Genomic DNA, 57,671 nt, shown 5'->3' on the forward strand with positions numbered 1-57,671 from the left:
GGCTTTGTTGCACAAACCTAGCATGGAAGGCTTATTCAGCAATATAATTTCAAAATGAATAAACCTGCCCCTAAAATCTATCGTACAACCAATTGGTCATCCTATAATCGAGCCTTAATCAACCGGGGTAATATTTCCATTTGGTTTGATCCAAAGACCCAGTGGTATGCACAATCACAAGGCAAGCAAGGTCGAAATCAGACCTACTCCGATACAGCGATTCAATGCTGCTTAATGATCAAATCTCTATTTCGACTCTCTTTACGTATGGTCACAGGTTTTGTTCAAAGTCTGATTAAACTCTCTGGATTAGATTGGACAGCGCCGGATTACACTACGCTTTGCAGAAGACAAAAACATATTGATATTGCGATTAGCTATGAAAAAAGTAGTGATGGTCTGCATCTACTCGTAGACTCTACTGGTTTGAAGTTTCTAGGTGAAGGTGAATGGAAATGCAAGAAACATGGGGCTGAATATCGTCGTCAATGGCGTAAGCTGCATATTGCTATAGATGCTAAAACTCTTCAAATACGTGCTGTACAGCTCACTACAAATGATGTTGGTGATTCTCAAGTACTTGAAGATTTACTTTCTCAAATTCCCTTGGATGAGAAAATTGATTCTGTTTATACAGATGGTGCTTATGACACAAAGCATTGCCGACAAGTCATTTTAGATCGAGATGCACATGCGATCATTCCACCGAGGAAAAATGCAAAGCCTTGGAAAGATCAGCAAGCGAGGTCTATCGAGCGGAACGAGTTATTAAAGACAGTCAAACGTCTAGGTAGATCGCTTTGGAAAAAGTGGTCTGGTTATCACCGTCGGAGTTTGGTTGAAACGAAGATGCATTGCATCAAATTATTAGGCGATAAATTAACAGCAAGGAGTTTTCCTAGTCAGGTGAATGAGATCCACGCACGCATGGCAGTCTTGAATAAATTCACAGAATTAGGTCGTCCTCATACCCAAGTTGTCTCTTAAATTTGGCTCACCTAGGGGAGCTCAGCCTTTCAAGCCTTTATGCAACAAAGCCGTTGAGATCTAAAGCTATATGTAGATCATGCGCTACATAACTAAGGACTAAATAGTAGATTGAAATGGTAACATATTGATTCTATTACTTATCATAGAGAAAGATGCAAGTTACTCAGTATTTTTATATTTTTTAATGGTATTTGTTCCTCGTTTTCTATTATATGTTAGGCGGCTCATCGAAATAAGCCAATAATTTTAATTATAAAATTATTGGCTTAAGTTTGATTGGGACTATTTAATAATTAAAAGACGTTGGCTTTTTATTTTTAGTTTGTGGTGCTCTATATATACATTGAAAAGCCTTTCAGCCATGAAGCCAAAAATGCGTTTTTGGTAAGGATCATATTCTTGAATATTTATACGGTCTTGAACCTTGAATAGAATATCGAATAGCCAACAACAATAGTCATTTACTAATTTTTTTTTGGCTATAAAAATATTGCAAGAATGCATTGTTATTTTTTTTTCAATACGGTTAAAGGCTGTCATATACTCAGGGTAATAGTAATTTATTGTATTTTTTAAAGTAAGCCAATCTTTTTTATAGTGATTTTTAAAGTATTGCTGTTTAAGTGTTTGTGGAATAAAGTATAAATGTCTAAAAAAATAGGGCTTTGCAGTAATAATGTCATGATTTAAGAGGAGATTGGTTACTTCATTTTCATTTAAAATGTATGAATCATTGAATTTGTAACCAGTTTTATTACTTGTTAGGTATCTTCTATAATGAACTAATCCTAATATATCAGCATGACTATTTTTCCACATCCAATATAAAGCAGTTAATTCACAAAAGCTTTGATTTAGTATAGAAATATTATCATTTGTATTGTCTGATAGATATTCTAATTCTTGATTAGAAATAGCTTTACCGACATGTATAGGTATATAAGTTGGATTTTTGGGGTAGTCTATTGCTTTATGTGTTGCGATATAAATTTCAACTTTCATAATAATTAATAAGGCATTTATTATTAATATATTTTAACATAATAAATGCCTCTTAAACTTTAAATATTATAGGTCTTCATGATAAAAGCTTTGAAGTACTAAGCCATCTTGAATATTATTTAGAATTTTATTCGCTAATGTTAGTGCTTCTTTAATCGTAACATCCATATCCATATAGCGATATGTACCTAATCTACCAGCGAAAGTAACATTTTTTTCTTGAATGGCAAGAGAGATATATTTATTTAATAAATTTTTATCATTCACAAGGCGGATTGGGTAATAAGGTATATCATTTTCACCACAAGAACGGCTAAACTCCTTAAAATAAATAGTCTTTTGGTGTGCTTCCCAAGGGGTAAAATGTTTATGCTCGGATATGCGAGTATATGGAATACTTTCATCACCATAATTCATGACTGCTGTACCTTGGAAATCGCCATCTGTTGTAAATTTTTTAAAGTCTAATGTGCGATATCCCAATCTTCCTTCAGAATAGTTAAACCATTGATCTAATTGACCCGTCCAAATGATATGTTCAAATTGAGAAGCTAATTCAGATTCAAAAGATGTATTAAGTTTGACCTTTATATTTTCATGATTTAATAATTCTTGAACAATAGGAGTATAACCATTAACAGGAATACCTTGATATTTATGTGAAAAATAATTGTCATCATAATTAAAGCGGACAGGTAATCGCTTTAGAATACTAGCAGGGAGTTCCGTTGGGTCACACCCCCATTGTTTTTTTGTATAACCTTTAAAGAATGCGTTATATAAGTCTTGTCCGACAAATTTTAAAGCTTGCTCTTCAAAATTTTGAGGTTCTATAATATTTTCATCTGCAATAGCTTCAATCCAAGCTTTTGCTTGCTGGGGGTTAAAGCATTTTTTATAGAATTGATTGATCGTATGAAGGTTAATTGGTAAGGAATATACTTCATTTTTATACGTTGTTTTGACACGATTAATATAAGGTTTAAATTCACCATATTCATTAATAAACGACCATACTTCTTCATCACTAGTATGGAAGATATGAGGTCCATATATATGTTCCATAACCCCTGTTTCTGAGTCGCGTGCTGTATAGCAGTTTCCTGCAATATGGTGTCGTTGATCAATGATAGTGATGTCGTGATTGTTTTCTGCAAGTTTGCGACCAATAACAGCCCCACTAAAACCTGCGCCTACAATTAGAAATTTCATAAAGTATCCAAAATTTTTAGCTTGAAAATGACAAATAGTCTAAATTTGCTTAGGAGGCTATTTAAAAAATTATATTCTTAAAATAGTCTCCATTGTATTAAATGTTTTTTAAAGAAATTGCATGAAGTTAGTCTTTCTTATATATTTTTCTCCAAAAATCTTCACTTGTCATTAATGGAAGCTTACTTGTATATTCAGCTTTCACATGCTTATATTTAAGAAGAATCAGAGTGCAGACATATATTAATTTTATTAATGCAATCAAACTTTTTTTCGTACTATGCTCTACTATATAGCCTGTATTACTTTCATCATGGCTATATAGAACTTTTTTATAACGGAAAATTTGACGAAAAGAGGCTCTAAAATCTTTTTTCTGATATCTTATTGCATTTTTATGCATTAAAAAACTGGGAAGAAGGATGCCATTAAGAGTTATATATCTTAAAAAAGTTCTGATAGGATTTTCACATAACTCTGTTGTATATTCTAAATTTAGATTTTGCTTATTAAGAGGATGTAAAGCTTCAGAAGGAGATAATGTAGATATTTTTTTCCTAATTTCACTAGCATCTATATTTTCTATTAAAAAATTTGGTCCCTTTAAGATATCTTGCATACTTAGGGCAAGAGCTTCAGCTGAAGCATAGTTATAAGAGAAAATGCAAGGTATAGACCACTTTATATATACTTTTAAAGTGGTTAACATTGAACCATTTCCGGCTAAAGTATTTACAATCGTTGTTCCTCTAAAGCCTAAATATCTAGTTAGAGGGCTTTCTTTATAACTAAAATCTTCCCCCCAGCAACATATACCATTTAATGTAATAATTTCAATATCGTTTTGTAGTGAGAAAAAAGCATCATCTCCTCTGACAAAGAAAGGATAAGGAAAATTTTTGATTTGTTGGATAGGAAATGCAAAGAACCACCATGCACCATAGTTTGCTTTTTGTTGTTGTGACTCTGCTAATAGTAAGTCAGATGTTTTAGACATATCTAATCCACAACTAATAGGCTGCCAACTTGAATTTTTTTTAGAAAAAATTCCTCCTTTTTCATGTAAAATTGAAGGAAATAATTCTCTTAATAATGCTCCAGAAATGGCAATGTTTTTATCTGGTTGTGTAAAGCTGAGAAAATTGTAAGCTCTTTTTATAGATTCAATTTCACACGATGCATCGTCATCCATAAACAAGCAATGTGTAAAAGTTGTATCATCTATTAAATGTAATAATCCTCTAGTAAAGCCACCCGATCCCCCTAAATTTTTATTAGGAATAACATGAACACCATTTGTTTCATCTGGGGTTAAATTGCTGGAATTATCAACAATAAACATGTTTATTTTATTTTTATACTCATTGTCATTTAAAAGTTGCTCTTTAACTCTTTTTATTGCAGGTATTACCCATTGCTTTCTATTAAAGTGTGTTACAACAATACCTAGTTTAATGTTATTAGGTTTTTTAGACGTACAAAATTGCATTTCAGAAATAGTAGTATCTTCAAATGATTCTATTTCGACAAATAACATACCATGATTTAAAATAGCCCACTCATTGATAGGAATATTAACTTCATTAAAAGTATTAAAATTGTATGTGGTTTCTTGTAACCATTTTGTAGAAGCACCAAGTTTATGTAAACCAATTTTTACTTTAAAGGAACCTTTTGCATGAACTTTTAGGAAAAGATCCTTTAAATTGCAATATTTTTTCCAAGTTTGAATTGTTAAGCCATTAAAAAAAGTATCATAAGTTACTTTTCCACCTTTATATATAAAGGTTTTTGATTTTTCTAAAGAATAGTTTGCTGCCGTGGTATGTGTTTTGATGTACAAATCTTCATTACAGCCAAATTGTATATTAGGCAAAATAAAATTTTGAACAGGGAATAATTGTAAGGTCATAAAATATGTCGCAGTATCGGTAATTAATTAAATTGATTCAGACATGGATTTTTATTTAGGGCTTTAAATGTTCTAAATAAAAATTATAATTTAACTATATTTAAGTCCAATTCATTATAGTGATAAGTATGTATTATACCTAAGGTTTTAATAATTTCAGGTGGTTTTTTTATGAACTTAAGTAGGAAGGTTATACTACCTTCCCATGTTCAAGATGAATCTTTAAATTACATACTCGATCAGCTAGTCCATGATCATGTGTAGCCATAACTAATATTCCAGCTTTATCAATAAAACTCTTTAATCGATTTTCAGCTTTTTGTTTAAAAGACTCATCTCCAACGCTCATCCATTCATCCATTAAAATTATTTCTGGTTGTATAGCCGTTGATATAGAAAAAGCTAATCTAAGTACCATGCCACTAGAATAGGTTCTTACTGGCATATCAATAAAACCACCTAGTTCACTAAAATCTACAACTTCCTCAATAATCTGATTAATTTGATTCTTTTTTAAACCAAGAAAAATGCCACGTAATTTTAAATTTTCTAATCCTGATAGTTCTGGATCCATGCCAAGCATAGAATCTAGCAAACTTGTTATTTTACCTTCTACTAATATTTTCCCTTGAGTGGGTTGGTATACTCCAGCTAAAACTCTTAATAATGTGGTTTTTCCAGAACCATTATGACCAATAAGGGCTAAGCGATCGCCTTGCTTTAAGGAAAATGAGATATTTGATAAAGACTCAATTTCAGGAATACTATTTGGCGTAGTTTGCCGAATAATACCACCAGCAGCATTAATTAAAGTTTTTTTAAATGACTTATGTTTAGCATCATAAATCGGAAATTTAACGCCTACATTTTCTAGAAGAATTTTCATATTAAATCCAAAAAGTAATTCTATGCTGATATTTTTTTAAGAGGAGTAAGGATATTACGAATAGAGATAATGCTAGGCATAATGAGATTATCCATTCGGAAAAACTAGGTATATGACCTAAAATAGGCTTTCTAAGAATTTCTAAAAAACTGGAAAAAATGTTGAAAGAAATAATATTCTGTTTTTCTATAGGTAACTGGTCTATGCTCCATAAAATAGGAGTAACGAAAAAAAGCAATCCCATAACACTTTGCACAACAGGAACCATATCGCGGTATCGAGTGCAGAATAAGGCTAGAATAGAACCTGTACTATAAAGAAATAATAAAGTAATTATTAAACTAGGTATTAATAGCAAAATATGAATGTTTATTGGTATTTTGAAAAATAAAAAAACTACTGGAATTAATAGACAGTTATGTAGAAGAATGCAACATTGTCTATACAAAACTCTTAGGATGAAAAGAGAAGCTGGTAATTTAATTTGTTTTAAGTAGGCAGTTGAATCATTGTAGATGCTACTACATTCTATGAGTGTTGATGATAAAAATGACCAAAAAATTAAGCCTAGGGCTAGATGTGGTAAAAAAGAGGATAATTCTTTATTAAATAATGCACCATATAAAGGCCCCATTGCACACAAAGTAACTAGCATGCTTAGCGTGATCCAAAAAGGTCCTAACACAGAACGTTTGTATCTGCCAAGAACATCATTCCAACCTAAAGTCATCCAAAGTTCGTGTTGTTTAAAAGCCTCTGCTAAATCTTTTAAATATGCAGACACATAGCACCCAAATAGTAGTGTAATTTGAAGATATTATATATTTTTTATATTTTAAAAGTAATTCTTTTTATAAGATGAGGGTTTATATTTAATTGAGATATGTTTTTTGAAAACAATGTGATATTAAGTGCTTGATTTTTTTTTGCTAGATTATTTACGAAGAAAAGTATTGTAAAATTTTTCTAGCATAATACTCGGAAATATTCTGACTAGTGATCTAGTTAAGAATAGTATATTAGCATGTATTGGGTGTTGTAATTTTAATTTTTTCTTTAAATCTAATAACTGCTTTTCGCTTTGAATATATTTAAGTCCCTTTCTACGCTTATGCATTCCGTTATCTACTCTGGCATAGACTAAAATATCTTCAAAATTATAGAGTTCATGACCTTTAGCAATAATCCGTAAAAATAAATTATAATCCTCCATCCATAAATGATGTTGGTATCCACCAACTTCTTCAATTACGGATTTACGATAAGCGATAGTCATATTATTAAATGGGCTACGAATTTTTGAAAAAATATACAGCTGATCATTAGATAGTGGAACTTTTCTACTCTTGAATGGAAGGTTTGGATTAGCTGTGAACTCAGCTATCTGTCCACCGCATATAGCAACTTCTGGATGAGAAATTAAAAAATCAATTTGCTTTTGAAAGCGGTTTGGAGTGGAGATATCATCTGTATCGACAATACATATAAGTTCATATAAACAGGCTTTTAACCCAATGTTTTTTGCAGTGCCCACTCCAACATTCTGATTTAATGTAATGATTTTCAGAATATTACCTAATTTTAATTTCCAATACTGAATCTTGTCATAAAGTTCTTTAGTTAAAGGCCCATCTTCTACTAAAACAATCTCTGTAGGTTTGAGTGATTGAAAGGTATAAATGCTTTCCATGCAAATATGAAAATGCTCAGGGTTTTCTTTTTTATAAATTGAGATAAGAACACTAAACATTTAATTATTTCTCTAATACTCTATTTTTCCATAATTGAATAATATTTTCATATTGATAAAATTCAGCAACTTCTAAGGAGTGATTTGAAAAAGTCTCTAATAACTGGGGTGAGGTTGCTAATGCTAGTATTTTTTCTGCTAACATTTCAATATCTTGATTTTTAACTAAGAAACCATTATACCCATTTTTTACAATGTCTTGTGGTCCATAAGGGCAATTATACGAAATAACTGGTAACCCAAAAGATTGTGCTTCAATAAGCACCATTGGTAAGCCCTCATATTTAGATGATAAAACAAAAAAATCAGATGTTTTATAAGAATAAGAAATATCAGAAACAACACCTTTTAAATAAATATTTTGTAATTTATTTTTAGCTATAAAGTTAGATAAGTAGGCTTTTTGCTCCCCTTCACCATAAATATATAAAGACCAATCGGGTATTTTATGTGAAATTTTTTTCCAGGCTTTTAGTAAATGTATAAAATTTTTTTGTTCAGTTAATCGACCGATTGCTAAAATGTGTTTGTGTTTGTGTTTGTGTTTGTGGGGGCTGGAGTTTATAGGAAAAGGTGAAAAGTTTGGTATAACAGTAACATTGTGATGGAATTTATTAAATTGCTGTTTGTCTTGTTGAGTTAGTGTTATAACTTGATTAATTCTAATGTATAAAAATTTACTGAGTAATTGTAGCCATTTCGAGCGACTAACAAATGATACGTGTTCGAGTGATATTAGTTTTTTTATTCCCACTAAAAAAGAACATAAAATAGAAAGTTTCCCCATATTATGTATAATGACGATATCATAATTATTAGAAATAGCATGCTTATTTAGTTTTAAAAAAAAGTAAATTATGTTTCCATATAATGGAATGACTTTTATATTCTTATTTAATTCGTATGCAGTATTAATGTGTGATGTGTCTCTATTAATTAAAGTTATATCGTAAGAAAACAATTCACAAAGTTTATTTGCTAATTCTATAGCAACACGTTCTGAACCAGATCTATCTTTCAAAGAGTGAATGATGAAAAGTATTTTCATAAAGCTGCTCAAAAAAATGGCTTGATATTGATTTTACATATAGCAATTATGTTTTTAAGTATAGCATATTTTAATTGTAAGGTTTAAAATTACCTTATCATATAATTTCATTATTAGATTAAATAGATTAAAATACTTGCTTAAATGTAGTATAAGCTAATTAATGATCAATTATTATGAGACATATAATAATAAATTACCTAGTCACTTAGATAAAGTAATAAAAGGAAGGTGTAATTATATTAATATATATAATTAATTTTTATTTCTTTGGTTTTTATGGTGGGATTATGTGTAAATACCAATAATATGTCATTGTGAATTTATTTTTCTACACAAAGTTTTCTTAAAATTTTATTGGTGATTTAATATTACTTCATGATTAAATATTTATTGGTCTTTCTTTATGTATGGTTATTTAATTTATGATTTAGTTAGGATAATCTTGAGCATTAGTGGTTTTTATATTGAAATTATAGAACTGAATAAAATTGCTAGGCTGAGTTTACAAAACAAAGCCTTAATTTTTAATAATTTATCTTTATATCCTCTATGTGGGAAAGCCCTCTAAGTTTAGTATTATATAATTTTTAGAAGGGCGGGATGTTCATTACTTTATAGGCGGTTCTAGATTATAGGAACTACTTGATTGATTTTGTAAACTAAGCAAAATAACTATAATAAAACCATATAAATATAGTGAGAACTTAAATGAAAAGGTATAGTCAGTTAATCCACAGCTGATTGTAAAAAAAGTAATAAAAAGAATTAAATTATGTATTAATGCTATTTGATGTGAAGAGGGATTTAAGCTCTTTTTGTGATAACTAAAATAAAGGGGATAGAATAGTAAACTGAACATTCCTAGAAAACCTAAAAAACCATGACTTCCTAAATCGTGAAGGAAAAGATTGTGAGTATGAGGGGGAGTTATTTGATTTTTTAAGTACACTTGGTATGTAAGTTCTTGGTTACCTACGCCATATAAGGGAGAGCGCATGAATTGTTCTATCGATGTTTCATACATTACATGCCTTTGACCTATGCTAGTTGTCTCAAAATTTATGGTATTTAATGTGGAATAATCCTTTTTAGCATCAAGAATACGTTGATTTAGTGGGTTGTTTGGAGCAAATTGTATAAATGAGAGAAATGCTATAAGACAACAGCTTGAAATTAATATTATCTTTCTTTTATATGTTTTGAAATTTAGAAATAAAGTAATTAAAATTAATATAATTAAAGCAAGCCAGACCCCTCGACTGCCTTGTAGGCAAACTGTTAAAATATTTAATATGCAAATAATTATTACATAAGGTGAATATTTATTTATATTGTATATTGTATATATCAGTGGAATAAGTGTAATTAAAATAATGGCATAATTGTAAATAATAATAGGGGATAGTTCGAATGCTAAAGATGATCTATCAAAATCAAATTTAATATTCATATATGTATTAAAAAAAAATGAAATAACTGTGAAAATTAATGTAGGTAAATATAAATTTTTAAGCGTTATTTTTAGTTGATTAATTATATAGGGTAGTAAACAAAGAAATAATAAATAAAAATAAAACTGAGATGGATAAATATGAGGGGATGATGATTTATGAACTACGAGTTCATTCAAAGAAATAAAAAGTATAGGTGGTAAAATTAAAAAAAAGATGAATTTAGGAACATAAATTCTATTTTTTGTTTTAATTAAAATTAAAATTGAAATAACTGGAAGTAGGTAAAGTAAAAATGAAATTGATCCAGAATTTATAGCAATACTAAATAAGGCATAAAAAAAGGATACCAGAAAAATATATTTTAAATTATTTAAATATTTTCTAGGTGTTTCTTGATCTTGATAATGTAAGTTAAGCATAGAAATAACATTAAATTTTTCAGCTATTCTACATTAGGGAAACTTTATTGGACAGGGGCTTTGTTGCATAAAGGCTTTCAAAGATAAATGACTCAAATTCGAATAGCAGCCAAAGTTTTGGGGCAAGCTAGTGGTATAGACTTGGTTAAGACAGCTATATGAATCTGATAGACTTAACTTTTAAAGTTTTTACATTAAGTTTTTTTATTTAATAACTTGATGGAGTGTATTTGGTTTTCGATCAGACAGCATTTATGATATTTAGATCACTTTCTTAAAGTGTTCTTCCTAGATGTTTGGCTATTTTTGATAACTCTCTTCCTAAAGATCTTCGGTCTTTATTTTTCTGCTTTTACTTTTGAACACAATCGATGTTAAAGGAACTTGTATCTGATTTTCCAAATATTTTGATGGATTAGATATTTGAGATATTTACGCTCGTGCTTTGTTATATATTTTTTGGTTTAAACTGTATCTATGTTTTATCAATCTAAAGTTTAGAATAATTTTTTGATACGAATGATGAGTAAGTATTAATGAATTTTTTATTTCGCAAGAATAAAGCATGGTTTGTACTTTTTATAATTACTTTATATTGGTTTATAGGCTGTGTATTGGGCATTATAGTGTGGAAATACTTTTTGTAATTGACTCAATCTGTTCTCAAATAACAGAAGGTTTTTATTGAGAAGATGCTAGGTGCTCAATTTGTAAAAGTCTTCTGTCATTTGATTGGGTATCTTAAAATTCAATCAATTTTAAGTTTTATGTGGAGTAAAAAATACTTCCACACATTTCTAATATTCACCTTAGCTGCCTTTTCTATCTGATCATTATGATAATGGGCTCATTCATTTTGAGCTTCCCGTGAAGTGTAAAATTTGTGTCTGAACATATTCGGCATATACGGAAAGTTTTTCGTAAATATGTTCAGAATAGAACATATCCTCAATAAAGTTTTTCGCTTGAAGATGAGTTAGGCTTTCTATTTGCATTAATATTTCAGCATTTTTTTGTGAAAATAGTGAACATAATTGTGTGTATTCCTCATCTTTATTTTTAAACAAAAGTTTTCGCATATTCATCATTTCACTATCCATGATTTTCTGCTGATCTATATTTGAAACGACAATAATATCAACCTTTAAGAAATGAGAGAGAGATTCTAATTTTTCTATATCAATTTCATATTCAGTAATGATAAAAAGTGTAGATATATCAGTTCTACATAGGGCTTTAATGAGGTTGATATAAAAAAAATCATGACCATTTATTGTGGGATCAGTTAAGTCTAGATATATATTTAAATCCTGAAGTACATTTTCAACATTAATTTTTTGATTCGTATCTGTTTGATAATATTGATTTAATATAGTAAATACTGTTTCGGTTGCGGGTGTTGTATAGATTGTTTTTTTATTCAAATTGGCAAGAATAAAAGGAACAAATAGATATGCTAGATCACTAGTTTGAGTATGAATATGTGACTGTACTAAATAAACTAATTTAGATGGGGAAAGACTTCTGACAACTTTAGCTCTTAACAAAGTTGCTTCGAGATTTAAATATCTTTTATTTAGCTCTTTTTGAACATTTTCGGACCATTCCTGTTCCTGCAACAAATTAGGAATAACATTTAATTGTTCTGTAAAAAACATATCATACTCATCTAAGCTTAGATTATGGCTGATGATTATTCGCTGAAAACAGGTAGATGAAAAGTTACAGAGATTGAGTTAAAAAATATAACAGTACGTTTAATTTATAGATTAAAAATATTAGTCATTGAATATTTTTAATGATTTCTTTTCCATTCATAGCGTGCTTTTTGATTTTATTGTTATACATTCCAATATAGTCACACAAAACAGATTTTACTTTTTTTTAATGACAATACATTGCCATGAATTATTTGGTTAAGATCTATCTGTTATATTTTTTCTTTCGACTGCTATATATTTAAATGAAAAGTTTGTTTGAATAAAATTGTTATAAGATCAATTTGTTTATGTACTTCACTGGCTGATAGGAGATAACTGATTAATCTTGCTTTAACGGCATTAGCACTTTCACGTATTGCAGATTTATTTAGATGATTTCTCATTTTTTCTAGTTAAATTTGATTCTTGTATTATTGTTAGGTGGGTATGTATAAATCTGAACAGTTGGCACATAGCATCAAGCAACTTATTGAAAATGGTGGTTTAAAAGCACATGAAAAACTACCATCTTTACGAGATCAAGTACAACGTACTGGATTAAGCCTGATTACGATTCTCAATGCTTATCAAGAGTTAGAAGCTCAGGGATTGATATATTCTATTGAAAAATCAGGTTATTTTGTTTCAGAGCTTATGTCGCATTCAATTCCAACGAGTGCTAGTGCGACTGTTACGCTTAATTCAAAAGTTAAAATTAACTCTTTGGTTTTTAAATATCTAAAATCAATTCAGCCTAGTCAAATTATACCTTTAGGGTCAGCATTTCCAAATCAGGAGTTACTTAACCCTCCTAAGTTGATCCAAATTATGGGGCGGCTAACGCGTAATAAAAATAACTATGATCAAAATAATAGTTTACCACCTGGAAATTTTGAACTGCGTAAACTCATCGCTCAGCGTTATTGTATGCAAGGTATACCCACGCAAGCTGACGATATTGTGATTACTTCAGGTTGTTTGGATGCACTCAACCTGTCATTACAGACCTTAACTCAAGCAGGTGACTATATTTTATTGCAGGAGACCATCTTTTATGGTGCTTGGCAAATTGCGGAACGCTTGGGACTTAAAGTGGTTACTATTCCAGAGCATCCACAAGATGGTTTTGATATAGAAGCATTTAAGCAAGCCATTCAGACTTATCCCATTAAAGTGTGTTGGTTTATGTTGAATTGTCATAATCCAATCGGGTTTACAGTCAGTGATGAAATTAAATACCAAATTGCTAAGCTTTTACATGAGCATCAGATTTATTTGATTGAAGATGATGTATATGAAGAGCTTTTCTATCATGGTAGTAAACCACTTCCAATGAAGTACTTCGATCAACAAAATTTGGTATTACATTGTTCATCTTTTTCTAAAACGCTTGGGTCGGGTTTTCGAATTGGGTGGGTATATGCAGGTCAATTTTCTGAAAATATACAACATTTACAACTGATGAGTACCATTTCAGCCAATACATTGATGCAAAATGCATTGGTTGAGTTTATTTCTAATCACCATTACGAAAAGCATTTACGTGTACTTAGGCGTGATCTTGAAAAAAATAAGAAAAGCTTTTTTGATTACTTAAACACGCATCTTCCCACGGGCTGTAAAATTCATAATTATGCAAGCGGCTACTTTTTATGGATCACGTTACCCTCAAATATGAATAGCATGTCTCTTTATGAGAACTTAATTCAGTTGAATATTGGTGTTGCGCCTAGCAAGCTGTTTAATGTTCAACAGTCTCAACAAAACCATTTACGTATTAATTGTTCATTTGATTGGACAATAGAGATTGAAAATGCGATGAATCAGTTGATTGCAAATATTAATATTTATTGCAAATCAAGTTTGAAAGATGTTTGATGCAGTACTGTGTGTTCTGAAAGTTAGCCATAAAAAAATCCACACATCATGCGGTTTAGAGCATAGATTGTGTGGATTTTTTTTGAGTAAATCAGTATTACACTTTATTACTTAGTATGAAACTTTATTACTCTCATACACTGGAAATTCCAGTCCTGTATTCAATTATTCAACAGTCACAGATTTTGCAAGGTTACGTGGTTGGTCTACATCTGTACCACGCAGTACAGCAACATGGTAAGACAATAATTGCACAGGAATACTGTAAACAATAGGTGCAAGAATTGGATCGACAGTAGGTACATTGACTACGTGTTGACGATCTTTACCTTTAATACCACTATTTTCATCAGCAAAGACAAAAAGTTCACCGCCACGTGCCTGAACTTCTTCCATGTTCGACTTTAATTTATCTAGCATGTCATCTTTAGGTGCCAAAATAACAACAGGCATGTCGTTATCGACAAGTGCAAGTGGACCATGTTTAAGTTCACCTGCAGCATAACCCTCAGCATGAATATATGAAATTTCTTTGAGTTTTAAAGCGCCTTCTAAAGCAATAGGGAAGTGCGTACCACGACCTAAGAATAGGCAGTGTTGCTTTTCAACAAAGAGTTCAGATAAACGCAAAATTTCTTTATCATTTTGCAAAGTATCTAAAATAACTTTTGGTGTATGCCAAAGCTCAGTCACAATTTTTGCAATTTCGCTTTCAGAAATTGTTTGCTTAATTTGACCAATTTTTAATACAAGAAGCATTAAAGCAGCAAGCTGAGTGGTAAATGCTTTAGTTGAAGCAACACCAATTTCAGGACCAGCTAGTGTCAATAAGTTGTGGTTTGTTTCACGTACCATTGAAGATGTTGCAACGTTGCAAATCGTCATTGTTGTGATGTTCAAGCCTTTTGCTGTAGCGCGTTTTTGTGTGTCACGAAGTGCAGCTAAAGTATCTGCTGTTTCACCCGATTGAGAGATACACACATAAAGCGTATTGTTCACAATTACAGGTGCGCGATAACGGAATTCACTCGCAATTTCCACTTGGCAAGGGAGATCAATTAATTGCTCGAACCAGTATTTTGCAATCATGCCTGCATGGTAACTCGTACCACAAGCAATAATTTGAACTTGTTGGATGCTTGAGAAATCTTGAGTTGCTGCAGTTAGAAAATCTTCACGAAGTGCATTGCCATTTAACGCTTGAGAAATGGTTTGTTTAATCGCTTCAGGTTGCTCATAAATTTCTTTGAGCATGTAATGCTTATATTCACCTTTAGATGTATTGCTAACGGTCGCATCTAATTCTTTAATAGGACGTTCAACGAGCTTACCATCCACAAACACCTCAATGCTTGTACGCGTTAAACGAGCAATATCACCCTCTTCAAGGTAAATAAAGCGGTTGGTAATTGGAAGGAGTGCGAGTTGGTCAGAGCTAATAAAATTCTCACCAATACCCACACCAATAACAAGCGGTGAACCTTCACGAACTGTAATTAATTCATCAGGATGATCTGTATGTACAATACCAAGTGCATAAGCACCTTTAAGTTGAGGTACAACTTTACGGACAGCCTCAAGTAAACTTGGAGTTGTTTTTAGGGCATTATTGATTAAATGAGCAACAACTTCAGTATCTGTTTGAGATGTAAATACATAACCAAGAGCTTCTAAATCATCTTTTAATTCTTGGTAATTTTCAATAATACCGTTATGTACAACAGCTACATTACCTGAAATGTGAGGATGTGCATTTTCTTCTGTTGGCTTACCATGTGTTGCCCAACGTGTGTGTGCAATACCCAATGAACCTGAAATTTGAGATTCTGAAACAGCCTCTGCTAAATTCGCAACTTTACCAACACGACGTTCGCGAAGAACTTGTCCTTGGTTGATTAAAGCTAAACCTGCTGAATCGTAACCACGATACTCTAAGCGTTTTAAACCTTCAATGAGGATGTTGCTAATATTACGTTCTGCAACGCCACCGACAATACCACACATAGTGAATTCCTCTTATTTCTTAATTTTTTGTGGACGTTGATAATTTTCTTTGGCAAATTGCTTAGAGCGTTCTACAGCCAAACTATTTTCCTCAACATCACGTGTGATAGTAGAGCCTGCTCCAACCGTTGCACCATTGCCAATTTGAACAGGAGCAACAAGTGAGCTATTTGAACCAATAAAGGCGTTATCACCAATAATGGTTTTAAATTTGTTCGCACCATCATAGTTACAGGTAATTGTACCTGCACCAATATTTGAACCTGCACCAATTTCAGCATCGCCAAGGTAAGTAAAGTGATTGGCTTTTGAACCTAAGCCAATGCTTGAATTTTTTACTTCAACAAAGTTGCCAATATGGACTTCATTTGCAAGCTTGGCACCTGGGCGTAAACGTGCGAAAGGACCAATTTGAGTATCTTCACCCACTACAGCATTATCAAAAATGCTATAAGGTTGAACTTTAGTACCTGCTGCAATTTTTGTGTTTTTAATGATGCAACCCGCGCCAATTTCAACATTGTTGCCAAGTTCACAATTGCCTTCAATAATTACGTTGATGTCGATACGAACATCTTGACCCACTTGAAGTGAACCCCGTAAATCAAAACGTGCAGGGTCAATTAAATGAACGCCTTGCTGCATAAGCTGTTTTGCTTGGAAAGATTGGAATTCACGTTCTAAAGCAGCAAGTTGAACACGGTCATTGACACCATCAACCTCAAATGCGAGTTCAGGTTCAACAGATGCAACTTCTAAACCATCTGTAATTGCCATCGCAACGATATCAGTTAAATAGTATTCACCTTGTGCATTGTTGTTGCTTAAACGTGGCAACCATTCATGCAATTTGGCATTGCTTACACAATAAATACCTGTATTAAATTCTTTAATTTGACGTTGTTCTTCAGAAGCATCTTTATGCTCAACAATAGCCTGAATTTTATTGTTTTTACGAACAATACGACCATAACCTGTTGCATCAGCTACCGTTAATGTCACTAGACCAATACCTGTTTCACGTGAAACAGTAAGAAGATTGTCGAGCGTTGTTTGGCTAATACAAGGCACATCGCCAGAAAGAATAAGAGATACACCGTCTTTAGGTAAAACAGGTAAAGTTACTTTAACAGCATGGCCTGTACCAAGTTGCTCTTTTTGCTCTACCCATTGCACATTTTCATGGCTGAATGCTTGCTGAACAAGATCGCCACCATGACCATAAATTGTGATGATATTTTTCGCATCTAATTTTTTAGCCGTATCAATGACATGACCAAGTAAAGGGCGCCCTGCGAGTGGCTGCAACACCTTGGGTAAGCTCGAACGCATTCGAGTTCCTTTACCAGCAGCAAGAATAATCACAGAAGTTGACATAATACACCTTAAAAACTCGGCTTAAGCCATTGAAATATAGAGGTACACAACAATACAAATTGCAGCCCATAGACCCGCAATAATATCGTCAAACATGATACCGAAACCGCCACCAACTTGACGATCGATTACACGGATTGGCCATGGTTTCCAAACATCAAACAAACGAAATAATGCGAAACCAACCAATATCCAAACGGCACTCATTTGACCTACATATAGTAGAGGAATGAAGGTAATCGATTGCCCTGCAAATTCATCCCAAACGATACGACCATCATCATGAACACCCATAATATCTGCTGTTTTACCACAGATATAAATGCCTATAAGTGACATTAAAATTATGGCTAATATGGAGTTGAAAAATCCAATTGCAAGCCAAATAGGGATAAATAATAAAGCAAAAGCAGAACCAGCCGTACCAGGTGCTTTAGGAGATAGTCCAGAACCAAATCCAACGCCACAGAACACAATAAAACGCTCTGCCCATGACATGTTTTTAAAGTTAATAGCAGGTTTATGCAAAATGTTGGTATCCCTGAAATTCTAATATTTGTACTTGTCCATTTTGAACAAAACGAAGTTGAGGTGTTGTTGTAATTTGCCCAATTTTCGTAATGCGGACATCTAATTTTTGTTGCAAGAGTTTTTCATAATTCTCGGGACTTATTGTAAAACACAATTCGTAGTCATCGCCACCTGCAAGTGCAAATTTCCATTGTTCTTGTTGTGGAAGATGCTTTAGAGCAGTATCGATAGGAAGTTGATTTAACTCTATTTCCGCACCAACTTGAGAGGCTTTAAGAATATGTCCTAAATCTTGTGCTAGACCATCTGAAACATCAATCATGCTATGTGCTAAGCCTTTTAAGATTAGACCTAAAGCACAGCGTGGTGTTGGGTAATCTAAGCGCTTTTTAAGAGGGTGTTCTAGATGTTGTAAGCCAAAAGCAGCATCGCCAACTTGACCACTTACACAAATATAGTCATCAACCTGAGCACCTGAGCGCAGTACACCTTGTCCAATATCCACCCATCCAAGGGCAGTTACTGAAATAGTAAGGTGGGGGCTTTGGGTGGTATCACCACCAATTAAACTCACACCAAATTGATCGCAACAATCGAATAGACCTTGGCTAAAACCTTTCAGCCAATCATGATCAATTTGGGGTAAGCTCAATGCAAGAAGAATGCTGTGCGGTTTTGCTCCCATAGCGGCAATGTCAGATAAATTAACAGCCACAGATTTCCAGCCAATCGCATGTGGATTGGTGTCGAGAGGGAAGTGTCGACCCGCAACGAGAGTATCGGCACAAATGACCAATTGTTGCTGTGGAGGAGGGGTGAGCAAGGCTGAGTCATCACCCACACCTAAATCGATGGACGATAAAGTCTTTCGATTAAAATAAGTGTCAATGATAGAAAACTCAGCCATACAACTAAACTACTTAAAATTAATTAGCTTGTTGTTTTTCTGCTTCACGTAAAGTAGATGCTAAACGGTCTAATACACCATTGATGTATTTATGACTGTCTGCACCACCAAAGTGTTTAGCAAGCTCAATTGCTTCATCTAATACAACGCGGTATGGAATTTCAAGATGTTCTTTCAATTCATACGCGCCAAGACGAAGGGTCGCTAGCTCAACGCCATCTAATGCGCTAAGTTCACGGTCCAATACAGGAATTAATAGCGCATCTAACGCTTCATGATTTGCAACCACTTGAGTTAACAATTCATGATAATAGCTAAGATCCACTTTGTGCATGGCATTTTCAACACGTGTACGTGCCTCAATTTCATGTACTGGGTTGTGGCTCATTTGCCATTCATAAATTCCTTGTACAGCAAAGCGACGTGCTTTACGTTTCGCTGCATAAGTAGCTTGAAGTGTTTGCGACATGCTTTAAATAGCCTTTAACAAGTTAACCATTTCAATCGCAGTAAGGGCAGCTTCACCGCCTTTATTACCTGCTTTTGTACCAGAGCGTTCAATCGCTTGTTCAATACTATCCGTAGTTAATACACCATTAATTACTGGTAAGCCAGTGTCTAGACCAACAACGCCTAAACCTTTGGCACATTCACCAGCAACAAAATCGAAGTGAGGCGTGCTACCTCGAATCACAGCACCGAGTGCAATAATGGCATCGAAACTATTTGATGCTGCAAGTTTTTTTGCAACAACAGGAAGTTCCCAGGCACCTGGTGCATGAACAACAGTGATATTATCCTCTGATACGCCGTGACGTTTCAATGTATCAATTGCACCTTCTAACAGATGTTCAACAACAAAGCTGTTAAAACGTCCAACTAAAATCGCATAACGGTCTTCGTTCGCGAGATGTAACATACCTTCAATACGGCGAATAGCCATAGCAACCTCGATTCTTTCTTAAGATGTTTGTTGTGCGGTGATGTATTCCACCACTTCTAAATTAAAACCTGATAATGCATTAAAACGTAAAGGTGAGCTTAATAGCTTCATTTTTTCTACGCCTAAATCACGAAGAATTTGAGCACCTACACCAATGGTTTGGTATTGCTGTGATAGAGCTGCATTCGATTTTACATTTTTAGGTGTTGTTAATGTATCAAGTGCAGGACCTAAATCTTGCAAATGACGTTGACCAATCCAAACTAAAACACCACGATCACTATTCGAAATTTCTTTTAAAGCACGATCTAAATTCCAAGCAGGTTCGCCATCTTGTTTATTGATTTTGAGCAAGTCGCGTGTAGGATTAAACCCATGAACACGAACAGTTGTTACACCTGCTTTAGGTTCACCTTTCACCAATGCTAAATGAATATCTGGATTACCTAGTTCACGATAGCGGAACAGTTCAAATGTACCGTATTCAGTCTCTAGTGTTTGTTGATCAACACGCTCAACCGTTTGTTCATTGGTCATGCGATAGTGAATCAGATCGGCAATTGTACCAATTTTTAAACCATGCTTTTCTGCAAAAACTTCAAGGTCAGGACGGCGCGCCATTGTGCCATCTTCATTGATAATTTCACAAATCACAGATGCGGGTTCTAAACCAGCTAAGCGTGATAAGTCACAGCCTGCTTCAGTATGACCTGCACGGTGTAATACACCACCTGGCTGTGCCATGAGTGGAAAAATATGCCCAGGCTGAACAATGTCAGTCGGTTTGGCATGTGCTGCTACAGCAGTTTGAATTGTATGCGCACGCTCAGCAGGTGAAATACCTGTTGAAATACCTTGAGCTGCTTCAATAGATAAAGTGAAGTTTGTACCGTGCTGAGCACCATTGGCATCGACCATGAGTGGTAGATTAAGTTGCTGGCAACGCTCTTTACTTAGGGTTAGACATACAAGACCACGTGCATGTGTAATCATGAAGTTGATATCTTCTGGACGCACGTGAGTAGCAGCAATAACTAAGTCGCCTTCATTTTCACGATCTTCGTCATCCATCAGGATAACCATTTTTCCTGCACGAATGTCTGCTACAAGCTCTTCAACAGTATTGAGCGGCATCAACTTTACCTTTTTCTAAGTCACTAATGACATTTAAATTCATTAAATGGTTGCATAGTTTAACGCTTTTTACAGTATTTTGCCTATGCTTCTGGTTTTTACTTACTGGTTCATTGTTATACACAGTCTTTAAAATATTGAAAAGCGAACATTCTTTTGAAAGATGTAATTCTGTTGAATGTTTAAGCAGTTGAATTGCAGAATATTTGAAATAGATATTACATATGGCTTTGTTGCATAAATACTTGAAAGAGAGAGCTAAGCTAAGTGAGCCAATTTTAAGTGACAACTTGGGTATGAGGACGACCTAATTCTGTAAATTTATTGAGTACTGCTACGCGTGCATGAATCTCATTTACCTGACTAGAGAAACTCCTTGCTGTTAATTTATCGCTTAATAATTTAATGCAATGCATCTTGGTTTCCACCAAACTTCGACGATGATAACTAGACCACTTTTTCCAAAGGGCTCTACCTAACCTTTTGACTGTTTTCAGTAACTCATTCCGCTCTATAGACCTTAGTTGCTGATCTTTCCATGGTTTTGCATTCTTTCTTGGTGGAATCACGGCATGTGCATGACGATCTGAAATGATTTTTCTGCACAATTTCGTGTCATAAGCACCATCGGTATAGACAGAATCAATTTGCTCATTTGGTGGGATTTGATCAAGTAAATCTCCGAGTACTTGTGAGTCGCTGACATTATTTGTTATAAGTTGTACTGCACGTATTTGAAGGGTTTTAGCATCTATACCAATATGCAGTTTACGCCATTGGCGACGATATTCAGCCCCATGTTTCTTACACTTCCATTCACCTTCACCTAGAAACTTCAAACCAGTAGAGTCCACGAGTAGATGGCGACCATTGCTACTTTTTTGATAGCTAATTGCAATATCAATATACTTTTGCCTTCTGCATATAGTCGAATAATCCGGAGCTGTCCAATCTAATCCATAAAGTTTAATCAGACTTTGCACAAAGCCAGTGACCATACGTAAAGACAGACGGAATAAGGATTTGATCATTAAGCAGCACTGAATAGCTGTATCAGAATAGGTTTGATTTCTTCCGTGTTTACCCTGTTGTTGAGCATACCATTGCGTAGCAGGATCAAACCAAATGGAAATATTTCCACGATTTATTAGAGCACGGTTATATGAGGACCAATTTGTTGTACGATAGATTTTTGGAGCAGACTTATTCATTTGAAAATTATATTGTGGAATAAGCCGTTAGAGATAGGTTTATGCAACAAAGCCGTCACAAAATAAAAAGTACCTTTAGAAATTCTAAGATTGCAGTTTAAGAAAGTAAAAGAAAGATTTTTAAAAAATATAATAAAATCAACATAAAAAAGCCCCCATCTTTCGATGAGGGCTTTTTAGAATCTGGAGCGGGAAAGGAGACTCGAACTCCCGACCCCAACCTTGGCAAGGTTATGCTCTACCAACTGAGCTATTCCCGCGGAGTCTATTAGGTTTTTTAAATGAAAAAACTAAATGAAAAAATTTTGAGCGGGAAAGGAGACTCGAACTCCCGACCCCAACCTTGGCAAGGTTATGCTCTACCAACTGAGCTATTCCCGCATGCCGTGTATAATACAGTATGCAAAAATAGGGTCAACATTTTTATTCAAAAACTTGAATCATTTGCATAAATAAAAACCATTTTTATGGTTAGTTGGGCTTTTAAGTAGAAAAAATATGCAAAATTATAGTCATTGTTTTGTATTTGTAGGCTGTACTATTAAATTTTTATTGAAAAGCAATAACAGGCTATACTCAAAGAAGACGATATTTGAATTATTGGAAAAGTGAAGATGAGCTTGGAACAACAACTTAATGAGCGTTTACAAATGTTAGCACCTAGCTATTTAGAAATTGTAAATGAATCTTCAGGTCATGGTGGGTATTTCCCAGGCAAAGAATCTCACTTTAAAGTTGTTATTGTGAGTGAAGGTTTTAGAGGCTTACGTTTAGTTCAGCGCCACCAAAAAGTTTATGCAACTGTAGGTGAACTTTTGGGTGCAGGAAATATTCACGCACTTGCGATTCATGCATTTATTGCCGATGAGTGGAAAGGTCAAGACACGTCAAGCCCTGAATGTGCTCATGCACCCAAAACATCATAATTGAGGCAATAAAGATGAATCCTACACTTATTGCATCAATACATCTTGTTGGTGTTGCGTTGCTTTTTATAATTATTGTTTTACGTGCAACAACCTTATTTAAAGGTGTTCAAGACAATCAACCTAGTCAATCTTTAAGAAAATTATTTGTTGCTGTTCAGCATTCATCTTTAACCATCGTAGTGGTAACAGGTTTTGCTTTATTGATGCTAAAAAACTTTCAAGTTGAGACATGGTTTTATGCCAAAGTCATTCTTTTCTTAGTGATGTTATCTTCATTAATTAAAGCATATAAAAAAGATGACTCAATTTTACTGATTCAGCGTAAAGCAGGATGGGTCATTGCATTGGTTTCTTTTATTGCAATTTATGGTCTTGTTTTGGTAAAACCTGTATTTGGATAATTGTTAGACACTTTCTTCTTGGTCAAAATGCATGTAGGTTAAACTACATGCATTACATAAAAATAAGTTGGGGGAGTAAATATGCTAACAAGAGTTATTTTTAACCAAAAAGGTGGTGTTGGGAAATCAAGTATTGCTGTGAATTTAGCGGCAATAAGCGCACATCAAGGCTTTAAAACACTAGTTATAGATTTAGACCCTCAAGCCAATTCTAGCCAATATTTGCTTGGTGATGATGCAACTTATTCTACAGAGAAGCCTGCATTAGAACCCAATATAGAAAATTATTTTGAAGAAGTCTTGGGTGCAAATCAAAGCAAAGGACTCATTGGCAATACTTTAGGTAGCATCCTCAAAAATAGGTCAAAAGGTTTAGATGCATTTGTTCATCAATCACCGTTTAAAAATTTAGATGTTATTCCTGCAAGCCCTAATTTAGGTGCTTTGGCACATGCCTTAGAATCAAAACACAAAATTTATAAACTAAGAGATGCATTACAACAATTGGAAGGTCATTACGACCGAATTTTTATAGATACGCCACCTGCATTTAACTTTTTTACATTGTCTGCACTTATTGCAGCAGATCGAGTGCTTATTCCTTTTGATTGCGATGTTTTTTCAAAACGTGCTTTATATACCTTAATTGAAAATATTTTAGAAACTCAAGACGATCATAATGATCGGCTTGCAATTGAAGGCATTGTGGTAAACCAATATCAACATCAAGCAAAATTGCCACGTGAGGTTGTCCAGCAACTAATAGATGAAGGGTTGCCTGTTTTATCGAGTATGTTACCGCCATCAGTTATTATGAAAGAATCTCATCATAAAAATTTACCGCTGATTCATTTAGCAACTGAACATAAATTGACGCAAGCCTATGAATTATTGTTCAATGAGCTAGAACAACATTTGAGATAATAAAATGAAAGTGCTCCCGCTTTTTTTACTTGCTAGTACGACTTTCTTTTTAGGTGCATGTGCTACAACGGCTAAACCGACGTATGTTTCGCCTACACAATATCAAGCTTTAAACTGTCAACAACTTCAGGCCGAATATAATCGAATTCAACAACATTTAGACAATGGTGTACAACCTGAAAAACGTACAGGAATGGGCGTTGGAGTTGGCCTAGGTGGTGGATGGGGACGTGGCGGCTGGGGCTTTGGTCCAAGTATTTCAGTGAACATGGGGCAATCTTCAAACACGAAAAAAACTGAAATTTCTAAATTGCTTGGACAGAAAGAAGCAATTGTTCAGTCTGCTCGATTTAAAGCTTGTCCAATTATTGTGAGAAATAAAGCGACTTCTTAATTGAAATTTCACTCTGTTATTAAGTTTTCGACAAATAACAGAGTGAAAATATTAGCAAATGTTTCATAAATAAAATAATAAAAACATATACTTGTGTAATTTTTTATTTAAAATGACCTATTCAGTTTTTATTTTTAAAAAGTCAATATCTTGTTATTTTTCATAACTTTCGTTTAATGTGTGCATCTTAATAGTAGTTGAAAATGTGCATAGATGATTGAGAGTTGGCTTTTTGTTTTAGCCGTAATTGCAGTATTGATGATTCCAGGACCGACCAATGCATTGTTGGCAAGTTCGGCACATCAGCAAGGTATAGCAAAAACGAGTCTTTTTATTCCAACACAATTATTGGGCTATTTGTATGCTATTAGTTTGTGGGCATTGTTTATTCATTTATGCTCACCAATGTGGCCACATCTTATTCCTATTCTACATTTCTTTAGTGCGATATATGTTTTATGGCTTGCCTTTCGTTTATGGAAGCTTTCATATTTAGAGCAACATAATCAGCGCCATACTTCTATTCATCCTCGTCAATTGTTTTTCGCAACATTAAAAAATCCAAAAGCATTACTTTTTGCAGCGGGTATTTTCCCGACAGAAACATGGAGTAGTGTGACCAATTGTATTTCAGTTTATGCTGTATTCTGTTTAGTGCTTGTACCTACGGCAATGTTTTGGATGTCGTTTGGTCGTGCAATTTTATCTGGGCAGTTAAATAGAATAAAAGCCGATCAATTTTACAAAGGATCGGCTTTATTGCTTGTTGTGTGTATGCTACCTGTTATAGCAAGATTTTTTTAGTTGGTTTTTACTTTAAAAAATTTTTGTTTAATTAAGCCAATAATGCCAGGTAATACACTAATAATAATAATACCGAAAATAAGGTGGGTGAAATTATCTTTAACAATTGGCATATTGCCAAATAAGTAGCCTAAAACTACAAAAGATGAAATCCAGAAGAATCCGCCAATGACGTTATAGCTTAAAAAGTATTTGTAATTCATATGACTTGCACCAGCTACAAAGGGTGCAAAAGTACGTGCAAAAGGCACAAAACGTGCAAAAATAATGGTTTTCCCGCCATGTTTTTCAAAGAATTTTTGCGTTGCGACTAAATGCTTTTTATTAATAAAGCGGGACTCAATTTCAAAGACACGTGGTCCAATATATTTACCAATATGGTAATTGAGTGTGTCACCCAATACTGCAGCAACAAAAAGTAGCGGAATGAGAATCCATGGATCCATTGCTCCTGTAGACGCTGCAAGTGCGCCTGCTGCAAACAATAAACTATCGCCTGGTAAAAAAGGCATTACCACAAAACCTGTTTCTACAAAAATAATAAGAAACAAAATAGCGTAAATCCATACCCCATAATTGGTAATGAATTCTAGTAGATGGTCGTCTACGTGTAAGATAAAACTAATGAGATCCATTGGGGGTAAAACACTGAAAAATGTATCCAAATCCTAACAGCCACAGTATGGAAAGTCAGCATTAAAAAAATAAATATTTCCTTTAATACCGTTCTTTATTTGATACGATAGGTGTTATTTTTCATGTTTATACTAAATTTATTAATGAATAAAATGGATACATCTTCATAAATGATCTAAAAATAGGTTTTAAAATGATTAATCCAAATATTGTTGTTAAAAATATTGTCAATAAAATACAAATAAATACAGGTATTTCTTTGATTGCTCGTATTTTGGTTGCATATATATTTATTGTTGCAGGGTATGGGAAAATTTCAGGTTATGAAGCAACAGCAGGATATATGGAGGCAATGGGTGTTCCCTCAGCTTTATTGCCATTAACTATTCTGATTGAGCTTGGAGGTGGCCTTGCAATTTTATTCGGTTTTCAAGCACGCTTAGTTGCTTTAGGTTTAGCTTTATTTAGTTTAATGACTGCATTTATATTTCATGGTGGTGCAGAAGATGCTATTAACTTTATGAAGAACCTATCTATTGCGGGTGGCTTATTCTTTGTAGTGTTACAAGGTGCGGGAAAACTAAGTATTGATCATTTAATTGAAAAATAATGATAAGAGTCGTGAAAAAAGGTTGTACTTGTTAAGACCTTTTTATTGCAAAGTTACAATAAGTCAGCGTACTTCAAAGGTGTAATTTGATTAAATAATATACTTAATACTTTAAGAAGAGCAAAATTATATGAAAAAATTAGGTTTAGTTGTTATTGCAACGACTTTGGTTATGACTGTAAATGCTTGGGCAGGAAAAGATGATCATGTGATTATCCAAGAGGCTGCAAATAACCATGTTCAAGTGATTCAAGCTAAAAAATTAGCAGATGAGACTGCTGTAACTTTAACAGGAACATTGGTTAAAAAAATTGATGCTGAAACGTTTGAACTTAAAGATGCTACAGGTACAATTTTATTAGAAATTGATGATGATATTTCAAGAGTAACACCCATTAAAGTTGGCGATAAAGTGAAAGTAGTCGGTGAGGTAGATACACATCGCTATAAACCAACAGATATCGAAGTGGTACATTTAGAGAAAATTACCCCTTAAAGTATGAAATAGTTGAGGTATTTTTCATTATATATGTTTGAAAAATACCTTTTTATTTAGCTTGTCCGAATAGTGTGCGTAGTTGCTTTAAAAATGTTAGAATATCGCGCTTATATTCGTTGCCTGCATAGTTGTTTGCCATGACTACCAATACCCAAATTACTGAAGATCGTATCCTTATCTTGGATTTCGGTTCTCAATATAGCCAGCTTATTGCACGTCGTGTACGTGAAGCTGGTGTTTATTCAGAAATGTACGCATTTGATATGTCTGAAGAAGACATTCGTGCATTTAACCCAAACGGGATCATTCTTTCAGGTGGTCCAGAAAGTGTTTATGAAGCTGGTAGTCCACGTGCCCCTGAAGTTGTATTCAACTTAGGCGTGCCTGTACTTGGTATCTGCTATGGTTTACAAACCATGTCACAACAGCTTGGCGGTAAAGTAGAGCCAGGTGATGTACATGAATTTGGTTATGCAGAAGTCGACATCCAAGTACGTGATAAATTGATTGGTGATCTTGAAGATACTAAAGATCAATTAAAAGTGTGGATGAGCCACGGCGATAAAGTAACGGCAATTCCTGAAGGATTCCAAGTTACTGCAAGTACGCCTAGCTGCCCATTTGCAATGGTATCTGATGAAGCTCGCCGTTTCTACGGTATCCAGTTCCATCCAGAAGTAACGCACACTGCTAAAGGTGCTGAATTACTTTCTAACTTTGTTCACGGTATTTGTGGTTGCCGTAACTTGTGGAACTCTGAAAACATCATCGATTTACGTGTTGAGCAACTTCGCGCGCAAATTGGCGATCAAAAAGTGTTATTAGGTCTTTCAGGTGGTGTAGATTCATCTGTAGTAGCAGCGCTTTTACACCGTGCCATTGGCGATCAATTGACTTGCGTATTCGTAGATAACGGTTTACTTCGTTTGAACGAAGGCGAGCAAGTGATGGACATGTTTGCGAAAAACATGGGTATTCGCGTGATTCGTGCCGATGCTGAAGAGCGTTTCTTAACTGCGCTTAAAGGCGAAGTTGATCCTGAGAAAAAACGTAAAATCATTGGTCGTGAGTTCATTGAAGTATTTGCTGAAGAAGCACGTAAGCTTGATGGCGTAAACTTCCTTGCTCAAGGTACGATTTACCCTGACGTAATCGAATCTGCTGCAACTAAGAATGGTAAAGCACATGTAATTAAATCACACCACAACGTGGGTGGTTTACCAGAAGATTTAGCGTTTGAATTGGTTGAACCAATCCGCGATTTGTTCAAAGACGAAGTACGCCGTTTAGGTACAACTTTAGGTCTTCCATTTGAAATGCTTTACCGTCATCCATTCCCAGGTCCAGGTCTTGGTGTTCGTATTTTGGGTGAAGTGAAAAAAGAATATGCTGACATTTTACGTTTAGCTGATGACATCTTTATGCAAGAACTTCGTGCAAGCGGTTGGTATGACAAAACTGCGCAAGCATTCGCTGTATTCCAACCAGTTAAATCTGTTGGTGTGGTAGGTGATGGGCGTCGTTATGCATGGGTAATTGCACTTCGTGCTGTTGAAACTGTAGACTTTATGACAGCTCGTTTTGCGCATCTTCCATACGATTTAGTAGATAAGATTTCTACTCGTATCATGAATGAAATTGCTGATGTTTCTCGTGTTGTTTATGACGTATCGTCTAAGCCACCAGCAACAATTGAATGGGAGTAAAATTGGGAATTCTAAAAGCGATAGCTTTTAGCCGATTTTACGCCAGGAGCTATGCTCGCGGCAGACTGGGATTTCACGAAGCACTGCTTCGTGCCAGTTTTACGGCAAAGGCCATGCCTGAGCCAGTTAGGGATTTCAAAATGAATATCTTTAACTTCCAATAAAAAAAGGACGCTTAGGCGTCCTTTTTTTTATGTATATTTAAATTGTCTAATAATAATAGAAAGTTATGGGATTTTATCGATGGCTTGTTGATGAAAAAAGGTTGTCTAGTTCAACAGCCTCTAAATATGATTTAGTCATTAAGAATAGAATTTTAGAATGGTTACCAAGTTATGAGTTACCAAAGAATAGCATTGAGTTTGAAGCGCTTAAACAAACTATATATGGGTTGGATATTTACCAAGAAAGAAATCGAATTGGTAATAATATGTATTCATCTGCATTAAATCATTATGGGAACTATCTCAAAGAATATGATTTAAAAGATGAAACTATTTTTAGAAATGATCAAAAGTTTACATCGGAAGCTGAAAAATTAATTAAGGTTAGATTGACCCAAAATAAATTTAGAAAAAGTCTTTTTGATATTTATCCGAATTGTGCTATTTCAGGAATGAATAATGCTTCCTTTCTTATAGCATCTCATATTAAACCTTGGGCTGTAAGTACGGAGTTAGAGAGATTAGATTCCTATAATGGTTTATTGCTAACCCCTAATTATGATCGCCTGTTTGATCGAGGATTTATTTCCTTTCGCCCCAGTGGTGAGATTATTGTTTCTAACAAATTAGTAAAAGAAGAAAGAGCATTTTTTAATATACCTAAATCTTTATGTATTCAGTTATCTTTGAAGCATAAAGTTTATTTAGAATATCATGCGGATATGGTATTAAAAAAATAGGGTCTATTCGTTATTTTTAACTTAGATCTTCATGAAGAAATGTATTGAAAATGAATTAAATAACAAAGAAATTTTTTCTGAGAGTGTAGTAATTAATACAGTGAAATTTTAATGAATTTAGTATTTGCTTAACTGGCTTTCATGACCAAGTTACGACCTGCTGATTTTGCAGAATATAGCGCAGTATCTGCGTGTTTAATTGCATCATCTAAAGTATCTTTATGATAATCAATCATTGTTATACCGATGGAAATTGTGTAGTAAATAGGTCCCATATTTGCAACGATAACAGGTGTTTGTTCAATTTTTTGACGCAATCTTTCAGCAATTAAATATGCATTTTCTTCTTTTGTGTTGGGAAGTAGGGCAATAAATTCCTCACCACCATAGCGTGCAAACAAATCACTATTACGTAAAACGGTTTTGCAAACATCGGAAATTTTCTTTAATACAGCATCTCCCACATCATGTCCATAATTGTCATTAATCAATTTAAAATGATCGACATCGAAAATGAGTAGAGCCATAGGTTTTTGATCGATTGAATTATCTATAATTGTCGCTTTAGCTCTACGCTCAAAATATCGACGATTATCAATACCAGTTAGCATATCTGTATGTGCCATTAATTCTAAAATTTGGCGGTTAAAACTTTCTAATTTGTGATGTAAAAAAATATTCCGAGATTTATAAGTAGAGCCCCAACTCATGACTAAACTGAAAACTAAAACAGGAGTGTAGCTGAGTAAATATAGAATAAACTGTCCTAATACCTTCTCTGTTGCATAATAAGCACCTACTAGATTAACGATGGTAATCAAGAGCGAAATAATAAGAGCAGGCGTGAAGCGAACCTGAATACATAAGTTTGCTAAAACAATGAAGACAATGGATGAATAAATATAAATGGGAACATTGGGACTATCTGATAAATTGACTAGATAAAACCAAAGCGCTGATGCACCAATAATTGAACAAGGCAAAATGAGGTCAAAAATCTCAACCTTTCGATAATACTTATATAAATATAAGGTTATGGAAGATGCAAATAATGTATAAACTAGTTTATATAAAACAGTAGTAAGCCCTACATCCGCAATTACGAACCAGTCTGCAATACTATATAAAGCATAAGCGACTTGAGCAATTAAGTTGATGTGTAATAAATATTTGAGTTTAAGATCTTTTTGATATTCAAGGTATTCTTGGTCATATTGTTTAGGAATTCGAGCAAGCATAGTCCGTAATGCTTGTCGCACTAATAAGCGAGATTCTTGTTCATATTCTTGATAAATCACTTATTTGCCCCAAAAAATATAAATATGCAAAAAACGATCAATATATGTTCATTATATAATTGTATATTAATTGTAAATAGTAAATTTTTGAAATAAATAAACTCGATATAAAACAATCAAATGTAAGTGTTTGTAAAATATTAAGCTTCAATGGTGAACTAGTTTTTGTTTTTTTATTGGAAATGCGTGACTCACTCCAAGTATTTAAATTTCATAAACTTAAGATTTTAAAAATCAATTTTTAATGAAAGCATTGTCCTATAAATAATATTCTGCATACTAATTTAATGGTGGGAGTCTATTCAAATTAAGGCTAATATTTCATTCTTATGTAGTCTCTTTATTGATTAAAAGAGAGCCAATCAGCTTTGGAATAAACTTATGACAAATACAAACTATACAGAACTTTCAAAGTCGGATGATTGTGAAAAATTCATTAATCAGTTTATTCAAGATATTCCACTGCGTGATGCAGAAATTGGTCGTGGCACAATCATTAAACGTGCATTACCAAGTCGTCATAAAAGAATGATTGGTGCATGGTGCTTTTTAGACCATGCAGGTCCTGTTAGCTTTCCAGCCGGTGATGGTCTAGATGTGGGCCCACATCCACATATTGGTTTACAGACTTTTACTTGGATGATTGAAGGGACAATGTTGCATAACGATAGCGTTGGTTCAGAACAGTTAATTCGTCCAAAACAAGTTAATTTAATGACAGCAGGTTATGGTATTTCACATACTGAAGTTGCACCAGATACCGAAACGAAAATGCATGCGGCTCAGCTTTGGATTGCATTACCTGATGATAAAATGAATATGGCACCGCGTTTTGATCATTATCCTGAGTTGCCTGTCGTTGAAAAAGATGGTGTTGAATTTACGATATTGGTGGGTGAATTTTTAAATACTACATCTCCAGTTGCGGTACATACAGAGCTTTTGGGTGTGGACTTAGCGGCAAAGGCACCGACAACAACTCGCTTAAAGTTGAATCCTAAATTTGAATATGGATTTATGGCATTAGAAGGGACGGCAACTGTTAATGGGCATGAATTAACTAAAGATAATATGCTGATATTAAATGTTGGTGTAAGTGAAATAGATATTCAAATACATGCGGATTCACGTATTTTATTATTGGGTGGTGAGCCATTTGAATCGCCAATTTTATTGTGGTGGAACTTTGTTGGTCGAACTCAGGAAGAGTTGAAACATGCACGTGAACAATGGATGAATCATGATGTACGTTTTGGTACGATTCCAGATTATCAAGGTTTAAGATTAGAAGCCCCTGTATTCCCAGAAAAGATGCGAGCATCTAAATAGTATAAGGAAGTTAAATATGGCGATCATTGCAAATGCAATAGTTCAGACCTTAACGCAACCATGGTCGGGACAGATCACGAGTGGTAAACACCAACTTATTACAGATAAGCCAGAATCTTTTGGTGGGCAAGATCAAGGTTTAGCGCCGTATGATTTGTTATGTGCCAGTTTAATTTCATGTACGATGATTACCTTGAGAATGTATGCGCAGCATAAAGGTATAGATTTTGGAAATTTTGTTGTAGAAGCCGACTTTAAAGCGAACAAAGACGGTGAAGAATGGATTGCGCGTCGATTAAGTTTTAAAAATGAGCTTAATGATGAGCTAAAACAAAAGATTTTGGCTATTTGTTCAAAAACACCAGTCACTAAAACTTTGTTGCGATCGGTGGAAATAAAAACAACACTGCTGTAAATTGAGAAGCACTTTCGAGAGAAAGTGCTTTTTTTAAAGGAAATAAAAACAAAAAAGGAGAGAAAAGATGTTGATCGTACATCACTTAGAACATTCACGTTCATTTCGTATTTTATGGGCTATGGAAGAGCTTGGACTAGAATATAAAATTAAATTTTATAAGCGTTTAGCATCACGTGCAGCACCACCTGAATTAAGGAAAATACATCCTTTAGGAAAAGCCCCAATTCTGACGACCAATGAGGAAACACTTGCAGAATCTGCAATGATTTTAGAATTTTTGCAAGATGAATTTGATGTTGAGCAAAAGTTTAAGCCACAAGAAAAAACAGCATATAGGCAATATCAATATTGGATGCATTATGCGGAAGGTTCGCTTATGCCGTACTTAGTGATGACTTTAGTTATTAATAGTGTGCCAAATCGCGTACCGTTTTTAATCCGTCCTGTTGCTACAAAAATAGTGGATGGAATTAAAAAGAGTTTTGTGAATCCAAGAATTCAGGAGCATATCCAATATTTAGAGGACTATTTATCTCAGCATGAATATTTTGCAGGTGATGCATTTAGTTTTGCAGATATTCAGATGGGCTTTCCTTTAATTGCTATGCAGGAACGGATAGGAGGGGATCACCCCAATATTGATGCCTTTATTGAGCGGGTTAAAGTTAGGCCTGCTTATTTAAGAGCAATTATGCGTGAACAAAATTTAGAGAAATAAATACCCAAGAAAAAAGGATGCTTATAGCATCCTTTTTTAGACTTAACGCTTTACTACAATAGAGTCGATACCACTGTGTTGTAAGGTTTGTTGAGCAATTAGCGCTGCATCTTGTGAGTCGTATGGACCAGAAATAACGCGATACCAAATTTCACCACGTTCAGTGGTTTTTATGACATCGGCAGATAAGCCATTTAAAATAATTTCAGCTCGGCGGGCATCTGCTGCATCGGGGTCATTATAACTACGTACTTGTAAGATATAGTTTGCTTTTTCTACGGCTTGTTGAGTCGTTAATCCTGTCGCTTCGGAAGTGGGTTGATTATTTGATGGTGCTTCAATAATGACAACAGGATTCTTATCTTTTGTTTCAGGAACAGCTTGTTCAGGAATAGGAGTAACTTGCTGTTGAGGCAATAGATCGTAAAAGCGGTAATCTTTATTGGTTTCTTCGTTGTTTTGTTGAGGTGCAACTTGGTCTTTGGGTTTCACGGGTTCCCAAGGCTTCCACAACAGAAGTGCTACAGCAAAAGAAAGTACAATTAAAATAACCACAAGTGTACCTAGCCAAGAAGGAATTAGTGGCTTTTTAGGTTTGTTGGGTCTTTCTGATACACCACGCTGAGTTTTTCCAAACACGAGGGGAACCTCATTCTTATTTATTACGATAGAACCTATGCCACAGGACTAAGCAAGGCGATGATTTATTCATTTTCTTAATTTGCTTAGTTGTTGATATTACAGAAAAATGTATTTCCTGTAATCTCTTTTTTTTAAAAGAAAGATCATGTTAAAAACATGATCTTTCATGGAAAGCAATGCTTTGCTTACATGCTCTCAGGAGCAGAAACACCTAATAGCTCTAAACCATTTTTAAGTACTTGCTGAACGTTTACAGATAGCAATAAACGCGCTTGTGTTAATTCAGCATCATCGCCGAGTACTTTATGTTCGTTGTACCAACCATGGAATAATGCAGCAAGCTCTTTTAAGTAATTGCCTACTTGATGTGGTTCATGGCTATTTGCAGCACGAGTCACGATTTCAGGATAAGCTGCAAGCTTAGCTAAAATTTCTGCTTCAGTTTCAAGCTCTAATTTAGCAGCAAATTGACGTGCATTTTCAGTAGAGAATTGAACGCCTGTGGATGCAGCTTTTTCTAACATACGGCAAATACGTGCGTGTGCATATTGAATGTAATACACAGCATTATCTTTACTTTGAGAAACGGCAAGATCTAAGTCAAAGTCAATGTGCTGTTCAGATTTACGCATTACATAGTAGAAGCGCGCAGCATCATTACCAACTTCTTTACGAAGATCGCGTAATGTTACATATTGACCCGAACGAGATGACATTTGAACCATCTCACCGCCACGCCATAAGCTAACGAACTGAACTAAAAGTACAGTGAGTTTTTTAGAGTCATAACCCATTGCATCAATTGCAGCTTTTACACGAGCAATGTAGCCATGGTGATCGGAACCCCAAATATCGATAATATCTGTATAACCACGTTGAAGCTTGTTTAAGTGGTATGCAATGTCAGATGCGAAGTAAGTTGTTTGACCATTACGACGTTTTACAACACGATCTTTTTCATCGCCAAATTCAGTCGATTTGAACCAGATGTTGCCATCTTTTTCATATAAGAAACCACGTTGATCAAGCGTTTGAAGTGCTTCTTCAATTTTTTCAGTTAATGTTGCTTCACTGAACCATTGGTTAAATGTTACGCCAAACTCACCAAGGTCATCTTTAATATCTTCAAGAATTGCTTTTAAAGCTGCTTGATGGAAAACACGGTAGCCTTCGCCAATGAGTGCTTGTGAGTTAAAAATTAGACCATCAATGTGTTTTTCTTTGTCGCCAGACAGAACAACTTTGTTGCCTTCAGCATCTAACTCTGCAGCGTATTGAACATCTTCAGGAACGTCTTTATATACGTCAGCAATAGGACGTACGTAAGCATCGCCATCTTGATCAATAATGCTTTGTGCGATTTCTTTTACATAGTCGCCTTGGTACGCATTTTTAGGGAATACAAGTTCTTGACCTGTAAGTTCTAAATAGCGAAGGTATGTCGATGTTGCAAGGATGTCCATTTGACGCCCTGCATCATTGACATAATATTCACGGTCAACTTTTGCACCTGTTGCTTCAAGTAAATTAGCAACAGTCATACCGTATGCAGCACCACGACCATGACCTACGTGTAGGCTTGATGTTGGGTTTGCAGAAACAAATTCAACCTGAATGCGTTTTTCAGCATTGGCTTGTGTACGACCGAATTGATTTTTTTGTGCCTGAATTTGGTCTAAAACAGCGAAGCGTTGATCTGCATTTAAAAAGAAGTTGATAAAGCCAGGACCTGCAATTTCTGCTTTGCTGATATCGGCAACTTCAGGAAGGTTTGCAAGAATTTTTTCAGCTAAATCTCGTGGTTTCATACCAGCAGCTTTAGAACCAATCATCGCAATATTAGATGCGAAATCGCCATGACTTCGATCTTTAGTACGAGTCAAAATGCTTGTATTGTTCCATTCAGATGGGAGTACACCTTCAGCTTGAAGGGATTGCACTGCATGATCGAGCGCTGCTTGTATTGCCGTATTCATAATCAGTCGAAAAAGATGTCGCAGAAAAACAGTAAATATAGCAAATTTCGAGCTCTTTAGGTAAACGCAATTGTATTGAATGAATATTGTCCGATAATTTTTTTACTTTTTGATGCATTTTTAATGAATTGAGTAGATTGTTAAGCATACGGATGTCAGATGAACAGGTGTTTTGATGAGATATTGGATAGAAAATATATAAAAAGTGAACGACTTTTATTGTATTTGATGAGAGGTATTATTTTTTACTCATGTGCTATGTAATTTAGATTGATAGAAGATGCTACCTAAATAAGATATCAAAACTCCTATTCAGATAGTCGTAATTGGTATTTTTTGGGGAAATGCCAAATTTAATAAAAATAGAAAAAATTATGAAATGACTAAAATATAAAAAATGGTAAAAATTCATTTTTTTTATGAAAAAATAAATATTTTTAGCTGTTTTTTGAGTAAAACAGAGGTTTTTATATAAGATAACGCTATCACTCAAGTGGCTAAATCATTTGTAAATTATTATCAATTAATTAAATGACATTTTTTTGTGAAATGACGCTAAGCTATAGCAAGTAAATATAGATGGAATAAATTTTCTCAGATTATTTCATTTGATGACCCTCACAATGAGATCGGAAATGACATTAGACCAAACCAAAGCAAAAAAGCCTTTATACATTCCCTATGCAGGTAATACCCTTTTAGAATTGCCCCTTTTGAATAAGGGCTCAGCATTTAGCGACGAAGAGCGTACAACATTTAATTTGAACGGGCTAATCCCGCGTGTTGTTGAAACAATTGAAGAGCAAAGTCAGCGCTCATATCAGCAATATAGTGCATTTGATGAAGCTATTAATAAGCACATCTATTTACGTAATATTCAAGATACCAACGAAACATTGTTCTATCACTTAGTTGAAAATCGTTTAAGTGAAATGTTACCTATTATTTATACACCAACAGTGGGTGAGGCATGTCAGCGTTTTTCTGACATTTATCGCCGTCATCGTGGTGTATTTATTTCATATTCAGATCGTCAGCAAATTGATGAAATTTTACATAATGTAAGTAAGAAGAATGTGAAAGTTATCGTTATCACTGATGGTGAGCGTATTCTTGGTTTAGGTGACCAAGGCATTGGTGGTATGGGTATTCCAATTGGTAAGTTGTCGCTCTATACCGCATGTGGTGGTATTAGCCCTGCATATACTTTACCGATTACGATTGATGTCGGAACAAATAACGAAGAGCTTTTAAATGATCCTATTTATATGGGATTAAAGCATCCTCGTATTCGTGGTGAAGAATACTACAATTTTGTTGATGAAATTATTGCAGCCATTCAACGCCGTTGGCCTAATGTTTTAATTCAATTTGAAGACTTTGCTCAAGTTAATGCAATGCCTTTACTAAATAAATATCGTGATAAAGTTTGTTGCTTTAATGATGATATTCAAGGCACAGCAGCAGTTTCGGTGGGTAGTTTAATCGCTGCTTCACGTGCTGCGGGTAAAAAATTAAAAGATCAAATTGTTACTTTTGTGGGTGCAGGTTCTGCTGGTTGTGGTATTGCGGAGCAAATTATTTCGCAGATGGTGGCAGAAGGCTTAACCGATGCGGAAGCACGTAAACGTGTATTTATGGTTGATCGTTTTGGCTTGGTAACACATAAACAACCCGATTTGCTCGACTTCCAAAGTAAGTTGGCACAAAACTATGAAGAGGTTGGGGCGTGGGCATCTTCAGGTGAAATTATTAGCCTATTGGATGTCGTTAAAAATGCCAAGCCAACGGTTTTGATTGGTGTTTCAGGTCAGCCAGGATTATTCACAGAAAAAGTAATTAGAACGCTTGCACAACAGTGTCAACGTCCGATTATTCTTCCATTGTCTAACCCAACATCACGTGTTGAAGCACTTCCATCAGATATTATTCAGTGGACAGAAGGCCGTGCATTAATTGCAACAGGTAGCCCATTTGAACCTGTGCAATATGAAGGTAAAACATTTAATATCTCTCAATGTAATAACTCTTACATTTTCCCTGGTATTGGTTTAGGGGTGTTGGCAGTAAATGCGACTCGAGTAACGGAAAGCATGTTAATGGCATCGAGTAATGCCTTGGCAGATTGTTCTCCAAAATTGCAAGATATTGATGCAGATTTACTACCAGATTTGAATGAGATTCAAAAAGTATCGAAGTTTATTGCATTTAGAGTTGCAAAAGCTGCCATGGCTGCTGGTGTTGCGCCACTAATTAGTGATGAATTATTGAGTAAGTCGATAGAAGATAATTTCTGGAAACCAGAATATCGAGAATATAAACGAGTTACATATTAAGTAATTAAAAAAAGGAGATTGAAAAGTCTCCTTTTTTTTTGTTAAACTGTATGATATATAAACAATAAAAAGATTGTAAAAGGGTTCTTCTTTGTATTTGTAAGCGATTGGAAAATGCCGTTTATCATATACAATGAGAAATTAATAATAATATTTACTATTATCGAGTTAGATAATGAGTATGGAATCAAAATTTAATATTTATATCTATTTATCGATTTTAATCATTGTATTAATGGTTGTGTCGATTCTAATTCAAGTCTTACTCATGAAGAGAATTTTCTATTTTCAAAGAGATTTTCTAGAAGTAGGAGAAAGTAATAATAGGGCTTCTAAAGACCCTATTGGCATTTCACAACCAATAGCTTCTGATACGTCGAATAACAAAGAGCAAGCTTATATATTTTTAAAAGAGCATACTGCTGCGTCTTTGGAAGAAAGTTCTGTGGTTAAAGCAGAAAAACCTGTCGAATCAAAAACTGAAGAACAGCAAGAGAAAGATATAAGAAAGCCAAGCAATCATTCAGTTGTAGATACTGAATTTGATAAGCATGCTACGCAAACTTTAGTTTCTACGAGTGAAAATTTTGAGGCAGAAAAAAAGACATCAGTTAAGCCTGGTCTTTATTCACAAAATATAGTGTCTAAAAAGAAACAAAATCAAATTCAGTATAGATCTATTGTTTTAAATCAAAATTCAGTAGAAATTTCTAAAAAAGATAGAGCGAATAAAAGAGCTCTAGAGAAAGATGAATTGTTCATAGAGTCTACAGGTCAAGAGGCAGATAACCATAATGTAGCTCAACAAATAGCTGTGACTTCAGGTGGTGAAAAGACAGTTGTAGATGATCAGATCCTTGTTAATCAGCCATTAGATAGTACTGTTATTTCAAATAGTATTGAAAATGTGAATAGTCTTTCGATCAGTGAATTTGTTAAAACAGATTTAGAGCAACAGGAAATAAAGGCTCATTTTTCATCAGAGATAAATTCAGAAAAAATAAATTTGGATCAAAAAGAAGAGCATTCAGAAGATACGATAGTTAGTAATATAGGAAGTGTCGTATTAAATGAGACTACAGAAATTTCAAAAGATACTGTTTTACAGAACTTAGAAGTTTCATCTCAACATGAGGATGTTCTTGCCAATAGCCTTCATATCAAAGCGACATCTGCATTTCCGAATAAAGATGAAGTTCAAGAGTTAATTGGTCTTGAAAAAGTTCTTCAAACGAGCAATGTTTCTGATGACATTGATTCTGAAGTAAAGCCACTAAAACAAGAGCAGCAGCGAGCAGAAAAATCAGGATTAGAAGAAAAACTTCATGAACAATCTTTCGTGATTGAAGATAGAGTTTCTAAATCTGAAGAGTTAATTTCCACTATTTCTCAGGCGGATACTCAAATTTTAGTTGAAGCTGAAAAAATGAGTGATAAAGGTGAAATCGTCTTTTTCTCGGGGGTAAATAGCGATTTTTCTCATACAATAAAAAGTGATTCTTTGAATGATATTCTTGTATTGGAAAAAGGTATTCTTCATAACCTTGGGATTAAGCCAGAGTCTACTCATAAGAGCAGTGATATCACTAAAAATAAAATGAATAAGTTAAAGTTATTTGATAATGTTGTAAAAAAACTGACATCTAATAATCAGCAAGAAGTTGATGCTTCTTTAATTCAAAGTCATATTGAAAATGTAGAAAGTGAAGTCTCTTTTGATGGAATTAGAGATACCTATCAGAAAATTTTTAATGAATATAAATAAAAAATTTATAAGGAATAAAATATGAGCCTCTCAAAAAATTCGATCCACATCGTGACCCAAGCGAAAGGTGGTGTTGGTAAATCGTTTATATCAAGAATATTGGTTCAGTATTTACGTGAATATATGAAAGTATTTTGTTTTGATGCAGATCCACTTAATGATGGATTAGTTGCATTTAAAGGTTTAGAGGCACATAAATTGGGACTTAAAATGCTCAATGGTAATTTTGATTCTCGGGCTTATTACGATCCTTTATTTGAAACAATTTTATTAAATGACTGCGCTTTTTTAATTGATAGTGGTGCAAGTACGCATATTAATTTTATTAGCTATATTAAGGGTAGTGATATTCTCAATTTGTTCAAAGAAAATAACCGAGATATCGTATTCCATATTCCGCTTTCTGGAACAGTAGATTTTAATGATTGCTATAAAGAGCTACTAAAATTATCAGAGATTCTTCCTGAAAATAAAATTGTGATTTGGGAAAACTCATTTAATGGTGATGTAGATAAAAGCTATAGAAATGATGCGCAATTTAAAGCACTAACAAATGTGTTGGGTATTGTTGAATTAGAAAATCTGCAAGGCGCCCCATTGTTACAAGATATTGAGCTTATGCATAAGCAAAATTTAATATTTAGCGAAGTAGATGCAAATCCAAATTATTTTGGTGCCATTATTCGTAGACGTTTATCTCTTTATAAACATTTTGTTTTTGATCAATTAGATGAAGTTTTTAATGTGAAGCACTAAATTTTGAATAAAAAAACAGCACATTAAGTGCTGTTTTTTTATGTCTTGGATTAGTTTTCTAAGATAGTTTCTAGTAAGTTTTCACTTGGGGCAAAATAATAAGCCCCATCTTTAGGTGTAACAAAATGAAGAAGGCGGTCGTGAATACCATCACCACTTGTACCAAACATGCGTAAAAGCATTGAGTCTATAATCGACAGATTGTTGGTGTAGGCAATGAAGAATAAGCCTTGATCACCTTTACCATCACCATAAGGAAGAGAATGACGTAAAATTGCCATTTCCTCTCCATCATCATCTTCTACAACGGTACGAGAAACGTGTGAATTTTCAGGTTGAATATCATCATCAAGTTCAATGCTTTCTAGTTTGGTGCGACCAATAACATGTTCTTGAGCATCAACTTTTAGTTTTTTCCACTTTTCCAAGTCATGCGCATAGCGTTGCGCAAAAATAAAAGAACCATCAGCAAATTCATTCTCACCCGAAAGTAAAGCCGTTTCTGCTCGATCATCAGGGAATTGTGGGTTTTCAGTACCATCAATAAAACCAGTTAAATCTCGACCATCAAATTGGCGGAAGCAAACACGTTCATCTAATACTTCAACGTTGTTTTGAATGCCATCGAAGAATGATTGGCTCAAGGTGAAACATAAATCGGCACGTTGTGCTGCAATGTGAATAATGACATCGGCAGGAATAACAGGCATTTCAAAGGAGCCATGAATAGGGGCTAATTGTTTAAAGCCTTCAGGTCGTTTTGAATAAAGTTGATCCCAAAGCTCAGGACCAAACGCGACTGCGGTTTTAATATCTGCATGTGGATGTTGGCTGATCAGGCGATCACGTGTCGAAATTAAATTTTCAATACTTTCTTTTAATTCTGAAATGCTTAAATCTTTTAAACGTAAAACAATAAAACGGGCATGATCTGATGGTAATGGCAAAATTACAGATTGGGCGGTCATTCATGGCTCCTAAATATTTTATCTTTCTTGCAGACTTGGCTTATTGTGCCTGATGGGCAAAGCTCTGAATAGTATAAAACAAATAATTCATGATTGAATTTTAAAGCTATGAAAAGTGTAATAGTTCTATAATGCCTTGATTTTATTTTATTCGGTTCAATCATGTCCTATCAAATGTGGATTGCTTTCATGCTTGCATGTTGGGTAATTAGTATTTCTCCGGGTGCTGGTGCTATTGCATCTATGTCGAGCGGATTGAATTATGGCTTTCGTCATGGTTATTGGAATGTATTAGGGTTGCAACTGGCATTATTGGTTCAAATTGCTGTTGTGGCTGCTGGTGTAGGGGTTTTATTTGCCACAAGTCCTTGGGCATTTTTTATTGTGAAGTGGTTTGGTGTTGCTTATTTGCTATATCTTGCCTATTTACAGTGGAATGCGCCAGTTCAGTCAATAGATATTCAAAATGATTTACCAAACAAGTCGCGTACTCAACTTGTCTTATATGGTTTCTTGGTCAATATGAGTAATCCCAAAGCAATAGTTTTCTTATTGGCGGTATTACCTCAGTTCTTGGACTTATCAAAACCGCAATGGTTGCAATATGTCATTATGACTATGACTATGATTAGTATCGATTTGATTGTTATGGCTGGTTATACAGGTTTAGCTGCTAAAGTATTAAGAATGTTGAAATCTGCTAAACAGCAAAAAATAATGAATCGTACCTTTGCTATTTTATTTACATGTGCGGCAAGTCTATTGAGCTTTGTACATCAATAAATGTTAAGGCGTTTCTAGTTGTATTATTTATGGAGATTAAAAAAAAGGCAAAAAGATTTGACATTTTAAATAAGTGTGATATAGTTCTCATTATAAGAAGTAAACAATAAACAAATCAACAAGTTTTGCATTTTCAGACTCCTTCGCTCCCCCAAGTGATGGAGTCTCTTTTTATGTGTGATATTTAAAAATTAATCCCAAAAAAAACCATCAAAAATGATGGTTTTTACTTAAACTATTTTTTTTAAATTAATCTTTTAACTTTTTGAATAATAAATATTATGGCAAAAAGAATAGACATCGTTAAAACAATGCTTAATCCTGTTGAAATATCTAAACCTGCGCTTGACCATAAACCAACACTTACACCAATTTGTGCGATGACAAATGCCCAAATGACCATTTGCTTTGGAGAGTGAGAGAGTAGGCGAGCAGTGAGTGCGGGAATGACAAGTAATGCACCCATCAGTAAAGAGCCAACTGCACGTAAAGCTAATACTGTAAATAATGCAAGTAAAAGCATAAAGATTAGACGCTGCCAATGTGCATTTACACCTTCGCTCATTGCAATATCAGGATCTATTGCAATTTGAATTTGTGCGGTCCAATATTTATATAAAACTGCGAGAGCAACGGCAATAACAATTGCAAATACAGGTAAGTCTGCCCAAGAAATTTGTAAAAGATCGCCAAATAAATAGCTTAATAATTCTGGGCGTAGCGTTGGTAAATATTGAATGAGCAATAAACCAGAGCATAAAAGTGTAGCTGAGCAGAGTGCCAGAAGTGCATCATTTGGGAGTCGTGGGTCGTGTAGTACCCATAAAATAGCGACCAATAATAATGCTAAAAATGTCACACCAACCCATAGAGGTAAACTTAAAATACCTGCAACAGCAACACCTAATAATGTTCCATGGGCCATAGTATCTGCGAAAAAAGACATGCGACGCCAAAGCATTAGACAGCCTAATGGTGCAGTTAAAAACACAAGTAATGTGCCCATTGTCCATGCAGGTAATAGTAGTTGTAACCATTCCATCATGGCTTAAGCTTCCGGTTCTGGGTGAATATGTGGGCGTGAGTCACGTTCGCACGTTGTCGCAGTATCACCATGAGCACAATGATTATGGTGATGTTGATAGAACACACGATTTGTACCGAAAATGGCTTGGTAAGCTGGATCTTGCTGAATATTTTCAGGTAAACCACTACAGCAAATATGTTTGTTTAAGCATACAACACGTTGTGTACCTTGCATAACCCATTGTAAATCATGTGAAACAATCAGTATCGAGCAACCGTATTTTTCAGGAAGGCTACGAACATAATCATAAAGTTCTGCTTCAGACTGAATATCTAAACCCTGCATGGGTTCATCTAAAACTAAAACATTGGGTTGTCTGAGTAAGGCACGTGCTAATAACACACGTTGACGCTCACCACCTGAAAGTTGTTGAACCCTTGAGTTTTCTAGCTTTGAAATGCCTGTGTCTTGAATAATTTGCGCTTTAATATCTTTTGGGCAAACTTCAAGATCGAGTAAGTCTTTTACTCGTAAAGGTAAGCTATGAGAAGGATTGAATTTTTGGGGTACATAAGAAAATTTAAGATTCGATTTCGCGTGAATACTGCCTGATTTGGGTTTCACAATGCCAAGTAAAACCTTAATAAGCGTAGATTTCCCTGCACCATTGGGTCCAATTAGCGTGACAATTTCACGGTCGTATAATGTGAAATCTACATTCTTTAAAATTTCTCTATCATCTATATGAACAAAAATATTTTTAAGTTCAATGACTGGACTTTCAGTTATTGCTTGTGGCTGCACTGATGACAAACTCCAGAGATTTCAATAATACTATGCTGCGCTATAAAGTTGTCTGCAGCAGATAAGGTCGCAAGTTGTTGTAATAAACCTTGAGCAGAAGCTTCTGTAACAGATTTACATTCTGTGCAAATTAAAAATGCAGCCTGATGTCCTTCGCGAGGATGACAACAAGGAATATAAGCATTAATAGATGTCAGGCGATGAATAAGCCCTTTTTCTAATAAAAAATCTAAAGTCCGATAAACGGTAGGTGGGGCAGCAGGGCGTTCTGAACCATTTTTTAAATTTGCTAAAAGGTCATAGGCACCAACAGGACCTGACGCAGAAAGTATGAGTTCTAACACTTGTTTGCGTAAGGGTGTGAGGCGTGCTCCTGTTGCAACACAAAGACTTTCAGCATCTGCTAGACGTTGATCAATATTGTGATGACCATGTACGCCGTGTAAAGTATCGTGATGTTCATGAGAACATGAGCCCATAGCAACCTCATAGATTTAGAGCAAAAAATATACGTTGAATTTTAACATGAAGTGAGTGGAGTTTCGATTCGGGATGTATATTTTTATTGGTTTGTTATATTATAACATTTTTTAGAGCTGTAAGCGATTTATCCATGTCCCGTTTCTTTGCATTTTGTATATTTGCTGTGATGAGTAGTTTGAGTTGGTCTCAATCTATTGTTGTTTCTACACATCCAATTTATTTAATTGCTGAGAAAATTACAGAGGGTGTGGAAAAGCCTATTTTATTACTTAAAGATCAAGCGGGTCATGATGTGACATTAACACCAGCACATCGAAAAACAATTCAAGATGCAGCTTTAGTTATTTGGCTTGGTCCACAGCATGAAGCACCATTGAATAAGCTCTTGGCAGATAATCCTACTGCAATTTCAGTTTTAGAATCAGGTATTGTTCAAACATTACCGCAACGTGATGTGCGTGGTAAGTCAATTAAAGGGACTCTAGATACGCATGTATGGTTAGATCCGAATAATGCAGTCCGTATTGGTTTCTTTATTGCGGCATTACGCTCGCAACAACAACCAGAACATAAAGCGAAGTATTGGGCAAATGCTCAAAAGTTTGCAAAAGAGATGCTATTTGCTGCAAATAAACATAACACGACATTATCTGCAAAGCCGTATTGGTCATTTCATGATGCCTATCAATATTTAGAGCGCCCATTAAACTTAACATTTGCGGGTGCATTAACCTCGGACTCGCATATGGCACCTACAGTAACTCAGATTAAGTACTTAAATGACCATCGTCCAATGACAAAAATGTGTTTACTTGCGGAAGGTCATGCAAGTAAAAATCAGTATCAAAAGCTAGGTGATATTTCATTTCAAAAAGTGGATGAAAGTATGAGCGGGGAAGGGGACTTTGTTGTAGGTTGGAGCAAATTGACCCAAGAAGTTCAAAAATGTGTGTTAAATGCACGAAAGTAAACTATTTATTAAACAAAAATAAATATAAAGCCGATGTTATATAGTTGCAAAAAAACTCGACTTAGGTCGGGAAAAGATTGCATGTTTAGGGGGCTAACTCTATAATGCCTTCGATAAAAATCGATCACCGGTTAAACTTGTCAAGCATTAGTGCTGTAAGTGGAAATGTATATGAGCCGAACTAGTCGCATGATTGATCGACGATTAGCGAAAGCTTTAGTCCTCATACAAGCATGTATGATTCCTGTTTCAGCCTTGATTGCGTTGGTCTTGAAAGACACAACTGCTGCATACAGCGCCGCTCTTGGAGCGTTAGTTTGTTGGTTAGCAAGTAGTTATTTTTCTTGGCAGTCGTTTCGAACGGCAGGCGCGCGAGCAACGAAGCAAGTTCTTTTGAACATGTATAGGGGCATGATGGGCAAGTTTGCTATAGTGATCGTTGGATTCATTTTAATTTTGAGCAATGTTAAACCGTTGTCAGCGGTCGCATTGTTTTGTGGGTTTATTCTCGTTCAAGCCATGTCGTGGGTTGCACCTTTTTGTGTTTCACGCTTTCAGAAACGAGTTTAAGCACAACAAAAATTGAAAAGTTTTTTTGGAGTGGAACGAGATATCAAGCAGCACGCGATATTCGTTTTCTCTATATTAGTATTTGACATTGACCAGGTGTGATTTATGGCTGCTGAAGAACATGCCCTTACTTCGACCGAGTATATCAAGCATCATTTAACGAACATGACTTATGGCAAAATGCCAGACGGTTCTTGGAAGTTAGCTGAAACTGCTGATGAAGCTCAACAGATGGGGTTCACTGCTATTCACTTGGATTCTATGGGTTGGTCTATCACGCTCGGTGTGATTTTCTGTTTGTTGTTCTGGTGTGTAGCGAAAGCTGCAAACTCTGGTGTTCCTACCAAGTTCCAGTCTGCAATTGAAATGATCATTGAGTTTGTTGACTCAAGTGTCCGCGACACTTTCCATGGCAAATCACGTTTAATTGCTCCATTAGCATTAACCATCTTCGTGTGGATTTTCCTCATGAACGCGATGGACTTAATACCAGTTGACTTTATCCCGTATACAGCTCAATTGATTGGTGCGCACGTATTTGGTATGGACCCTCACCACGTTTACTTTAAAATTGTTCCATCTACTGACCCTAACATTACCCTTGGTATGTCATTGTCTGTATTTGTTCTTATTTTGTTCTATAGTATTCGTGAAAAGGGTATTAGTGGTTTTGTTGGCGAATTGGCACTTAACCCATTTAACCCAAGTAACCCAGTTGCAAAAGCGTTATTAATTCCAGTGAACTTAATTCTTGAATTAGTAACATTCCTTGCACGTCCAGTTTCATTGGCTCTTCGACTTTTCGGTAACATGTATGCAGGTGAGTTAATCTTCATCTTAATCGCGTTATTACCGTTCTGGATCCAATGGGCTCTGTCTGTGCCTTGGGCGATCTTCCACATTCTTGTTATTACGTTACAAGCATTCATTTTCATGATGTTAACTATCGTATACTTGAGTATGGCTAGCGAAAAACATTAATGGTATTGCCTAACTGTCATACGATGGTTAGGCCTATAATTTTTTTTAATTTAACTTGGTATAAAACCTAACCTCTGAGGAATTATCATGGAACTCACTTTAGGTCTAGTTGCAATCGCATCTGCTATCTTGATCGCTTTTGGTGCTTTAGGTACTGCGATTGGTTTTGGTCTTTTAGGCGGTCGCTTCCTTGAAGCTGTAGCTCGTCAACCAGAATTGGCTCCACAACTACAAACTCGTATGTTCTTAATCGCAGGTCTTCTTGATGCTGTGCCTATGATCGGTGTTGGTATTGGCTTGTTCTTCATCTTCGCTAATCCATTTGTAGGTTAATCAGCTTAATTCCTAAATTAAACTATTGAGGAATAGCAATGAATATCAACCTCACATTGATTGGCCAAGCGATTGCGTTTGCGATGTTTGTCGCATTCTGCATGAAGTTTGTATGGCCACCACTAATCAATGCGATTAGTGAGCGTCAGCGTAAAATCGCTGATGGCTTAAACGCTGCTGAAAAAGCGAAAGCTGATCTTGCGGATGCGCAAGCTCAAGTGAAAGCTGAATTAGACGCGGCTAAAGCACAAGCGGCTCAATTGATCGAACAAGCGAACCGTCGCGGTGCGCAATTGGTAGAAGAAGCGCGTACTCAAGCATCTGCTGAAGGTGAGCGTATTCGTCAACAGGCTAAAGAAGCTGTTGATACTGAAATCAATGCTGCTCGCGAAGAATTACGTCAACAAGTTGCTGCTCTTGCAGTTGTTGGTGCTGAGAAAATTCTTAGCCAACAAGTTGACGCAGAAGCTCACAATGCCATGCTGACTCAGCTGGCTGCTAAACTTTAAGAGAGGCGGATTATGGCTGAACTCTTGACGTTGGCACGCCCATACGCTAAAGCAGCATTTGCTTACGCTTCTGAGCAAAGTGCAACTGACTCTTGGTCAACAGCACTTGAATTGCTCAGTGCTGCGGTGCAAGACGAAGCATTTTCAGCTTTCTTAAATCGCCCTGAGCTTACTCCTGCTGAGCAGGTAAGTGTGATTGCTAAAGTTTTAGGTGAAGACCAAAACGCTGCAGTGTCAAACTTTTTGACATTGCTTGCCGAAAATGGCCGTTTGTCACTTCTTCCTGAAATTGCTGCAGAATACGAACAGCTCAAATCACAGAATAACAATACTGTGGATGTTGTGATTGAATCAGCATTCCCATTGACTTCTGTACAAGAACAATTACTTGCACATGCTTTAGAGAAAAAATTCAAAGCTGCAGTAAATGTTTCTGTAGAAGTTAAACCAGAGCTAATTGCTGGTGTAGTTATTCGTGCAGGCGACCAAGTGATAGATGATTCTGCGCTTAACAAGCTTGAAAAAATGCGGACTCGTCTTCTTGCTTAATTGCTCGAAGACTGAACTTTAAAAAGATTGAGGTATAGCGCAATGCAACAACTGAATCCATCCGAGATCAGTGCGCTCATTAAACAGCGTATCGGCGATCTGGACACCAGCGCAACCGCTAAGAACGAAGGAACCATTGTTATGGTTTCCGACGGTATTGTGCGTATTCACGGCCTTGCTGATGCAATGTACGGTGAAATGATCGAATTCGACGGCGGCCTTTATGGTATGGCACTGAACCTAGAACAGGATTCAGTGGGCGTCGTTGTTTTAGGTAACTACTTAAGCCTTCAAGAAGGTCAAAAAGCTCGTTGCACAGGTCGTGTATTAGAAGTTCCGGTTGGTCCAGAACTTTTAGGCCGTGTAGTAGATGCTTTGGGTAACCCAATTGATGGTAAAGGCCCAATTGATGCAAAATTAACTGATGCTGTTGAAAAAGTAGCACCAGGCGTAATTTGGCGTCAATCAGTGGATCAACCTGTACAAACTGGTTATAAATCAGTAGATACAATGATCCCTGTAGGTCGTGGTCAACGTGAGTTGATCATTGGTGACCGTCAAACTGGTAAAACAGCAATGGCGATCGACGCGATCATCGCTCAGAAAAACTCTGGCATTAAATGTGTATACGTAGCAATTGGTCAAAAACAATCGACTATCGCTAACGTTGTACGCAAGCTAGAAGAAACTGGCGCTATGGCGTATACAACTGTTGTAGCAGCAGCGGCAGCGGATCCAGCAGCAATGCTTTATCTTGCTCCATATTCTGGCTGTACAATGGGCGAATACTTCCGTGACCGCGGTGAAGATGCGTTAATCATTTATGATGACTTGTCTAAGCAAGCTGTTGCTTACCGTCAAATTTCATTGCTTTTACGCCGTCCACCAGGTCGTGAAGCTTACCCAGGTGACGTGTTCTATCTACATTCACGTCTACTTGAGCGTGCTTCTCGTGTATCTGCTGACTACGTTGAGAAATTCACTAATGGTGAAGTTAAAGGCCAAACTGGTTCATTAACTGCATTGCCAATTATTGAAACTCAAGCGGGTGACGTATCTGCATTCGTACCAACGAACGTAATTTCGATTACTGATGGTCAGATCTTCTTAGAAACATCATTATTCAACTCAGGTATTCGTCCTGCAGTGAACGCGGGTATCTCTGTATCTCGTGTTGGTGGTTCTGCACAAACTAAGATCATCAAAAAATTGTCTGGTGGTATCCGTACCGCTTTAGCACAATACCGTGAATTGGCAGCGTTTGCTCAGTTCGCTTCTGACCTTGATGAAGCAACTCGTAAGCAATTAGAACATGGTCAACGTGTAACTGAGTTAATGAAGCAAAAACAATATGCTCCTTACTCAATTGCTGACCAAGCTGTTTCAGTTTATGCATCTAACGAAGGCTACATGGCTGACGTAGAAGTTAAGAAAATCGTTGCATTTGATGCTGCGTTAGTTTCTTTCTTCCGTTCAGAACAAGCTGCGTTAATGCAAAAAATTGACGAGACTGGTGCTTGGGATAAAGAAATCGAAGCAGCATTCAAAGCAGGTATTGAAAGCTTTAAAGCGACTCAAACTTACTAAGTTTCAGACTGTTGAAATTTAGTGTTGGTTTGGTTCACGGAATCAACCTTCGGAGGCTCGCAAGGGCCTTCGAATACTAGGTTAAGCGTATGGCAAATTTAAAAGAAATTCGCGCCAAAGTAGCTAGTATCAAAAGCACGCAGAAGATTACTCGCGCGATGCAGATGGTAGCAGCTTCTAAGATGCGTCGTGCGCAAGAGCGCATGGCTCAAGGCCGTCCGTATGCCGAAAATATGCACCGTGTAATTGCTCATTTGGTACAAGCGAATCCTGAATACAAACATCGTTATATGGTTGAACGCCCAGTTAAGCGCGTTGGCTATATCATTGTGTCTTCAGATCGTGGTTTGGCAGGTGGTTTGAACATTAACTTGTTCAAAAAAGTTGTTAAACATGTACAGCAACAACAAGAGCAGTCAATTGAAGTTCAATTTGCTTTAATTGGTCAAAAAGCGGTTTCGTTTTTTAAAAGCTACGGCGGTAAAGTGCTTGGTGCGACAACTCAAGTTGGCGACACACCAAGCCTTGAACAGTTATCTGGTTCTGTACAGGTAATGTTAGACGCTTACGATAAAGGCGAGTTAGATCGTATTTATCTAGTTTCTAACGGCTTTGTAAATGCCATGACTCAAGATCAAAAGATCGAACAACTTGTTCCTTTAGCTGCTGCTGAAGATGACAAGACTCTTAACCGTCAATATGGTTGGGATTATATCTATGAGCCAGAAGCTGAAGAGCTTTTAAATGGCTTATTGGTTCGTTACATTGAGTCTGTGGTGTATCAAGGCGTAATCGAGAACATCGCGTGTGAGCAATCTGCTCGTATGGTTGCAATGAAAGCTGCAACAGATAACGCTGGTGACTTGATTAAGAACCTACAACTTATTTATAACAAGCTGCGTCAAGCCGCGATTACTCAGGAAATTTCTGAGATCGTTGGTGGTGCCGCTGCCGTTTAACATTATTTTGAATTGAGGAGACAGCAATGAGTAGCGGTCGTATCATTCAGATCATCGGCGCGGTAATCGACGTCGAGTTTGAACGCAATAGCGTTCCTAAGATCTATGACGCTCTTCACGTTGATGGAACTGAAACTACTTTAGAAGTTCAGCAACAACTTGGTGATGGCGTAGTTCGTACTATTGCAATGGGTTCTACTGAAGGCCTTAAGCGTGGTTTGAACGTAACAAATACTGGCGCTCCGATCTCTGTACCTGTAGGTACAGCGACTCTTGGTCGTATTATGGACGTTCTTGGTCGCCCTATCGATGAAGCTGGTGATGTTGCTACAGAAGCTCGTTTACCGATTCACCGTCAAGCACCTTCTTACGCTGAACAAGCAGCTTCTACTGACCTTTTAGAAACTGGTATTAAAGTAATTGACTTACTTTGCCCGTTCGCTAAAGGTGGTAAAGTTGGTTTATTCGGTGGTGCCGGTGTTGGTAAAACTGTAAACATGATGGAGTTGATCAACAACATCGCTAAAGCTCACTCAGGTTTATCTGTGTTTGCTGGTGTTGGTGAGCGTACTCGTGAAGGTAATGACTTCTATCACGAGATGAAAGACTCTAACGTTCTTGACAAAGTAGCGATGGTTTACGGTCAGATGAACGAGCCACCAGGTAACCGTTTACGCGTAGCGTTGACTGGTCTTACTATGGCTGAGTACTTCCGTGACGAGAAAGACGAAAACGGTAAAGGCCGTGACGTATTATTGTTCGTAGACAACATCTACCGTTATACACTAGCAGGTACTGAAGTATCAGCACTTCTAGGTCGTATGCCGTCTGCAGTAGGTTACCAACCTACACTTGCAGAAGAGATGGGTGTTCTTCAAGAACGTATTACATCTACTAAGTCTGGTTCTATTACGTCAATTCAAGCGGTATACGTACCTGCCGATGACTTAACAGATCCATCGCCTGCAACTACATTCGCTCACTTAGACGCAACTGTAGTATTGAGCCGTGACATCGCATCTTCTGGTATTTACCCAGCGATCGATCCACTTGACTCAACTTCACGCCAATTAGATCCATTAGTAGTTGGTGCTGAGCATTACGAAATTGCTCGTTCAGTTCAAAACGTTCTTCAACGTTACAAAGAATTGAAAGACATTATCGCAATTCTTGGTATGGACGAGTTAGCTGAAGAAGACAAACTTACTGTATACCGTGCACGTAAGATTCAACGCTTCTTCTCTCAACCGTTCCACGTAGCTGAAGTGTTTACTGGTGCTCCTGGTAAACTTGTACCACTTAAAGAAACGATTCGTGGCTTTAAAGGTCTTTTAGCTGGTGAATACGACCATATCCCAGAACAAGCGTTCTACATGGTTGGTGGTATTGACGAAGTTATTGCTAAAGCTGAGAAACTTTAATTAGTTCCCTAATTTAGGAGATTCTCATGGCGACTATGCAATGTGATGTTGTAAGTGTAAAAGAGTCTTTGTACTCTGGCACTGTAACTATGCTAATTGCTAAAGGTGCTGGCGGTGAGTTAGGTATTATGCCTGGACATGCTCCGTTAGTAACTTTACTTCAACCTGGCGCAATTCGCGTTGTGTTGGAAAACGGTACTGAAGAGTTAATCTTTGTATCGGGTGGTGTTCTAGAAGTTCAACCGCATGTGGTTACGATTCTTGCAGATACTGCAATTCGTGCACACGACTTAGATGAAGTTGCAATTCTTGAAGCGCGTAAAAACGCTGAAGTTTTGTTAGCAAATCAAAAGAGCGATTTGGACTCTGCTGCTGCATTGGCTGCTCTTGCAGAAACTGCTGCTCAGTTGGAAACAATCCGCAAAATCAAAAACCGCGCTCAATAAGGCATGGTTCGAGATTGAAGAAACCACCCGAAAGGGTGGTTTTTTTATGGTATAAATAATTAAAAATAAAAGGGATTTTTATGATTAAAGCATCATTTTTTTATCGGGGATTCATTTTTTTAGCTTTTATTACTTATATTGTTTGTTTTGTAATAGCTGTAATTTCTATGCAAGGAAATTATTGGGATGAAATATTAAAAGCATTAACTACTCCAGTTAGCTTTACTATATTTATTGCATTTTTTGCAGTAGCTTTTGCATTAGAAAATTATCTTAGAAAAACTGATTTAGATATATCAGGTAGAGTGAAAATTTATAATTATGAGCCTAAAAAAAGTGGATATAGCTATGACACTAGTATTATAAGTTTTCAGCTAAATAATTATAAAGATAAGACGGTTGTGATTTATAAAGTCTATTTACGATTGGAGGGAAATCTATATATCGAGCTATTAGATGCAACTAAAAAGCCTATATTATTAAAAGCTTACGACACTTGTTTCGAAAAAATAGAAAAAACACTTTATTATAAAAAAGACAATGAGCCAAGATTGATAAAGAATATTAATCTTGGTAATTCAAATATTTATTTAGATACAAACGAAGGGAGATACAAGGTAAAGAAAAAAATAGAGAATTGGGTGCCTAAAAAAGAAAATATATTAATTCCTATTACGGGAAATGGCGATTATGATTTTGATGTTAAATTTTACATTCATGAAAATTCTCCAATATCATTACAGCCTACAAGTTACTCTCTTAAGTTTGGACAGGAAAGTATTAAAATACATGGTAAAACTGTAAGTGTTAAAGATATTAAAAATGCTGATGAGCTAAAAGCTTTAATAGAAAAAGAGTGTCCTATATATGGAGGCTATTCTATCACTACTTTAATAGACCAAATTAATAAAGAATATCCAACTTGGTCATCAGCTAGTGATATTGATTCCAAAAAAAAATTTAGCAATTATACAAAGCAGCTATGTAAAAGATTGCTAAGAGCATTTAAGAAGGAGTAGTAATAAACTCCCCATTCCCTAAAATCTTCACTTTAAATATTTCATCAAAGCCTTCATCTAAACTTGGTATTTCTAGCTTTTTATACGTTGCTCTTACGCCAACTTCAGGAATATTGGCTTTACCTATGCGGTGGCTATTACGCTCTAAAGTACTTTTCAAATCTGTTTCAAAATAATAAGAAATCACCTCAAAACCAGCATCTTTAGCTCGTTTTATATAACGAGCACGATCTTCTTTTGTAGGATTGGTGTTGTCTATAACCATTTTGGTTTTAGAAGCTAAACATGCTTCAAAAATAATATTTTCTCGGTGGCGAGTTTTTAGCATATCCAAATTTATACGCAAATGACTATGCGCTAAATTGAGTAAATAAAAACTCGACTTTCCTGAGGCTTGAACGCCTGTAAAAATAATGAGCTGCATTTTGAAAACTAAGAATGAATAACTCTAAGCTTATCAAAATAAGAAGGAAATAGATAAAGTTGGTGATTGCATTTTCAACCTACCTAACTCCAACCTTTAAGATATTACTATTTTTTTGTACTACAAAATGAATGAATAGTTTTAAGTGTAAAACACATGGAGTAAAGAATAATGGCTATGATGAAAGCTGCAGTGGTTACGGAATTTAATCAACCACTTGTTATTAAAGAAGTAGAAATTCCAAAAGTAACAGCAGGTAAAGTACTAGTAAAAATGGTCGCAACAGGGGTTTGCCACACAGATTTACATGCTATGCATGGTGATTGGCCAATTAAACCAACCTTACCATTTATTCCTGGACATGAAGGTGTGGGGGAGGTTGTAGAAATTGGTGCAGGCATAGACCATCTTAAAGTTGGCGATATTGTTGGTGTGCCTTGGCTATATTCTGCATGTGGTCATTGTGATCATTGTTATGCAGGCTGGGAAACACTGTGTAAGCAACAACAAAATTCGGGATACTCTGTAAACGGTAGCTTTGCGGAATACTGCTTAGCAGATGGTGAATATGTAGGTGTAATTCCTGCAGGTGTCGATTTACTCGAAATTGCGCCAATTCTGTGTGCGGGAGTTACGGTATATAAAGGTCTGAAAATGACAGATGCCAAAACAGGTGATTGGGTTGCAATCTCTGGAATTGGTGGTTTGGGACATGTAGCAGTTCAGTATGCAAAAACCATGGGCTTTAATGTTGTTGCAATTGATGTAGATGATTCAAAAATTGAGCTTGCAAAAAGTTTAGGTGCAGACGTTGGTATTAATGCGTTAAAAACTGATGTAAAACAAGCTGTAATTGACGCAACAGGTGATGGCTGCCATGGGGTTTTGGTGACAGCAGTTTCTCCTAAAGCGTTTGAACAAGCTGTTTCAATTATTCGTCGTGGTGGAACAATGGTTCTTAATGGATTACCGCCAGGTAAATTTGACCTTTCAATTTTTGATATGGTGTTAGATGGTATTACTGTTCGTGGTTCTATTGTAGGAACACGTTTAGATTTAAAAGAAGCATTAGATATTGCAGCGAAAGGGAAAGTTAAGGCGCATATCAGCGTAGAACCTTTAGAAAATATTAATGATATTTTTGATCGAATGGAACATGGGAAAATAGATGGGCGCATAGTAATTGATATGCGAATTTAATTTTCTAATATATGAAAGCCTTATCTTCTAAAAGAGGATAAGGCTTTTTAGTTGGAATAAGTTAAGTCAGTTATTTATCATTTGAAGAAATCATCATACCTGCAAGCTTAATCATTTCATCTTGAACATTGCCCATTTGCTGTTCAATTTTATCTAAATCGACCTTAGATAAGTCTAAATCGCCTTTTAAGAATGGAGAATTTAAAACTTTTTCATTGGCAGATAAAATATTTGCACGAATATCGTCAATTTCCTGACTCTTTAAATTTAAAGATTCTAAGACTTGATTCAATTCTTTCAATTGGCTTTGTAGTTGAGCTGCTGTTTCTTTTAATTGTTGATGATCTTGTGCATTTACCGCATCTTCTAAAGTTGTTTGAGTCTGCTTTAACTGATCAATATATTCGCCAGCTTTCATTTGCATATCTGCAACATCTCGAACAATGTAGAGCATATTGCCACTTTTTAGATTATGAGGTGCATTGTCATGAGAGGAAGCATCTTTTTGTTGCGCTGTATCATTTTGCTCAATAGTGCTTTCAGCGGTTTGATTTTGTTCACAACCAATTAAAAGAATACCAGTACTAAAAATAGCAAAAGGAAGTAACACACCTTGAAGAAGTTTTTTCATGTTGAGCACAGTATTTATACACGATGGCTTTAATATAAGGGGCAAATGTGAAGAAAAAACAGATTTTTGCAAAGTTATAACATTACTTTTGTAAAAAAGAGCATGTGTATGCTCTTTTTTCATTTAACGATTAAATAAAGCTTATTTTGCAAGTTCTGCATTTATTGCATCAACAATTCGAGCATCATCAGCTGTAATATCGGGTGCAAAACGAGCAACAATTTCACCTGTTTTAGACACAAGAAATTTTTCAAAGTTCCATAAAACTTCAGGTGGCTCATTTGGTGTTAATCCATAGTCTACTAAATCTTTCCACCAAGGACCTTCACCAATACGTTCAGGAATAGCTTGCGTTAAAGTTTGGTAAAGTGGGTGTTTATCTGCACCTGCAACTGAAATTTTTGAGAATAGTGGGAAGTCTACTTTATAGTTTACAGAGCAAAAATCTTGAATTTCTTCATCCGAACCAGGTTCTTGTTCTAAGAAGTTGTTTGCTGGAAATCCTAAAATTTCTAAACCTGAGTTTTTCTTTTCTGTATAAAGTTTTTCTAAGCCGTCATATTGCGGTGTTAAACCACATTTTGATGCAACATTTACAAGA

At 35.5% G+C, this 57,671-nt stretch carries 58 protein-coding genes and 2 tRNA genes (1 of these 60 running past the window's edge); 30 read left to right on the top strand and 30 right to left on the bottom strand.

Annotation, left to right across the window (positions count from 1 at the left end; translation table 11 throughout):
- The first annotated feature begins 54 nt into the window (after positions 1-54).
- Positions 55-987 carry an IS5 family transposase gene (locus AC5YDH_RS09285; protein WP_496116183.1) on the top strand — a complete coding sequence of 311 codons (933 nt, stop codon included), beginning with the start codon at positions 55-57 and terminating at the stop codon, positions 985-987.
- A gap of 285 nt (positions 988-1,272) precedes the next feature.
- Here AC5YDH_RS09285 and AC5YDH_RS09290 read toward each other — a convergent pair whose 3' ends face one another.
- The 9 genes from AC5YDH_RS09290 to AC5YDH_RS09330 form a co-directional block, all read right to left on the bottom strand.
- Entirely contained in the window at positions 1,273-1,992 is a 720-nt protein-coding gene (locus AC5YDH_RS09290; RefSeq protein ID WP_496118788.1) for a DUF4422 domain-containing protein, read from the bottom strand.
- A 66-nt stretch (positions 1,993-2,058) separates the two neighbouring features.
- A complete protein-coding gene (gene glf, locus AC5YDH_RS09295; protein ID WP_496118790.1) occupies positions 2,059-3,204 on the bottom strand; it encodes a UDP-galactopyranose mutase in 1,146 nt (381 codons plus the stop codon).
- A gap of 127 nt (positions 3,205-3,331) precedes the next feature.
- Positions 3,332-5,116 (bottom strand): glycosyltransferase, encoded by a 1,785-nt coding sequence (locus AC5YDH_RS09300; protein ID WP_496118792.1) that lies wholly within the window; start codon positions 5,114-5,116, stop codon positions 3,332-3,334.
- A gap of 190 nt (positions 5,117-5,306) precedes the next feature.
- Positions 5,307-6,002, bottom strand: coding sequence for an ABC transporter ATP-binding protein (locus AC5YDH_RS09305; protein ID WP_496118794.1), 696 nt, complete (start codon positions 6,000-6,002; stop codon positions 5,307-5,309).
- A gap of 1 nt (position 6,003) precedes the next feature.
- Positions 6,004-6,786, bottom strand: coding sequence for an ABC transporter permease (locus AC5YDH_RS09310; protein WP_496118795.1), 783 nt, complete (start codon positions 6,784-6,786; stop codon positions 6,004-6,006).
- 150 nt (positions 6,787-6,936) lie between these two features.
- Positions 6,937-7,752 carry a glycosyltransferase gene (locus tag AC5YDH_RS09315; protein WP_496118797.1) on the bottom strand — a complete coding sequence of 272 codons (816 nt, stop codon included), beginning with the start codon at positions 7,750-7,752 and terminating at the stop codon, positions 6,937-6,939.
- Between the two features lie 4 nt (positions 7,753-7,756).
- Positions 7,757-8,800: a glycosyltransferase family 4 protein gene (locus tag AC5YDH_RS09320; protein WP_496118798.1), complete on the bottom strand. Its 1,044-nt coding sequence runs from the start codon at positions 8,798-8,800 to the stop codon at positions 7,757-7,759.
- Positions 8,801-9,410: 610 nt separating this feature from the next.
- Positions 9,411-10,676: an O-antigen ligase family protein gene (locus AC5YDH_RS09325; protein ID WP_496118800.1), complete on the bottom strand. Its 1,266-nt coding sequence runs from the start codon at positions 10,674-10,676 to the stop codon at positions 9,411-9,413.
- Positions 10,677-11,527: 851 nt separating this feature from the next.
- Positions 11,528-12,334, bottom strand: coding sequence for a hypothetical protein (locus AC5YDH_RS09330; protein ID WP_496118802.1), 807 nt, complete (start codon positions 12,332-12,334; stop codon positions 11,528-11,530).
- Positions 12,335-12,823: 489 nt separating this feature from the next.
- On the opposite strand from AC5YDH_RS09330, the gene AC5YDH_RS09335 reads away from it, so the two are divergent.
- Positions 12,824-14,254 carry an aminotransferase-like domain-containing protein gene (locus tag AC5YDH_RS09335; RefSeq protein ID WP_496118804.1) on the top strand — a complete coding sequence of 477 codons (1,431 nt, stop codon included), beginning with the start codon at positions 12,824-12,826 and terminating at the stop codon, positions 14,252-14,254.
- Positions 14,255-14,419: 165 nt separating this feature from the next.
- Here AC5YDH_RS09335 and glmS read toward each other — a convergent pair whose 3' ends face one another.
- The 10 genes from glmS to AC5YDH_RS09385 all read right to left on the bottom strand — a co-directional run bounded on the left by glmS (position 14,420) and on the right by AC5YDH_RS09385 (position 22,742).
- The gene (glmS, locus tag AC5YDH_RS09340) at positions 14,420-16,258 is read right to left on the bottom strand and encodes a glutamine--fructose-6-phosphate transaminase (isomerizing) (protein WP_496118805.1); all 1,839 of its coding nucleotides are present in this window, start codon (positions 16,256-16,258) and stop codon (positions 14,420-14,422) included.
- A gap of 12 nt (positions 16,259-16,270) precedes the next feature.
- Positions 16,271-17,635, bottom strand: coding sequence for a bifunctional UDP-N-acetylglucosamine diphosphorylase/glucosamine-1-phosphate N-acetyltransferase GlmU (gene glmU, locus AC5YDH_RS09345; RefSeq protein WP_496118807.1), 1,365 nt, complete (start codon positions 17,633-17,635; stop codon positions 16,271-16,273).
- 21 nt (positions 17,636-17,656) lie between these two features.
- Entirely contained in the window at positions 17,657-18,133 is a 477-nt protein-coding gene (locus AC5YDH_RS09350; RefSeq protein WP_496118926.1) for a phosphatidylglycerophosphatase A family protein, read from the bottom strand.
- 22 nt (positions 18,134-18,155) lie between these two features.
- Complete coding sequence (thiL, locus tag AC5YDH_RS09355) at positions 18,156-19,073, bottom strand: thiamine-phosphate kinase (RefSeq protein WP_496118809.1); 918 nt, start codon at positions 19,071-19,073, stop codon at positions 18,156-18,158.
- Between the two features lie 19 nt (positions 19,074-19,092).
- The gene (gene nusB / locus AC5YDH_RS09360) at positions 19,093-19,542 is read right to left on the bottom strand and encodes a transcription antitermination factor NusB (RefSeq protein WP_496118810.1); all 450 of its coding nucleotides are present in this window, start codon (positions 19,540-19,542) and stop codon (positions 19,093-19,095) included.
- Positions 19,543-19,545: 3 nt separating this feature from the next.
- On the bottom strand, positions 19,546-20,016 hold the full coding sequence (ribH, locus tag AC5YDH_RS09365) for a 6,7-dimethyl-8-ribityllumazine synthase (RefSeq protein ID WP_496118812.1): 471 nt from the start codon (positions 20,014-20,016) through the stop codon (positions 19,546-19,548).
- An 18-nt stretch (positions 20,017-20,034) separates the two neighbouring features.
- Positions 20,035-21,150, bottom strand: a complete 1,116-nt coding sequence (ribBA, locus tag AC5YDH_RS09370) for a bifunctional 3,4-dihydroxy-2-butanone-4-phosphate synthase/GTP cyclohydrolase II (RefSeq protein WP_496118814.1) — start codon at positions 21,148-21,150, stop codon at positions 20,035-20,037.
- Between the two features lie 278 nt (positions 21,151-21,428).
- Positions 21,429-22,361, bottom strand: a complete 933-nt coding sequence (locus AC5YDH_RS09375; RefSeq protein ID WP_496118816.1) for an IS5 family transposase — start codon at positions 22,359-22,361, stop codon at positions 21,429-21,431.
- A 184-nt stretch (positions 22,362-22,545) separates the two neighbouring features.
- A tRNA-Gly gene (locus AC5YDH_RS09380) sits at positions 22,546-22,621 on the bottom strand.
- A gap of 48 nt (positions 22,622-22,669) precedes the next feature.
- Positions 22,670-22,742: transfer RNA gene (locus AC5YDH_RS09385), tRNA-Gly, on the bottom strand.
- A 233-nt stretch (positions 22,743-22,975) separates the two neighbouring features.
- Between AC5YDH_RS09385 and AC5YDH_RS09390 the strand changes: the two genes are divergently transcribed.
- The 5 genes from AC5YDH_RS09390 (at position 22,976) to AC5YDH_RS09410 (ending at position 25,813) form a co-directional block, all read left to right on the top strand.
- Entirely contained in the window at positions 22,976-23,287 is a 312-nt protein-coding gene (locus AC5YDH_RS09390) for a BolA family protein (RefSeq protein ID WP_496118818.1), read from the top strand.
- 14 nt (positions 23,288-23,301) lie between these two features.
- A complete protein-coding gene (locus AC5YDH_RS09395) occupies positions 23,302-23,691 on the top strand; it encodes a SirB2 family protein (protein ID WP_496118820.1) in 390 nt (129 codons plus the stop codon).
- 81 nt (positions 23,692-23,772) lie between these two features.
- Entirely contained in the window at positions 23,773-24,615 is an 843-nt protein-coding gene (locus AC5YDH_RS09400) for a ParA family protein (RefSeq protein WP_496118822.1), read from the top strand.
- Positions 24,616-24,619: 4 nt separating this feature from the next.
- A complete protein-coding gene (locus tag AC5YDH_RS09405) occupies positions 24,620-25,009 on the top strand; it encodes a hypothetical protein (protein WP_496118824.1) in 390 nt (129 codons plus the stop codon).
- A 213-nt stretch (positions 25,010-25,222) separates the two neighbouring features.
- Entirely contained in the window at positions 25,223-25,813 is a 591-nt protein-coding gene (locus AC5YDH_RS09410) for a LysE family translocator (protein ID WP_496118826.1), read from the top strand.
- Here the strand turns inward: AC5YDH_RS09410 and AC5YDH_RS09415 are convergent.
- Positions 25,810-26,448 (bottom strand): DedA family protein, encoded by a 639-nt coding sequence (locus tag AC5YDH_RS09415; protein ID WP_496118928.1) that lies wholly within the window; start codon positions 26,446-26,448, stop codon positions 25,810-25,812. The two genes, AC5YDH_RS09410 and AC5YDH_RS09415, sit on opposite strands and share 4 nt — an antisense overlap.
- A gap of 194 nt (positions 26,449-26,642) precedes the next feature.
- Between AC5YDH_RS09415 and AC5YDH_RS09420 the strand changes: the two genes are divergently transcribed.
- From AC5YDH_RS09420 to AC5YDH_RS09435, 4 genes are all read left to right on the top strand, one after another.
- The gene (locus tag AC5YDH_RS09420; RefSeq protein ID WP_496118828.1) at positions 26,643-27,059 is read left to right on the top strand and encodes a DoxX family protein; all 417 of its coding nucleotides are present in this window, start codon (positions 26,643-26,645) and stop codon (positions 27,057-27,059) included.
- A 130-nt stretch (positions 27,060-27,189) separates the two neighbouring features.
- Positions 27,190-27,555 (top strand): NirD/YgiW/YdeI family stress tolerance protein, encoded by a 366-nt coding sequence (locus tag AC5YDH_RS09425; protein WP_496118830.1) that lies wholly within the window; start codon positions 27,190-27,192, stop codon positions 27,553-27,555.
- Positions 27,556-27,695: 140 nt separating this feature from the next.
- Positions 27,696-29,264 carry a glutamine-hydrolyzing GMP synthase gene (guaA, locus tag AC5YDH_RS09430; protein ID WP_496118832.1) on the top strand — a complete coding sequence of 523 codons (1,569 nt, stop codon included), beginning with the start codon at positions 27,696-27,698 and terminating at the stop codon, positions 29,262-29,264.
- Between the two features lie 265 nt (positions 29,265-29,529).
- Positions 29,530-30,168 carry an HNH endonuclease gene (locus tag AC5YDH_RS09435; RefSeq protein ID WP_496118834.1) on the top strand — a complete coding sequence of 213 codons (639 nt, stop codon included), beginning with the start codon at positions 29,530-29,532 and terminating at the stop codon, positions 30,166-30,168.
- A gap of 128 nt (positions 30,169-30,296) precedes the next feature.
- On the opposite strand, the gene AC5YDH_RS09440 is transcribed toward AC5YDH_RS09435, so the two are convergent.
- Positions 30,297-31,466, bottom strand: coding sequence for a GGDEF domain-containing protein (locus AC5YDH_RS09440; protein ID WP_496118836.1), 1,170 nt, complete (start codon positions 31,464-31,466; stop codon positions 30,297-30,299).
- A gap of 381 nt (positions 31,467-31,847) precedes the next feature.
- Here AC5YDH_RS09440 and AC5YDH_RS09445 point away from each other — a divergent pair, with 381 nt between their 5' ends.
- The 3 genes from AC5YDH_RS09445 to AC5YDH_RS09455 all read left to right on the top strand — a co-directional run bounded on the left by AC5YDH_RS09445 (position 31,848) and on the right by AC5YDH_RS09455 (position 33,931).
- On the top strand, positions 31,848-32,795 hold the full coding sequence (locus tag AC5YDH_RS09445) for a pirin family protein (RefSeq protein WP_496118841.1): 948 nt from the start codon (positions 31,848-31,850) through the stop codon (positions 32,793-32,795).
- A gap of 16 nt (positions 32,796-32,811) precedes the next feature.
- Entirely contained in the window at positions 32,812-33,210 is a 399-nt protein-coding gene (locus tag AC5YDH_RS09450; protein WP_496118845.1) for an OsmC family protein, read from the top strand.
- A 67-nt stretch (positions 33,211-33,277) separates the two neighbouring features.
- On the top strand, positions 33,278-33,931 hold the full coding sequence (locus AC5YDH_RS09455) for a glutathione S-transferase (RefSeq protein WP_496118847.1): 654 nt from the start codon (positions 33,278-33,280) through the stop codon (positions 33,929-33,931).
- A 42-nt stretch (positions 33,932-33,973) separates the two neighbouring features.
- On the opposite strand, the gene AC5YDH_RS09460 is transcribed toward AC5YDH_RS09455, so the two are convergent.
- Positions 33,974-34,570, bottom strand: a complete 597-nt coding sequence (locus tag AC5YDH_RS09460) for an SPOR domain-containing protein (protein WP_496118849.1) — start codon at positions 34,568-34,570, stop codon at positions 33,974-33,976.
- Positions 34,571-34,758: 188 nt separating this feature from the next.
- On the bottom strand, positions 34,759-36,549 hold the full coding sequence (gene argS, locus AC5YDH_RS09465; RefSeq protein WP_496118851.1) for an arginine--tRNA ligase: 1,791 nt from the start codon (positions 36,547-36,549) through the stop codon (positions 34,759-34,761).
- A 635-nt stretch (positions 36,550-37,184) separates the two neighbouring features.
- On the opposite strand from argS, the gene AC5YDH_RS09470 reads away from it, so the two are divergent.
- The 3 genes from AC5YDH_RS09470 (at position 37,185) to AC5YDH_RS09480 (ending at position 41,406) form a co-directional block, all read left to right on the top strand.
- Positions 37,185-38,885 (top strand): NAD-dependent malic enzyme, encoded by a 1,701-nt coding sequence (locus AC5YDH_RS09470; protein WP_496118853.1) that lies wholly within the window; start codon positions 37,185-37,187, stop codon positions 38,883-38,885.
- A 181-nt stretch (positions 38,886-39,066) separates the two neighbouring features.
- The gene (locus AC5YDH_RS09475) at positions 39,067-40,650 is read left to right on the top strand and encodes a hypothetical protein (RefSeq protein ID WP_496118855.1); all 1,584 of its coding nucleotides are present in this window, start codon (positions 39,067-39,069) and stop codon (positions 40,648-40,650) included.
- Positions 40,651-40,671: 21 nt separating this feature from the next.
- A complete protein-coding gene (locus AC5YDH_RS09480) occupies positions 40,672-41,406 on the top strand; it encodes a nucleotide-binding protein (RefSeq protein ID WP_496118857.1) in 735 nt (244 codons plus the stop codon).
- Positions 41,407-41,456: 50 nt separating this feature from the next.
- Here the strand turns inward: AC5YDH_RS09480 and AC5YDH_RS09485 are convergent, their stop codons facing one another.
- Positions 41,457-42,374 carry a Dyp-type peroxidase gene (locus AC5YDH_RS09485; RefSeq protein ID WP_496118859.1) on the bottom strand — a complete coding sequence of 306 codons (918 nt, stop codon included), beginning with the start codon at positions 42,372-42,374 and terminating at the stop codon, positions 41,457-41,459.
- Positions 42,375-42,536: 162 nt separating this feature from the next.
- Between AC5YDH_RS09485 and AC5YDH_RS09490 the strand changes: the two genes are divergently transcribed.
- Positions 42,537-43,157: a LysE family transporter gene (locus AC5YDH_RS09490; RefSeq protein ID WP_496118862.1), complete on the top strand. Its 621-nt coding sequence runs from the start codon at positions 42,537-42,539 to the stop codon at positions 43,155-43,157.
- A gap of 244 nt (positions 43,158-43,401) precedes the next feature.
- Here AC5YDH_RS09490 and znuB read toward each other — a convergent pair whose 3' ends face one another.
- Genes znuB through AC5YDH_RS09505 form a run of 3 tightly spaced genes read right to left on the bottom strand, consistent with a single transcriptional unit; the run spans position 43,402 to position 45,467 of the window.
- Positions 43,402-44,202: a zinc ABC transporter permease subunit ZnuB gene (znuB, locus tag AC5YDH_RS09495; RefSeq protein WP_496118864.1), complete on the bottom strand. Its 801-nt coding sequence runs from the start codon at positions 44,200-44,202 to the stop codon at positions 43,402-43,404.
- Between the two features lie 3 nt (positions 44,203-44,205).
- Complete coding sequence (gene znuC, locus AC5YDH_RS09500) at positions 44,206-44,988, bottom strand: zinc ABC transporter ATP-binding protein ZnuC (protein ID WP_496118865.1); 783 nt, start codon at positions 44,986-44,988, stop codon at positions 44,206-44,208.
- Positions 44,970-45,467 carry a transcriptional repressor gene (locus AC5YDH_RS09505; protein ID WP_496118867.1) on the bottom strand — a complete coding sequence of 166 codons (498 nt, stop codon included), beginning with the start codon at positions 45,465-45,467 and terminating at the stop codon, positions 44,970-44,972. The genes znuC and AC5YDH_RS09505 overlap by 19 nt, the downstream gene beginning before the upstream one ends.
- A gap of 134 nt (positions 45,468-45,601) precedes the next feature.
- Between AC5YDH_RS09505 and AC5YDH_RS09510 the strand changes: the two genes are divergently transcribed.
- The 11 genes from AC5YDH_RS09510 (at position 45,602) to AC5YDH_RS09560 (ending at position 54,815) form a co-directional block, all read left to right on the top strand.
- Positions 45,602-46,441: a metal ABC transporter solute-binding protein, Zn/Mn family gene (locus AC5YDH_RS09510; RefSeq protein WP_496118869.1), complete on the top strand. Its 840-nt coding sequence runs from the start codon at positions 45,602-45,604 to the stop codon at positions 46,439-46,441.
- A gap of 171 nt (positions 46,442-46,612) precedes the next feature.
- Positions 46,613-47,011, top strand: coding sequence for an ATP synthase subunit I (locus AC5YDH_RS09515; protein ID WP_496118871.1), 399 nt, complete (start codon positions 46,613-46,615; stop codon positions 47,009-47,011).
- A 105-nt stretch (positions 47,012-47,116) separates the two neighbouring features.
- Positions 47,117-47,992: a F0F1 ATP synthase subunit A gene (gene atpB / locus AC5YDH_RS09520; RefSeq protein WP_496118873.1), complete on the top strand. Its 876-nt coding sequence runs from the start codon at positions 47,117-47,119 to the stop codon at positions 47,990-47,992.
- Positions 47,993-48,079: 87 nt separating this feature from the next.
- Positions 48,080-48,325 (top strand): F0F1 ATP synthase subunit C, encoded by a 246-nt coding sequence (gene atpE / locus AC5YDH_RS09525; protein WP_000424060.1) that lies wholly within the window; start codon positions 48,080-48,082, stop codon positions 48,323-48,325.
- A 38-nt stretch (positions 48,326-48,363) separates the two neighbouring features.
- Positions 48,364-48,834, top strand: coding sequence for a F0F1 ATP synthase subunit B (locus tag AC5YDH_RS09530; RefSeq protein WP_496118894.1), 471 nt, complete (start codon positions 48,364-48,366; stop codon positions 48,832-48,834).
- A 12-nt stretch (positions 48,835-48,846) separates the two neighbouring features.
- Positions 48,847-49,383: a F0F1 ATP synthase subunit delta gene (locus AC5YDH_RS09535; protein WP_496118896.1), complete on the top strand. Its 537-nt coding sequence runs from the start codon at positions 48,847-48,849 to the stop codon at positions 49,381-49,383.
- A 42-nt stretch (positions 49,384-49,425) separates the two neighbouring features.
- Complete coding sequence (gene atpA / locus AC5YDH_RS09540) at positions 49,426-50,970, top strand: F0F1 ATP synthase subunit alpha (RefSeq protein ID WP_496118898.1); 1,545 nt, start codon at positions 49,426-49,428, stop codon at positions 50,968-50,970.
- An 89-nt stretch (positions 50,971-51,059) separates the two neighbouring features.
- Positions 51,060-51,929, top strand: coding sequence for a F0F1 ATP synthase subunit gamma (gene atpG, locus AC5YDH_RS09545; RefSeq protein ID WP_496118900.1), 870 nt, complete (start codon positions 51,060-51,062; stop codon positions 51,927-51,929).
- Positions 51,930-51,955: 26 nt separating this feature from the next.
- Entirely contained in the window at positions 51,956-53,350 is a 1,395-nt protein-coding gene (gene atpD, locus AC5YDH_RS09550) for a F0F1 ATP synthase subunit beta (RefSeq protein ID WP_067762731.1), read from the top strand.
- Between the two features lie 26 nt (positions 53,351-53,376).
- A complete protein-coding gene (locus tag AC5YDH_RS09555) occupies positions 53,377-53,796 on the top strand; it encodes a F0F1 ATP synthase subunit epsilon (protein ID WP_496118902.1) in 420 nt (139 codons plus the stop codon).
- An 80-nt stretch (positions 53,797-53,876) separates the two neighbouring features.
- Positions 53,877-54,815 (top strand): hypothetical protein, encoded by a 939-nt coding sequence (locus AC5YDH_RS09560; protein WP_496118904.1) that lies wholly within the window; start codon positions 53,877-53,879, stop codon positions 54,813-54,815.
- Here the strand turns inward: AC5YDH_RS09560 and AC5YDH_RS09565 are convergent.
- A complete protein-coding gene (locus AC5YDH_RS09565; protein WP_496118906.1) occupies positions 54,802-55,239 on the bottom strand; it encodes an AAA family ATPase in 438 nt (145 codons plus the stop codon). The genes AC5YDH_RS09560 and AC5YDH_RS09565 overlap by 14 nt on opposite strands.
- 168 nt (positions 55,240-55,407) lie before the next feature.
- On the opposite strand from AC5YDH_RS09565, the gene adhP reads away from it, so the two are divergent.
- On the top strand, positions 55,408-56,439 hold the full coding sequence (gene adhP / locus AC5YDH_RS09570; RefSeq protein WP_496118930.1) for an alcohol dehydrogenase AdhP: 1,032 nt from the start codon (positions 55,408-55,410) through the stop codon (positions 56,437-56,439).
- A gap of 70 nt (positions 56,440-56,509) precedes the next feature.
- Here the strand turns inward: adhP and AC5YDH_RS09575 are convergent, their stop codons facing one another.
- Positions 56,510-57,070, bottom strand: a complete 561-nt coding sequence (locus AC5YDH_RS09575; protein ID WP_496118908.1) for a PM1805 family lipoprotein — start codon at positions 57,068-57,070, stop codon at positions 56,510-56,512.
- A gap of 141 nt (positions 57,071-57,211) precedes the next feature.
- On the bottom strand, positions 57,212-57,671 hold the 3' portion of the coding sequence (locus AC5YDH_RS09580; RefSeq protein WP_496118931.1) for a glutathione peroxidase. 86 nt of this gene lie beyond the right edge of the window; 460 of the gene's 546 nt are visible here — the last part of the coding sequence; its start codon lies beyond the right edge, outside the window; it ends in the stop codon at positions 57,212-57,214.

This window comes from Acinetobacter sp. FY683, assembly GCF_059515885.1.

Excerpts from the sequence above, each read along its gene's own strand:
- AC5YDH_RS09485 (WP_496118859.1), bottom strand. The coding sequence starts at position 42,374 with ATGACCGCCCAATCTGTAATTTTGCCATTACCATCAGATCATGCCCGT.
- AC5YDH_RS09505 (WP_496118867.1), bottom strand. The coding sequence starts at position 45,467 with ATGGGCTCATGTTCTCATGAACATCACGATACTTTACACGGCGTACAT.
- AC5YDH_RS09410 (WP_496118826.1), top strand. The coding sequence starts at position 25,223 with ATGATTGAGAGTTGGCTTTTTGTTTTAGCCGTAATTGCAGTATTGATG.
- AC5YDH_RS09390 (WP_496118818.1), top strand. The coding sequence starts at position 22,976 with ATGAGCTTGGAACAACAACTTAATGAGCGTTTACAAATGTTAGCACCT.
- glmU (WP_496118807.1), bottom strand. The coding sequence starts at position 17,635 with ATGTCAACTTCTGTGATTATTCTTGCTGCTGGTAAAGGAACTCGAATG.
- AC5YDH_RS09455 (WP_496118847.1), top strand. The coding sequence starts at position 33,278 with ATGTTGATCGTACATCACTTAGAACATTCACGTTCATTTCGTATTTTA.
- AC5YDH_RS09290 (WP_496118788.1), bottom strand. The coding sequence starts at position 1,992 with ATGAAAGTTGAAATTTATATCGCAACACATAAAGCAATAGACTACCCC.
- AC5YDH_RS09395 (WP_496118820.1), top strand. The coding sequence starts at position 23,302 with ATGAATCCTACACTTATTGCATCAATACATCTTGTTGGTGTTGCGTTG.
- AC5YDH_RS09400 (WP_496118822.1), top strand. The coding sequence starts at position 23,773 with ATGCTAACAAGAGTTATTTTTAACCAAAAAGGTGGTGTTGGGAAATCA.
- atpB (WP_496118873.1), top strand. The coding sequence starts at position 47,117 with ATGGCTGCTGAAGAACATGCCCTTACTTCGACCGAGTATATCAAGCAT.
- AC5YDH_RS09405 (WP_496118824.1), top strand. The coding sequence starts at position 24,620 with ATGAAAGTGCTCCCGCTTTTTTTACTTGCTAGTACGACTTTCTTTTTA.
- atpE (WP_000424060.1), top strand. The coding sequence starts at position 48,080 with ATGGAACTCACTTTAGGTCTAGTTGCAATCGCATCTGCTATCTTGATC.
- AC5YDH_RS09530 (WP_496118894.1), top strand. The coding sequence starts at position 48,364 with ATGAATATCAACCTCACATTGATTGGCCAAGCGATTGCGTTTGCGATG.
- AC5YDH_RS09560 (WP_496118904.1), top strand. The coding sequence starts at position 53,877 with ATGATTAAAGCATCATTTTTTTATCGGGGATTCATTTTTTTAGCTTTT.
- AC5YDH_RS09510 (WP_496118869.1), top strand. The coding sequence starts at position 45,602 with ATGTCCCGTTTCTTTGCATTTTGTATATTTGCTGTGATGAGTAGTTTG.
- AC5YDH_RS09555 (WP_496118902.1), top strand. The coding sequence starts at position 53,377 with ATGGCGACTATGCAATGTGATGTTGTAAGTGTAAAAGAGTCTTTGTAC.
- AC5YDH_RS09420 (WP_496118828.1), top strand. The coding sequence starts at position 26,643 with ATGATTAATCCAAATATTGTTGTTAAAAATATTGTCAATAAAATACAA.
- AC5YDH_RS09565 (WP_496118906.1), bottom strand. The coding sequence starts at position 55,239 with ATGCAGCTCATTATTTTTACAGGCGTTCAAGCCTCAGGAAAGTCGAGT.
- AC5YDH_RS09575 (WP_496118908.1), bottom strand. The coding sequence starts at position 57,070 with ATGAAAAAACTTCTTCAAGGTGTGTTACTTCCTTTTGCTATTTTTAGT.
- thiL (WP_496118809.1), bottom strand. The coding sequence starts at position 19,073 with ATGGCTGAGTTTTCTATCATTGACACTTATTTTAATCGAAAGACTTTA.
- znuB (WP_496118864.1), bottom strand. The coding sequence starts at position 44,202 with ATGATGGAATGGTTACAACTACTATTACCTGCATGGACAATGGGCACA.
- AC5YDH_RS09415 (WP_496118928.1), bottom strand. The coding sequence starts at position 26,448 with ATGGATCTCATTAGTTTTATCTTACACGTAGACGACCATCTACTAGAA.
- AC5YDH_RS09445 (WP_496118841.1), top strand. The coding sequence starts at position 31,848 with ATGACAAATACAAACTATACAGAACTTTCAAAGTCGGATGATTGTGAA.
- ribBA (WP_496118814.1), bottom strand. The coding sequence starts at position 21,150 with ATGCCGCTCAATACTGTTGAAGAGCTTGTAGCAGACATTCGTGCAGGA.
- AC5YDH_RS09535 (WP_496118896.1), top strand. The coding sequence starts at position 48,847 with ATGGCTGAACTCTTGACGTTGGCACGCCCATACGCTAAAGCAGCATTT.
- atpG (WP_496118900.1), top strand. The coding sequence starts at position 51,060 with ATGGCAAATTTAAAAGAAATTCGCGCCAAAGTAGCTAGTATCAAAAGC.
- AC5YDH_RS09325 (WP_496118800.1), bottom strand. The coding sequence starts at position 10,676 with ATGCTTAACTTACATTATCAAGATCAAGAAACACCTAGAAAATATTTA.
- AC5YDH_RS09515 (WP_496118871.1), top strand. The coding sequence starts at position 46,613 with ATGAGCCGAACTAGTCGCATGATTGATCGACGATTAGCGAAAGCTTTA.
- AC5YDH_RS09300 (WP_496118792.1), bottom strand. The coding sequence starts at position 5,116 with ATGACCTTACAATTATTCCCTGTTCAAAATTTTATTTTGCCTAATATA.
- AC5YDH_RS09475 (WP_496118855.1), top strand. The coding sequence starts at position 39,067 with ATGGAATCAAAATTTAATATTTATATCTATTTATCGATTTTAATCATT.
- glmS (WP_496118805.1), bottom strand. The coding sequence starts at position 16,258 with ATGTGTGGTATTGTCGGTGGCGTTGCAGAACGTAATATTAGCAACATC.
- AC5YDH_RS09285 (WP_496116183.1), top strand. The coding sequence starts at position 55 with ATGAATAAACCTGCCCCTAAAATCTATCGTACAACCAATTGGTCATCC.
- atpD (WP_067762731.1), top strand. The coding sequence starts at position 51,956 with ATGAGTAGCGGTCGTATCATTCAGATCATCGGCGCGGTAATCGACGTC.
- AC5YDH_RS09480 (WP_496118857.1), top strand. The coding sequence starts at position 40,672 with ATGAGCCTCTCAAAAAATTCGATCCACATCGTGACCCAAGCGAAAGGT.
- AC5YDH_RS09305 (WP_496118794.1), bottom strand. The coding sequence starts at position 6,002 with ATGAAAATTCTTCTAGAAAATGTAGGCGTTAAATTTCCGATTTATGAT.
- atpA (WP_496118898.1), top strand. The coding sequence starts at position 49,426 with ATGCAACAACTGAATCCATCCGAGATCAGTGCGCTCATTAAACAGCGT.
- AC5YDH_RS09315 (WP_496118797.1), bottom strand. The coding sequence starts at position 7,752 with ATGTTTAGTGTTCTTATCTCAATTTATAAAAAAGAAAACCCTGAGCAT.
- AC5YDH_RS09350 (WP_496118926.1), bottom strand. The coding sequence starts at position 18,133 with ATGTCATGGGCAGAGCGTTTTATTGTGTTCTGTGGCGTTGGATTTGGT.
- AC5YDH_RS09335 (WP_496118804.1), top strand. The coding sequence starts at position 12,824 with ATGTATAAATCTGAACAGTTGGCACATAGCATCAAGCAACTTATTGAA.
- guaA (WP_496118832.1), top strand. The coding sequence starts at position 27,696 with ATGACTACCAATACCCAAATTACTGAAGATCGTATCCTTATCTTGGAT.
- AC5YDH_RS09375 (WP_496118816.1), bottom strand. The coding sequence starts at position 22,361 with ATGAATAAGTCTGCTCCAAAAATCTATCGTACAACAAATTGGTCCTCA.
- nusB (WP_496118810.1), bottom strand. The coding sequence starts at position 19,542 with ATGTCGCAAACACTTCAAGCTACTTATGCAGCGAAACGTAAAGCACGT.
- ribH (WP_496118812.1), bottom strand. The coding sequence starts at position 20,016 with ATGGCTATTCGCCGTATTGAAGGTATGTTACATCTCGCGAACGAAGAC.
- AC5YDH_RS09330 (WP_496118802.1), bottom strand. The coding sequence starts at position 12,334 with ATGTTTTTTACAGAACAATTAAATGTTATTCCTAATTTGTTGCAGGAA.
- AC5YDH_RS09450 (WP_496118845.1), top strand. The coding sequence starts at position 32,812 with ATGGCGATCATTGCAAATGCAATAGTTCAGACCTTAACGCAACCATGG.
- AC5YDH_RS09425 (WP_496118830.1), top strand. The coding sequence starts at position 27,190 with ATGAAAAAATTAGGTTTAGTTGTTATTGCAACGACTTTGGTTATGACT.
- AC5YDH_RS09490 (WP_496118862.1), top strand. The coding sequence starts at position 42,537 with ATGTCCTATCAAATGTGGATTGCTTTCATGCTTGCATGTTGGGTAATT.
- AC5YDH_RS09470 (WP_496118853.1), top strand. The coding sequence starts at position 37,185 with ATGACATTAGACCAAACCAAAGCAAAAAAGCCTTTATACATTCCCTAT.
- glf (WP_496118790.1), bottom strand. The coding sequence starts at position 3,204 with ATGAAATTTCTAATTGTAGGCGCAGGTTTTAGTGGGGCTGTTATTGGT.
- argS (WP_496118851.1), bottom strand. The coding sequence starts at position 36,549 with ATGAATACGGCAATACAAGCAGCGCTCGATCATGCAGTGCAATCCCTT.
- AC5YDH_RS09320 (WP_496118798.1), bottom strand. The coding sequence starts at position 8,800 with ATGAAAATACTTTTCATCATTCACTCTTTGAAAGATAGATCTGGTTCA.